This window comes from Variovorax boronicumulans (assembly GCF_029892485.1).
Classification (GTDB): Bacteria; Pseudomonadota; Gammaproteobacteria; order Burkholderiales; family Burkholderiaceae_C; genus Variovorax; species Variovorax boronicumulans_B.
In genome coordinates this window covers 167,840-224,844 of sequence record NZ_JARXVG010000011.1, presented here as the reverse complement: position 1 = coordinate 224,844, position 57,005 = coordinate 167,840, and the positions used below count along the sequence as shown (strand labels likewise).

Annotated in this window: 50 protein-coding genes and 1 riboswitch (1 of these 51 cut by a window edge); of the genes, 37 read left to right on the top strand and 13 right to left on the bottom strand. The window is 66.7% G+C overall.

From position 1 onward, the window contains the following. Nucleotides 1–195: 195 nt before the first annotated feature. The 5 genes from glyQ to M2282_RS23940 are packed head-to-tail and all read left to right on the top strand — an operon-like array spanning nt 196 to nt 5,592. A complete protein-coding gene (gene glyQ / locus M2282_RS23960; protein WP_280811266.1) occupies nt 196–1,104 on the top strand; it encodes a glycine--tRNA ligase subunit alpha in 909 nt (302 codons plus the stop codon). A 15-nt stretch (nt 1,105–1,119) separates the two neighbouring features. Further along, nucleotides 1,120–3,255, top strand: coding sequence for a glycine--tRNA ligase subunit beta (gene glyS, locus M2282_RS23955; protein ID WP_280811265.1), 2,136 nt, complete (start codon nt 1,120–1,122; stop codon nt 3,253–3,255). A gap of 34 nt (nt 3,256–3,289) precedes the next feature. Continuing rightward, a complete protein-coding gene (gene gmhB, locus M2282_RS23950) occupies nt 3,290–3,868 on the top strand; it encodes a D-glycero-beta-D-manno-heptose 1,7-bisphosphate 7-phosphatase (protein WP_280811264.1) in 579 nt (192 codons plus the stop codon). Beyond that, nucleotides 3,868–4,602 carry a lysophospholipid acyltransferase family protein gene (locus tag M2282_RS23945; protein ID WP_280811263.1) on the top strand — a complete coding sequence of 245 codons (735 nt, stop codon included), beginning with the start codon at nt 3,868–3,870 and terminating at the stop codon, nt 4,600–4,602. Before gmhB ends, M2282_RS23945 begins: the two co-directional genes overlap by 1 nt. A gap of 15 nt (nt 4,603–4,617) precedes the next feature. Then, on the top strand, nt 4,618–5,592 hold the full coding sequence (locus tag M2282_RS23940) for a YgjP-like metallopeptidase domain-containing protein (RefSeq protein WP_280811262.1): 975 nt from the start codon (nt 4,618–4,620) through the stop codon (nt 5,590–5,592). Between the two features lie 114 nt (nt 5,593–5,706). Here M2282_RS23940 and M2282_RS23935 read toward each other — a convergent pair whose 3' ends face one another. The 4 genes from M2282_RS23935 to M2282_RS23920 are packed head-to-tail and all read right to left on the bottom strand — an operon-like array spanning nt 5,707 to nt 9,988. Then, nucleotides 5,707–6,582 carry a carbohydrate ABC transporter permease gene (locus tag M2282_RS23935; RefSeq protein WP_013543745.1) on the bottom strand — a complete coding sequence of 292 codons (876 nt, stop codon included), beginning with the start codon at nt 6,580–6,582 and terminating at the stop codon, nt 5,707–5,709. Nucleotides 6,583–6,592: 10 nt separating this feature from the next. Continuing rightward, nucleotides 6,593–7,501, bottom strand: a complete 909-nt coding sequence (locus M2282_RS23930) for a carbohydrate ABC transporter permease (RefSeq protein ID WP_280811261.1) — start codon at nt 7,499–7,501, stop codon at nt 6,593–6,595. Between the two features lie 29 nt (nt 7,502–7,530). Beyond that, nucleotides 7,531–8,859, bottom strand: coding sequence for an ABC transporter substrate-binding protein (locus M2282_RS23925; protein WP_280811260.1), 1,329 nt, complete (start codon nt 8,857–8,859; stop codon nt 7,531–7,533). Nucleotides 8,860–8,914: 55 nt separating this feature from the next. Next, a complete protein-coding gene (locus tag M2282_RS23920; protein ID WP_280811259.1) occupies nt 8,915–9,988 on the bottom strand; it encodes an ABC transporter ATP-binding protein in 1,074 nt (357 codons plus the stop codon). A gap of 175 nt (nt 9,989–10,163) precedes the next feature. On the opposite strand from M2282_RS23920, the gene M2282_RS23915 reads away from it, so the two are divergent. Genes M2282_RS23915 through M2282_RS23905 form a run of 3 tightly spaced genes read left to right on the top strand, consistent with a single transcriptional unit; the run spans nt 10,164 to nt 13,872 of the window. Continuing rightward, entirely contained in the window at nt 10,164–10,997 is an 834-nt protein-coding gene (locus M2282_RS23915; protein ID WP_280811258.1) for a FadR/GntR family transcriptional regulator, read from the top strand. After that, on the top strand, nt 10,994–12,022 hold the full coding sequence (gene denD / locus M2282_RS23910; protein WP_280811256.1) for a D-erythronate dehydrogenase: 1,029 nt from the start codon (nt 10,994–10,996) through the stop codon (nt 12,020–12,022). Before M2282_RS23915 ends, denD begins: the two co-directional genes overlap by 4 nt. Next, the gene (locus tag M2282_RS23905; protein WP_280811255.1) at nt 12,022–13,872 is read left to right on the top strand and encodes an IlvD/Edd family dehydratase; all 1,851 of its coding nucleotides are present in this window, start codon (nt 12,022–12,024) and stop codon (nt 13,870–13,872) included. The genes denD and M2282_RS23905 overlap by 1 nt, the downstream gene beginning before the upstream one ends. Nucleotides 13,873–13,902: 30 nt before the next feature. On the opposite strand, the gene M2282_RS23900 is transcribed toward M2282_RS23905, so the two are convergent. The 4 genes from M2282_RS23900 to M2282_RS23885 all read right to left on the bottom strand — a co-directional run bounded on the left by M2282_RS23900 (nt 13,903) and on the right by M2282_RS23885 (nt 18,044). Next, nucleotides 13,903–14,673, bottom strand: a complete 771-nt coding sequence (locus M2282_RS23900) for an SDR family oxidoreductase (protein ID WP_280811254.1) — start codon at nt 14,671–14,673, stop codon at nt 13,903–13,905. 67 nt (nt 14,674–14,740) lie between these two features. Continuing rightward, nucleotides 14,741–15,652, bottom strand: a complete 912-nt coding sequence (locus M2282_RS23895; protein ID WP_280811253.1) for a pseudouridine synthase — start codon at nt 15,650–15,652, stop codon at nt 14,741–14,743. Beyond that, nucleotides 15,649–16,956, bottom strand: a complete 1,308-nt coding sequence (locus tag M2282_RS23890; protein ID WP_280811252.1) for a leucine-rich repeat-containing protein kinase family protein — start codon at nt 16,954–16,956, stop codon at nt 15,649–15,651. The genes M2282_RS23895 and M2282_RS23890 overlap by 4 nt, the downstream gene beginning before the upstream one ends. A gap of 17 nt (nt 16,957–16,973) precedes the next feature. Continuing rightward, complete coding sequence (locus M2282_RS23885; protein ID WP_280811251.1) at nt 16,974–18,044, bottom strand: MBL fold metallo-hydrolase; 1,071 nt, start codon at nt 18,042–18,044, stop codon at nt 16,974–16,976. A 120-nt stretch (nt 18,045–18,164) separates the two neighbouring features. Between M2282_RS23885 and M2282_RS23880 the strand changes: the two genes are divergently transcribed. The 8 genes from M2282_RS23880 (at nt 18,165) to iaaH (ending at nt 27,282) form a co-directional block, all read left to right on the top strand. Further along, nucleotides 18,165–18,572 (top strand): MerR family transcriptional regulator, encoded by a 408-nt coding sequence (locus M2282_RS23880; RefSeq protein ID WP_280811250.1) that lies wholly within the window; start codon nt 18,165–18,167, stop codon nt 18,570–18,572. Between the two features lie 38 nt (nt 18,573–18,610). Continuing rightward, nucleotides 18,611–19,345 (top strand): carbonate dehydratase, encoded by a 735-nt coding sequence (gene can / locus M2282_RS23875; RefSeq protein WP_280811249.1) that lies wholly within the window; start codon nt 18,611–18,613, stop codon nt 19,343–19,345. Nucleotides 19,346–19,358: 13 nt separating this feature from the next. Next, nucleotides 19,359–21,179: a bifunctional isocitrate dehydrogenase kinase/phosphatase gene (gene aceK / locus M2282_RS23870; RefSeq protein ID WP_280811248.1), complete on the top strand. Its 1,821-nt coding sequence runs from the start codon at nt 19,359–19,361 to the stop codon at nt 21,177–21,179. A 66-nt stretch (nt 21,180–21,245) separates the two neighbouring features. Further along, nucleotides 21,246–22,430 (top strand): acetyl-CoA C-acyltransferase, encoded by a 1,185-nt coding sequence (locus M2282_RS23865; protein ID WP_280811247.1) that lies wholly within the window; start codon nt 21,246–21,248, stop codon nt 22,428–22,430. A gap of 13 nt (nt 22,431–22,443) precedes the next feature. Further along, the gene (locus M2282_RS23860; protein WP_280811246.1) at nt 22,444–23,694 is read left to right on the top strand and encodes a glutamate carboxypeptidase; all 1,251 of its coding nucleotides are present in this window, start codon (nt 22,444–22,446) and stop codon (nt 23,692–23,694) included. A gap of 30 nt (nt 23,695–23,724) precedes the next feature. Next, complete coding sequence (locus M2282_RS23855; protein WP_280811245.1) at nt 23,725–24,855, top strand: acyl-CoA dehydrogenase family protein; 1,131 nt, start codon at nt 23,725–23,727, stop codon at nt 24,853–24,855. Next, a complete protein-coding gene (locus tag M2282_RS23850; RefSeq protein ID WP_280811244.1) occupies nt 24,852–25,688 on the top strand; it encodes a metallophosphoesterase in 837 nt (278 codons plus the stop codon). The genes M2282_RS23855 and M2282_RS23850 overlap by 4 nt, the downstream gene beginning before the upstream one ends. A gap of 88 nt (nt 25,689–25,776) precedes the next feature. Next, nucleotides 25,777–27,282, top strand: a complete 1,506-nt coding sequence (gene iaaH / locus M2282_RS23845) for an indoleacetamide hydrolase (RefSeq protein ID WP_280811243.1) — start codon at nt 25,777–25,779, stop codon at nt 27,280–27,282. Nucleotides 27,283–27,414: 132 nt separating this feature from the next. On the opposite strand, the gene M2282_RS23840 is transcribed toward iaaH, so the two are convergent. After that, the gene (locus M2282_RS23840) at nt 27,415–28,263 is read right to left on the bottom strand and encodes a helix-turn-helix transcriptional regulator (protein WP_280811242.1); all 849 of its coding nucleotides are present in this window, start codon (nt 28,261–28,263) and stop codon (nt 27,415–27,417) included. A 77-nt stretch (nt 28,264–28,340) separates the two neighbouring features. Between M2282_RS23840 and M2282_RS23835 the strand changes: the two genes are divergently transcribed. The 4 genes from M2282_RS23835 to M2282_RS23820 all read left to right on the top strand — a co-directional run bounded on the left by M2282_RS23835 (nt 28,341) and on the right by M2282_RS23820 (nt 32,022). Continuing rightward, nucleotides 28,341–28,772 carry a YchJ family protein gene (locus M2282_RS23835; protein ID WP_280811241.1) on the top strand — a complete coding sequence of 144 codons (432 nt, stop codon included), beginning with the start codon at nt 28,341–28,343 and terminating at the stop codon, nt 28,770–28,772. Between the two features lie 36 nt (nt 28,773–28,808). Continuing rightward, nucleotides 28,809–28,914: riboswitch (TPP riboswitch) on the top strand. 88 nt (nt 28,915–29,002) lie between these two features. Beyond that, nucleotides 29,003–30,889, top strand: coding sequence for a phosphomethylpyrimidine synthase ThiC (thiC, locus tag M2282_RS23830; RefSeq protein ID WP_280811240.1), 1,887 nt, complete (start codon nt 29,003–29,005; stop codon nt 30,887–30,889). A gap of 54 nt (nt 30,890–30,943) precedes the next feature. Beyond that, nucleotides 30,944–31,636 (top strand): HAD family hydrolase, encoded by a 693-nt coding sequence (locus M2282_RS23825; protein WP_280811239.1) that lies wholly within the window; start codon nt 30,944–30,946, stop codon nt 31,634–31,636. Nucleotides 31,637–31,695: 59 nt separating this feature from the next. Then, on the top strand, nt 31,696–32,022 hold the full coding sequence (locus M2282_RS23820; RefSeq protein ID WP_042582260.1) for a thioredoxin family protein: 327 nt from the start codon (nt 31,696–31,698) through the stop codon (nt 32,020–32,022). 19 nt (nt 32,023–32,041) lie between these two features. Here M2282_RS23820 and M2282_RS23815 read toward each other — a convergent pair whose 3' ends face one another. Continuing rightward, nucleotides 32,042–33,070, bottom strand: a complete 1,029-nt coding sequence (locus M2282_RS23815; RefSeq protein WP_280811238.1) for an AraC family transcriptional regulator — start codon at nt 33,068–33,070, stop codon at nt 32,042–32,044. Nucleotides 33,071–33,210: 140 nt separating this feature from the next. Here M2282_RS23815 and M2282_RS23810 point away from each other — a divergent pair, with 140 nt between their 5' ends. The 8 genes from M2282_RS23810 to M2282_RS23775 all read left to right on the top strand — a co-directional run bounded on the left by M2282_RS23810 (nt 33,211) and on the right by M2282_RS23775 (nt 43,525). Continuing rightward, nucleotides 33,211–34,383: an isovaleryl-CoA dehydrogenase gene (locus M2282_RS23810; protein WP_280811237.1), complete on the top strand. Its 1,173-nt coding sequence runs from the start codon at nt 33,211–33,213 to the stop codon at nt 34,381–34,383. A gap of 144 nt (nt 34,384–34,527) precedes the next feature. After that, nucleotides 34,528–36,210 carry an AMP-binding protein gene (locus M2282_RS23805; RefSeq protein WP_280811236.1) on the top strand — a complete coding sequence of 561 codons (1,683 nt, stop codon included), beginning with the start codon at nt 34,528–34,530 and terminating at the stop codon, nt 36,208–36,210. Beyond that, the gene (locus tag M2282_RS23800; protein ID WP_280811235.1) at nt 36,207–37,835 is read left to right on the top strand and encodes a carboxyl transferase domain-containing protein; all 1,629 of its coding nucleotides are present in this window, start codon (nt 36,207–36,209) and stop codon (nt 37,833–37,835) included. The genes M2282_RS23805 and M2282_RS23800 overlap by 4 nt, the downstream gene beginning before the upstream one ends. Nucleotides 37,836–37,871: 36 nt before the next feature. Further along, a complete protein-coding gene (locus M2282_RS23795; protein WP_280811234.1) occupies nt 37,872–39,035 on the top strand; it encodes a hypothetical protein in 1,164 nt (387 codons plus the stop codon). Beyond that, on the top strand, nt 39,032–39,823 hold the full coding sequence (locus tag M2282_RS23790) for an enoyl-CoA hydratase/isomerase family protein (RefSeq protein WP_280811233.1): 792 nt from the start codon (nt 39,032–39,034) through the stop codon (nt 39,821–39,823). The genes M2282_RS23795 and M2282_RS23790 overlap by 4 nt, the downstream gene beginning before the upstream one ends. 21 nt (nt 39,824–39,844) lie before the next feature. Next, nucleotides 39,845–40,516, top strand: coding sequence for a DUF4126 domain-containing protein (locus M2282_RS23785; RefSeq protein ID WP_280811232.1), 672 nt, complete (start codon nt 39,845–39,847; stop codon nt 40,514–40,516). After that, nucleotides 40,509–42,512, top strand: coding sequence for an acetyl/propionyl/methylcrotonyl-CoA carboxylase subunit alpha (locus tag M2282_RS23780; RefSeq protein WP_280811231.1), 2,004 nt, complete (start codon nt 40,509–40,511; stop codon nt 42,510–42,512). Before M2282_RS23785 ends, M2282_RS23780 begins: the two co-directional genes overlap by 8 nt. A 119-nt stretch (nt 42,513–42,631) precedes the next feature. Beyond that, nucleotides 42,632–43,525 (top strand): DUF4349 domain-containing protein, encoded by an 894-nt coding sequence (locus M2282_RS23775; RefSeq protein ID WP_280811230.1) that lies wholly within the window; start codon nt 42,632–42,634, stop codon nt 43,523–43,525. 18 nt (nt 43,526–43,543) lie between these two features. On the opposite strand, the gene M2282_RS23770 is transcribed toward M2282_RS23775, so the two are convergent. Further along, nucleotides 43,544–43,858 carry an EthD family reductase gene (locus tag M2282_RS23770; RefSeq protein ID WP_280811229.1) on the bottom strand — a complete coding sequence of 105 codons (315 nt, stop codon included), beginning with the start codon at nt 43,856–43,858 and terminating at the stop codon, nt 43,544–43,546. A gap of 94 nt (nt 43,859–43,952) precedes the next feature. On the opposite strand from M2282_RS23770, the gene M2282_RS23765 reads away from it, so the two are divergent. The 8 genes from M2282_RS23765 (at nt 43,953) to M2282_RS23730 (ending at nt 50,203) form a co-directional block, all read left to right on the top strand. Continuing rightward, nucleotides 43,953–44,873 (top strand): 2-hydroxyacid dehydrogenase, encoded by a 921-nt coding sequence (locus M2282_RS23765; RefSeq protein ID WP_280811228.1) that lies wholly within the window; start codon nt 43,953–43,955, stop codon nt 44,871–44,873. A 141-nt stretch (nt 44,874–45,014) separates the two neighbouring features. After that, nucleotides 45,015–45,935 (top strand): hydroxymethylglutaryl-CoA lyase, encoded by a 921-nt coding sequence (locus M2282_RS23760; RefSeq protein ID WP_280811227.1) that lies wholly within the window; start codon nt 45,015–45,017, stop codon nt 45,933–45,935. 29 nt (nt 45,936–45,964) lie between these two features. Next, nucleotides 45,965–46,603: a homoserine/homoserine lactone efflux protein gene (rhtB, locus tag M2282_RS23755; protein WP_280811226.1), complete on the top strand. Its 639-nt coding sequence runs from the start codon at nt 45,965–45,967 to the stop codon at nt 46,601–46,603. Nucleotides 46,604–46,637: 34 nt separating this feature from the next. After that, a complete protein-coding gene (locus M2282_RS23750) occupies nt 46,638–47,126 on the top strand; it encodes a YbaK/EbsC family protein (protein WP_280811225.1) in 489 nt (162 codons plus the stop codon). After that, a complete protein-coding gene (locus M2282_RS23745) occupies nt 47,123–47,389 on the top strand; it encodes a DUF1289 domain-containing protein (RefSeq protein WP_280811224.1) in 267 nt (88 codons plus the stop codon). Before M2282_RS23750 ends, M2282_RS23745 begins: the two co-directional genes overlap by 4 nt. Further along, nucleotides 47,386–48,024, top strand: coding sequence for a 2-hydroxychromene-2-carboxylate isomerase (locus M2282_RS23740; RefSeq protein ID WP_280811223.1), 639 nt, complete (start codon nt 47,386–47,388; stop codon nt 48,022–48,024). Before M2282_RS23745 ends, M2282_RS23740 begins: the two co-directional genes overlap by 4 nt. A gap of 187 nt (nt 48,025–48,211) precedes the next feature. Further along, the gene (locus tag M2282_RS23735; RefSeq protein WP_280811221.1) at nt 48,212–49,906 is read left to right on the top strand and encodes an MFS transporter; all 1,695 of its coding nucleotides are present in this window, start codon (nt 48,212–48,214) and stop codon (nt 49,904–49,906) included. Nucleotides 49,907–50,056: 150 nt separating this feature from the next. After that, nucleotides 50,057–50,203, top strand: a complete 147-nt coding sequence (locus M2282_RS23730) for a hypothetical protein (protein WP_280811220.1) — start codon at nt 50,057–50,059, stop codon at nt 50,201–50,203. A 28-nt stretch (nt 50,204–50,231) separates the two neighbouring features. Here the strand turns inward: M2282_RS23730 and M2282_RS23725 are convergent, their stop codons facing one another. Next, nucleotides 50,232–51,344 (bottom strand): ABC transporter substrate-binding protein, encoded by a 1,113-nt coding sequence (locus M2282_RS23725; protein ID WP_280811219.1) that lies wholly within the window; start codon nt 51,342–51,344, stop codon nt 50,232–50,234. A 177-nt stretch (nt 51,345–51,521) separates the two neighbouring features. Further along, nucleotides 51,522–52,634: an ABC transporter substrate-binding protein gene (locus tag M2282_RS23720; protein ID WP_280811218.1), complete on the bottom strand. Its 1,113-nt coding sequence runs from the start codon at nt 52,632–52,634 to the stop codon at nt 51,522–51,524. Nucleotides 52,635–52,814: 180 nt separating this feature from the next. Between M2282_RS23720 and uvrA the strand changes: the two genes are divergently transcribed. After that, nucleotides 52,815–57,005: the 5' portion of an excinuclease ABC subunit UvrA gene (gene uvrA / locus M2282_RS23715; RefSeq protein ID WP_280811292.1), read on the top strand. Its footprint extends 1,623 nt past the window's final position; only the first 4,191 of its 5,814 coding nucleotides appear in the window; it begins with the start codon at nt 52,815–52,817; its stop codon lies beyond the right edge, outside the window.

Here is a 57,005-nt window from a genome sequence, read left to right as displayed (position 1 = left end):
GGCGAGGCCGCGGAGGACCGTGCGAGGGGCTGCTGCGTGCGGCCGGCCCACGGTTGTCGCACACCGGCCCGGCCGGCGCGAGCGGCCGGCATCCCGCCCGGCTGTGGGAGAGTTGCCCTCCGCCCGTAAAATCGTCCGCTTTCGCGGCGCATCGCCGCGCTACCGTCCAATGCCCGGTCCACACCGGCCAGCTTCATGTTGACCTTCCAGCAAATCATTCTCAAATTGCAGTCGTACTGGGCCGACCAAGGCTGCGCGCTGCTGCAACCGTACGACATGGAGGTCGGCGCGGGCACTTCGCACACCGCCACCTTCCTGCGGGCCCTCGGCCCAGAGCCCTGGAAAGCCGCCTACGTGCAGCCCAGCCGCCGCCCCAAGGACGGCCGCTACGGCGAGAACCCCAACCGCCTGCAGCATTACTACCAGTACCAGGTCGTGCTGAAGCCGGCGCCCAGCAACATCCTGGAGCTCTACCTGGGCAGCCTCGAAGCCCTGGGCTTCGACCTGAAGAAGAACGACATCCGCTTCGTCGAAGACGACTGGGAGAACCCCACGCTCGGCGCCTGGGGCCTGGGCTGGGAGGTCTGGCTCAACGGCATGGAAGTGACGCAGTTCACCTACTTCCAGCAGGTCGGCGGCATCGACTGCAAGCCGATCACCGGCGAGATCACCTACGGGCTTGAACGCCTCGCGATGTACCTGCAGCAGAAGGAAAGCATCTACGAACTGGAATGGGCGCCGGGCGTGACCTACGGCGACGTCTATCACCAGAACGAAGTCGAACAGTCGGCCTACAACTTCGAGCACAGCGACGCCGAATTTCTCTTCACCGCCTTCAACGCGCACGAGAAGCAGGCCAAGCACCTCATGACCGAGCAGCTCGCGCTGCCGGCCTACGAGCAGGTGCTGAAAGCCGCGCACAGCTTCAACCTGCTCGATGCGCGCGGCGCGATCAGCGTGACCGAGCGCGCGGCCTATATCGGCCGCATCCGCAACCTCGCGCGCAGCGTGGCGCAGAGCTACTACGACAGCCGCGAGCGCCTGGGCTTCCCGATGGCGCCGCGGGAATGGGTTGCGCAGATGCCCCCGAAGAAAGCTGCCTGAGCGATGACGATCCCCATGAACAACAAGAACTCCCTGCTGGTCGAACTGTTTGTCGAAGAGCTGCCGCCGAAGGCGCTGAAGAAGCTTGGCGACGCTTTCTCGAACGTGCTGCGCGAGCAGCTCGTGGCCCAAGGCCTGGCCGAAGCCGGCTCGGTGCTCACCGCCTACGCCTCGCCGCGCCGCCTCGCCGCGCACCTCACGCACGTGGCCGAGCGCGCCGCCGACAAGGCCGTGTCGCAAAAGCTCATGCCCGTGGCCGTGGGGCTCGACGCTTCTGGCCAGCCCACGCCCGCGCTGCTCAAGCGCCTGGGCGCGCTCGGTGCCGACGCCTCGGCCGTGCCGGGCTTGAAGCGCGCGATGGACGGCAAGGCCGAAGCGCTCTTCTACGAAAGCACCGCCAAGGGCGCGACGCTGGCCGAGGGCCTGCAGAAGGCGCTGGCCGAAGCCATCGCCAAGCTGCCGATTCCCAAGGTGATGAGCTACCAGCTCGAAAGCGGCTGCGAGCTGCCCGGCTGGAGCAGCGTGAGCTTCGTGCGCCCCGCGCACGGCTTGGTCGCGCTGCATGGCGACACCGTGGTGCCCATCGAGGCGCTGGGCCTGAAGGCCGGCCGCGAGACGCACGGCCATCGCTTCGAGGCCGCGGTCGATCCGGTCGTGCTGCGCGATGCCAACAGCTACGCGCTGCAACTGCAGGACGATGGCGCCGTCATCGCGAGCTTCGAGGCGCGCCGCGCCGAAATCGCGCGCCAGTTGGCGGCTGCGGCCGTCAAGGTCGGCGGCGGCTCGGTGCCGATCCACGACGACGCGCTGCTCGATGAAGTGACCGCGCTGGTCGAACGCCCCAACGTGCTGGTCTGCAGCTTCGAACGCGAGTTCCTCGAAGTGCCGCAGGAGTGCCTCATCCTCACGATGAAGGCCAACCAGAAGTACTTTCCGCTGCTCGATGCATCCAGCAAGCTCACCAACAGGTTCCTGGTCGTCAGCAACATCAGCCCCGACGACGCGAGCGCGGTCATCGAAGGCAACGAGCGCGTGGTGCGCCCGCGCCTGGCCGACGCCAAGTTCTTCTTCGACCAGGACCGCAAGAAATCGCTGGCCTCGCGCGTCGAGTCGCTGGGCAAGGTGGTCTATCACAACAAGCTCGGCACGCAGGGCGAACGCGTGCAGCGCGTGATGCACATCGCGCGTGGCATTGCAGAGAAGCTGGGCGATGCGAAGGTCGCCGCGCAGGCGACGCAGGCCGCGCAACTGGCCAAGGCCGATCTGGTGACCGACATGGTCGGCGAGTTCCCCGAGCTGCAAGGCACGATGGGCCGCTACTACGCGCTGCACGACGGCCTCGATGCCGCGGTGGCCGATGCGATCGAAGACCACTACAAGCCGCGCTTTGCCGGCGACGAACTGCCGCGCAACAACGTGGGCCTCGTGGTCGCGCTGGCCGACAAGCTCGAGACGCTGGTCGGCATGTTCGGCATCGGCAACCTGCCCACCGGTGATCGCGATCCGTTCGCGCTGCGTCGGCATGCGTTGGGCGTGATCCGCATGCTGATCGAGAAAGACCTCGCGCTGGGGCTCGACGCCCTGCTGCAGGACGCCGCCGCGCAGTTCAAGGACATCGCCGGTTTCGACAGCAGCAAGGCGACGGTCGAGTTGCGCGATTTCATCCTCGACCGCCTCGCCGGCAGCCTGCGCGAGCAGGGTGCGAGCGCGCAGGAAGTGGAAGCCGTGCTGGCCCCGCTGCCGCAGCGCCTGGGCGAAGTGCCCAAGCTGCTGGCCGCCGTGCGCGCCTTCGCCGCACTGCCCGCCGCCGCCGCGCTGGCCGCGGCCAACAAGCGCATCGGCAACATCCTGAAGAAGGCGCCCGAAGCCGACGCGCATGTCAGTGAGTTGCTGCTGAAGGAGCCCGCCGAGAAGGCGCTGCACGCCGCCATGGCGCAGGTCGTGCCCGCCGCCAACGCACAGTTCGAAGCCGGCGACTACACCGCCTCGCTGCAGACGCTGGCCGCGCTGCGCGAGCCGGTCGATGCCTTCTTCGACGGCGTGATGGTCAATGCCGAGCAGGCCGACCTGCGGCTCAACCGGCTGGGGCTGCTGATGTCGCTGCATACCGCGATGAATCGCGTGGCGCAGCTCGAGCGGCTGGCCGTCTGACCTCTTCGACGACTCCTCCACCGGTGGCCTCGCCATGAAACTCGTCATCCTCGACCGCAACGGCACGATCAACGTGCACCGCGAAGACTTCGTCAAGAGCGACATCGAGTGGACGCCGCTGCCTGGTGCGCTCGAGGCCGTGGCGCGGCTGAACCATGCGGGCTGGCACGTGGTGGTCGCGTCGAACCAGTCGGGCCTCGGCCGGGGTCTCTTCGACATGGCCTCGCTCAACGCCATGCACGCCAAAATGCACAAGATGCTCGCGGCCGTGGGCGGCAAGGTCGATGCGGTGTTCTATTGCCCGCACAGCCCTGACGAAGACTGCGAATGCCGCAAGCCGAAGCCGGGCCTGTTCCTGCAGATCGGCGACCGCTACGGCATCGACCTCAAGGGCGTGCCGACCGCGGGCGACAGCCTGCGCGACCTGCAGGCGGGCGCGGCCGCCGGCTGCGAGCCGCACCTTTTGCTCACGGGCATGGGCGCGGCCTGCATCGGCGTGGATCCGCTGCCTCCCGAATATCCGGCGAACACGATGGTTCACGAGAACCTCGCCGCTTTTGTCGACTTTCTGCTCGCGCGCGAAGCGCGGGCTGCACTGCAGGTAGCTGTCTGATGGCGTTCATCCGTTCCGTTCTCCACGCACTCTGGATGCTGGTCACCGTGGTGCCGTGGGGCATCATCATGTGCGTCAGTTCGATCTGGAAGCGCGGCATTCCGCTGTACTGGATGGCCGAGCAATGGCTCAGCTGGGCCATCGGCGGCGCGCGCGTGCTGCTGGGCATCAAGACGCGCGTGACCGGCATGGAGAACCTGCCCACCGACAAGCTCGCCGGCGCGGTGTTGCTGGTCAAGCACCAGTCCACGCTCGAGACCTTCCTCATGCCCACGCTGATGCCGCACCCGCTGGCCTACGTGTTCAAGAAGGAGCTGATCTACGTGCCCTTCTTCGGCTGGGCGATGGCGCGGCTGGACATGATCCACATCGACCGCAGCCAGCGCGCGCAGGCCTTCAACAAGGTGGTGAACCAGGGCCGGAAGCTCCTCGCGCAGGGCATCTGGATCATCATGTTCCCCGAAGGCACGCGCATTCCGCGCGGCCAGAAGGGCACCTACAAGAGCGGCGGCACGCGCCTGGCCTGCGAGACCGGCGTGCCGGTCATTCCGATTGCCGTCACCTCGGCCAAGGTCTGGCCGCGCAAGGCGTTCATCAAGCGTCCGGGCGTGGTCGATGTGTCGATCGGACCGGCCATCTCGAGCGTGGGCCGCAAGCCCGACGAGCTGATGCGCGAGGTCGAAGCGTGGATCGAATCGGAGATGCGCCGGCTCGACCCCGAGGCCTACCGCTAGAAAGAAGAACGCCCCATGCAGGGACTGTTGCAGTTCACCATGGACCTGTTCGAGGGGCTGGGCAGCGAGTTCGCCAAGCCCGAGTCGCCAGCGCCGCGCCCGAAGAAAGTCCGCAAGGCGACGCCGCCCGCCGCGACGCCTTTGCCCTTCACCCCGCCAGCGCCCGATGAGGCCAGTGACACCGGCCCCGCATTGCCAGCGATCCCGCTGCGCGACACGCTGACGCTCGCGAGCTTCATCCATCCGCAGGCCACGCGCGAAGTGGTGCTGGGCTCCGCACGCGTGGCCTACGAATTCAAGCGCGGCAAGCGCAAGACCATCGGCTTCCTGGTCGGTGCCGATGGGCTGTCGGTGCGCGCGCCGCGCTGGGTTGCGCTGCGCGATGTCGATGCCGCGGTGCGCGAGAAGGCCGACTGGATCCTGCGCAAGCTGCAGGAAACCCAGCAGCGCCACGCGCGCGTCGAAGCCACGCGCATCGAGTGGAAAGACGGCGCCGGGTTTCCGTTCATGGGCGAGCCGGTGGTGATCCGGCTCGATCCGAAGCACGGCTTTGCGAGCATTGGCGGCACGCTCGATGAGGCGGAGCGCGCCGATGGTCCGCGCATCCTGCGGCTGGCTGTCGCGCAGAACGCCGAGCCCTCGCAGATCCGCGATGCCGCGCAGGCCTGGCTCATGCGGCAGGCGCGCAAGCTCTTCATCGAGCGGCTCGACCATTTCGCGCCGCTGCTGGGTGTGCGCTGGCAGAAGCTGTCGCTGTCGAACGCGGCCACGCGATGGGGCAGCGCGAGCGCGGACGGGTCGCTGCGCCTGAACTGGCGCCTGATTCACTTTCGCCTGCCGGTGATCGACTACGTCGTCGCGCACGAACTGGCCCACCTGCGCGTGATGGACCACTCGCACCGCTTCTGGGAAACCGTCGAGAGCGTGGTGCCCGACTACGACGTGCTGCGCCGGCAGCTCAAGGACGAAGCCGTTCCGCGCTGGAACTGATACGGGCTCGCAATCAAAGCGATAACCGCGTTGCTTCGCCTTGCCGTGCGTCAGCACTGTCTGCGGCTTCGCGCCTTGTTCTCGCTTTGATTGCGAACCCGTAGGGGCGACGCGCTATTCCTTGACCGACCCGGTCATCCCCGAGACGTAGTACTCGACGAAGAACGAGTAGATGAACGCCACCGGCAGCGAGCCCAGCAGCGCGCCGGCCATGAGCGGCCCCCACTGGTACACGTCGCCCTGCACCAGCTCGGTCACCACGCCGACCGGCAGCGTCTTCACCTCCGACGACGAGATGAAGGTGAGCGCGTAGATGAACTCGTTCCACGACAGCGTGAACGCGAAGATGCCCGCCGAGATGAGCCCGGGCACCGCGAGTGGCAGCACGATCTTCACCAGGATCTGCCAGCGGCTCGCGCCGTCGATGAGCGCGCATTCTTCGAGCTCGGCCGGGATCGAGCGGAAGTAGCCCATCAGCAGCCACGTGCAGAAGGGAATGAGGAAGGTCGGATAGGTGAGGATCAGCGCCCAGCGCGTGTCGAAGAGCCCGAGGTTGAACACCACGTTCGCGAGCGGAATGAACAGGATCGACGGCGGCACCATGTACGCGAGAAAGATCGAGAGCCCGACGTGCTTCGATCCCTTGAAACGCAGCCGCTCGATCGCATACGCCGCGAACACCGAGGCCGCGAGCGACACGAAGGTGGACACCACCGACACCAGCACCGTGTTCCACAACCACTGCGGGTACGAGGTTTCGAACAGCAGCTTGTAGAAATGCGAGAGCGTCGGGTTGATCACCCAGAACGGATTGCCTTCGCGCGACAGCAGTTCGGCATCGGGCTTCACCGAGGTGATGGCCATCCAGTAGAACGGGAACAGCAGCACGATGAGGAAGACCACGAGCGGGAGGTACACGGTCACCGCCTTGCGCGGGATCGTGTCGAGGTAGCTCATGCCGACGGTGTCGACCTGGCCCGCATTGCTCATTGAAGTGTCCTCATTTGTCGGCACCGCCTTGTTGCCATGCGCGCCGCTGCAGGCCGAAGAAGCTGAACATCACGCAGGCCAGCAGGAACGGCACCATCGCGATCGCAATGGCCGCGCCTTCGCCGAGCGCACCGCCCGAAATCGCGCGCTGGAACGACAGCGTGGCCATCAGGTGCGTCGCATTCAGCGGGCCGCCGCGGGTGATGACGTAGATCAGCTGGAAGTCGGTGAAGGTGAACAGCACCGAGAAGGTCATGACCACCGCGATGATCGGCGTGAGCAGCGGCATCGTGACGTGGCGGAACTGCTGCCAGGGCGTCGCGCCGTCGATGGCGGAGGCTTCGTAGTAAGAGGGCGAGATCGTCTGCAACCCCGCCAGCAGCGTGATCGCCACGAAGGGCACGCCGCGCCACACGTTGGCGATGATCACCGCGATGCGCGCATTCCACGGCGAGCCGAGGAAGTCGATGTACTGGTCGATCAGCCCCATGCGCATCAGCGCCCAGCTGATGATGGAGAACTGCGAGTCGTAGATCCACCAGAACGCGATTGCCGAGAGCGCTGTGGGCACGATGTAGGGCAGCAGGATCACCGCGCGGAAGAAGGTCTTGAAGCGGATGTTGCGGTTCAGGAGGATCGCGAGCCACAGGCCCAGGAAGAACTTGAACACGCTCGCCACCGCCGTGTAGAAGAGCGTGTTGAAGAGGGCGAGCCGCGTCACCGCGTCGCCCCACAGGTACTCGTAGTTCTCCAGGCCGATCCACTCGCCTGAGCGGCCCACCTTGGCATCGGTGAAGCCGAGGTAGGTGCCCAGCCCCAGCGGATAGGTCAGGAACAGAAGCAGCAGCACCGCCGCCGGGAGCATGAACGCCAGGCCAAGCGCGTTGCGGCTGTTCTGGAACCTGGCGAGAAGTGACATGGGCGGGCTGCTTCAGGAGTTGGAAGAGATCAGACCTTGTAGTACCGTTCGGCACGCTTCTGCGCGCGCTCGGCCGCTTCCTTGGGCGTCTTCGATCCGCTGGCCGCCTCGGCCACCATGTTCGGAATGATGAAGTCCGCCGCCGCGCCGGCCGAGGCGTAGCCCAGCTTGCCGTCGTAGCCGCCCGGGCGCAGGTTCTTCACCGAATCGCGGTACGGCAGGTTCTTCGGGTCCGAGGACCAGATCGCGCTGTTCTCGTAGAAGCGCAGGGGCTGCGCCACGTAGCCGCCGCCGCCCTGCAGCCAGGGATCGAACTGCTCCTTCTCCATCATGAAGCGCAGGAACTCCTTGGCCGCCTGCGGGAATTTCGTGTACTTCATGACCATCTGGTTGAAGAACAGGTGCGACTCCGTCGGCACGCCCACCGGGCCGATGGGGAACACCGCGTGGTTGATGTCCGCGGCCATTTCCTTGACCTTGGGGTCGGCCGAATTCTTGGCCGCGTAGTAGATCGAGATGCCGTTGTTGGTGACGCTGATCTGCCCGTCGAGAAAGGCCTTGTTGTTGTTCGGGTCCAGCCACGAGAGCGTGCCGGGAATGAAGTTGGCATACAGCTCCTTGGCGTACTCCAGCGCCTTGAGCGTTTCGGGGCTGTCGATCACCACCTTGTTCGACTTGTCGACCAGCTTGCCGCCGTGCGACCAGATGAGCCAGTTGCACCAGGTGCTGTCGCCCGTCGCGTTGCCCAGTGCCATGCCGCCGGGCGTGCCCTTTTCCTTGAGCGCCTTGTAGAGCTTGAGGAAGTCGTCGGTGGTCTTGGGGAAGGTCGCGAAGCCCGCGGCCTTGACCATGCTCTCGCGGTACACGATGAGCGAGCCCGAGGCGCCCAGCGGCAGGCCCAGCCACTTCTTGCCGTCGGGGCGCATGAAGGCTTCGCCCGCGGGATACCAGCCGCCGTATTTCTTGCCGAGGTATTCGGCCAAGTCCGTCACGTCGAGCAGCTTGTCGGGGTAGAGGTTGGCGTCGTCGTTGGTCGACAAAATGATGTCGGGGCCCGCGCCGGTGTTGGCGGCCACCGCGGCCTTGGGGCGCACGTCTTCCCAGCCTTCGTTGTCCACACGCACTTCGACGCCCGTGGCCTCGGTGAATTTCTTGACGTTGGCCATGTAGGCATCGATGTCGCCTTGCACGAAGCGGCTCCATCGCAGCACGCGCAGCTTGGCGCCTTTCTCGGGCTTGAAGGTCAGGTTCTGCGCCTGCGCGAATGGGGCGAACAGGGCGCTGCCCGTGCCGACAGTCGCGGCGGCGGCAACGCCGGCCGAACTCTCGAGAAACCTGCGGCGATTGAAATCACTCATGAGCTGTCTCCTTCGTTGTAAACGGACCGGTGTGAACCAAAGACAAGGCGAAAAATCAGGCGGCCAGGCGCAGGCCGCTTTCGGCGTCGAACAGGTGGGCGCGCGCGAGATCGGGCAAGAGATGAATGGTGCTGCCGGGCGCGAAGTCGTAGCGCTCGCGGAACACGGCCGAGAGCTCGGCGCCTTCGTGGCGGCACGCGACGAAGGTGTCCATGCCGGTCGGCTCCATCACGACCACGCGCGAGGGGATGCCACCGCTGTCGCCCAGCGTCAGGTGCTCGGGTCGCGTGCCGTACACCACCGGCTGGCCATCGGTGCCGCCTGCGTGAATGGGCGCATCCAGCCGCGTGCCGTCGGGCAGTTCCACATGCGCCGCGCCGCCCGCTCGCCGCAGCGTGCCGGGCAGGAAGTTCATCGCCGGCGAGCCGATGAAGCCCGCGACGAACTGGTTGGCCGGATGGTCGTACAGGTCCAGCGGGCTGCCGGTCTGCTCGATGCGGCCGTCGCGCATCACCACGATCTTGTCGCCCATGGTCATGGCTTCGATCTGGTCGTGCGTGACGTAGATCGAGGTGGTCTTCAGGCGCTGGTGCAGCTCCTTGATCTCGCTGCGCATCGCCACGCGCAGCTTGGCGTCGAGGTTGGACAGCGGCTCGTCGAACAGGAAGACCTGCGGATCGCGCACGATCGCGCGGCCCATCGCCACGCGCTGGCGCTGGCCGCCCGAGAGCTGGCGCGGATAGCGCTCCAGCAGCGGTTTGAGCGCAAGAATTTCGGCCGCGCGCTGCACCTTGCTGTCGATGGTGGACTTGTCCATCTTCGCGAGCGAGAGGGCGAAGGCCATGTTGTCGCGCACCGTCATGTGCGGATAGAGCGCGTAGTTCTGGAACACCATCGCGATGTCCCGCTCCTTGGGCGGCAGGTCGTTCACGCGGCGATCGCCGATGCGGATCTCGCCGCCGTGAATTTCCTCCAGCCCCGCGATCATGCGCAGCAAGGTCGACTTGCCGCAGCCCGATGGGCCCACCAGCACCGTGAACGAACCGTCGGCAATGTCGATGTCCACCCCGTGAAGGATGGCGACTTCGCCGAATCGCTTCTTGACCGCCTGAATCGTGACACTGGCCATGCAAGGAGTCCTGACAAATCGCGGGAAGGGGCGCAAGCGGCACGGAGACCTCCGCATCGCAGCCCGCGCAGTATCGGCACTCGTTTTTGAAACCGGTATCAGGGCAAACCGGTACGAGAAAATCCCGGTTGACTTGTATGATGACCCGATAACAGCGCTCCACTTTCCCGCAGTCGTGCAGGCTTCCGCCCTCTCAGAACCCTTTCTCCTGGTCACGGATCGCCTGTCCGACCGCCTCGCATCCCGGCTGGCGGCGCAGATCGAATCGGGCGCGCTGCGGCCCGGCGATCGCCTTCCCACCGAACAGCAACTCGCGGCTTCGCATGGCGTCTCGCGCACGGTGGTGCGCGAGGCGGTGCATCAACTCAAGTCGCAGGCGCTGGTCACTTCGCGGCAGGGCCTGGGCTGTTTCGTGGCGCAGGCGCCGCTCAATCGTCCACTGGCTTTCGACCCGACCGTGCTGGAGTCGGTGCAGGCGGTGGTCGATGTGGTCGAGGTGCGCCGCGTGCTCGAGGGCGAGATCGCCGCGCTCGCTGCCAAGCGCGCAACGCGCAGCCAGATCGCGGCGCTGCGGCGCGCGCTCAAGGCCATCGACACGGCCGCCGCGGCAGGGCAGGACGGCGTGGCCGAAGACCTGGCCTTCCACCGCGTGATCGGCGAGGCCACCGGCAATCCGCAATTCCGTTTGCTGCTCGGCTTTCTCGAGCAGTACCTGCGCGAAGGCATGCGCATCACGCGCGGCAACGAGGCGCGCCGGCTCGACTTCATGGAAGCGGTGCAGAACGAGCATCGCGCCATCGTCGAGGCCATCGCGGCGCGCGATCCCGTGGCTGCGCGGCATCACGCCACGCAGCATCTGATCCGCGGCGAGCAGCGGCTCGTCGAAGGCGGCGTCATTACCGGACAGCGCCGTCGCGCGGCGGCGCGGGCCCTGCGCACCGCCGCGCCGGCCAATCCCGAGAAACGCACAACCGGCACTACCAAGAGGACCCAAAGGGACACCCCATGAAACTGTTGATCACCGGAGGCGGCGGCTTCGTCGGCTCCCGACTTGCGCGTGCGCTGCTCGCACGCGGCACGCTGGACGGCCAGCGCATCGAGCGGCTGGTGCTGACCGACATCGCGCCGCCGCCGGCCTACCTGCTGGCCGATGCGCGCGTCGAGGCCCGCATCGGCCCGCTGCTCGCGCAGACCGAGGCGCTGAGGACGGAAGCCTTCGACGGCGTGTTTCATCTTGCCTCGGCCGTGTCGGGCGAATGCGAGGCCGACTTCGAACTGGGCCTGCGCTCCAACCTCGACAGCACGCGCGCGTTGCTCGATGCCTTACGCACCAATGTCGGCGCCAACGTCGGCGCGGGCGGCAAGGTGACGCGGCTGGTGTTCTCCAGCTCGGTCGCGGTGTTCGGGCCCGACCCCTCGGTGCCGCTGCCCAAGCTCGTGGCCGACGACACGCTGCCGCTGCCGCAGACCTCCTACGGCACGCAGAAGCTGGTGTGCGAGCACCTCATCTCCGACTACACCCGCAAGGGCTACATCGACGGCCGCGCCGCGCGGCTGATGACCGTCACCGTGCGCCCGGGCCGCCCCAACGGCGCCGCTTCATCGTTCTTCAGCGGCATCATCCGCGAGCCGCTGGCGGGCGTGGAGTCGATCTGCCCGGTGTCGCCCGATGTGTCGCACCCGATGACCTCGCCGGCGCGCACGGTCGATGGCCTCATCGCCGTCTACGAAGCCAGCCGGGAGGCCTTCGGCGGGCGCGCCGCGCTCAACCTGCCGGCGCTCAACGTGCGCGTGAGCGACATGCTCGATGCGCTCGAGGAGGTGGCCGGCCCCAAGGTGCGCGCGCTGGTGCGCTTCGAGCGTGACGAGCGCATCGCCGGCATCGTGGCCAACTGGCCCACCGGTGCCACGGCCGAGCGTGCCGCGCGGCTGGGCTTGCATCCGCACGAGAATTTCGCAGACATCATTCGCCAATACATCGCCGATTGCGCCGCGCTTCCGAATGCGGCAGAAACACTGAAGGGAATGTCCTGATGAGCAAGAAGAAAAGCCCCGCGTCCACGTCCACATCCAAGGCCAAGGGCACCGCGAAGAAATCCGCTGGCGCGCTCAAGCTGCGCTCGCAGGAATGGTTCAACAATCCCGCCAACACCGACATGACGGCGCTCTACCTCGAGCGCACGATGAACTTCGGGCTCGGCCTCGAAGAGCTGCAGTCGGGCCGGCCGATCATCGGCATTGCGCAGACGGGCTCCGACATCGCGCCATGCAACCGCCATCACCTGGTGCTGGCCGAGCGCGTGCGCGAGGGCATCCGCGATGCGGGCGGCATCGCCTTCGAATTCCCGATCCATCCGATCCAGGAGACCTGCAAGCGGCCGACCGCCTCGCTCGACCGCAACCTGCAGTACCTCTCGCTGGTCGAGATCCTCTACGGCTACCCGCTCGACGGCGTGGTGCTGACCACGGGCTGCGACAAGACCACGCCTGCGCAGCTGATGGCCGCCGCCACGGTCGACATTCCGGCCATCGCACTGAACTCCGGGCCGATGCTCAACGGCTGGTACAAGGGCGAGCGCACGGGCTCGGGCACCATCGTCTGGAAGGCGCGCGAGCTGCTGGCTGCGGGCGAGATCGACGAGACCGGCTTCCTGAAGCTCGTGGCCTCGTCCGCCCCATCGACCGGCCATTGCAACACCATGGGCACGGCCTCCACGATGAACTCGTTGACCGAGGCGCTCGGCATGACGTTGCCCGGCAGCGCCGCGATTCCCGCGCCGTACCGCGACCGCCAGGAAATGGCCTACCTCACCGGCAAGCGCATCGTCGAGATGGTGCGCGAGAACCTGAAGCCCTCGGACATCCTCACGCGCGCCGCGTTCGAGAACGCCATCGTCGTGAACTCGGCGATCGGCGGCTCGACCAACGCGCCCATCCACCTGAACGCGATCGCGCGCCACATCGGCGTGCCGTTGACCACGGGCGACTGGGAGAAGCACGGCTACAAGATCCCGCTGCTGGTCAACCTGCAGCCTGCGGGCGAATACCTGGGCGAGGACTACTACCGCGCGGGCGGCGTGCCCGCGGTGGTGGCCGAACTGATCGCCAAGGGCAAGATCCAGCCAGCGCTCACCGCCAACGGCAAGAGCATCATCGAGAACTGCGAAGGCCGCTTCACCGAAGACCGGAAGGTGATCTTCCCGTACGCCAAGCCGATGATGAAGAACGCGGGCTTCCTCGATTTCAGCGGCAACCTCTTCGACTCCGCGATCATGAAGACCAGCGTGATCACGCCGGAGTTCCACTCCCGCTACCTCGAGAACCCCGCCGACCCGATGGCCTTCGAAGGCACGGCCGTGGTGTTCGACGGACCCGAGGACTACCACCGCCGCATCGACGATCCGAAGATGAAGATCGATGCGCACAACATCCTGTTCATGCGTGGTGTCGGGCCGGTGGGCTACCCCGGTGCGGCCGAGGTCGTGAACATGCGCGCGCCGGCGTACCTGCTGAAGAAGGGCGTCACCGCGCTGCCTTGCATCGGCGATGGACGGCAGTCGGGTACCTCGGGCTCGCCGTCGATCCTGAACGCGTCGCCCGAGGCCGCGACCGGCGGTGCGCTGGCGTTGCTGAAGACCGGTGATCGCGTGCGCATCGACCTGAAGAAGCGCACGGCGAACATGCTGGTGTCCGACGAAGAACTGGCCCAGCGCCGCCAGAAGCTCGAAGCCGCCGGCGGCTATCCGTACCCGCCGAGCCAGACGCCGTGGCAGGAGATTCAGCGCGCGGTGGTGGACGAGCTTTCCGAGGGCATGGTGCTCAAGCCCGCGGTGAAGTACCAAAAGATCCACGCCACCTTCGGCGTGCCGCGCGACAACCACTGAGGTAGCCGCCGCGCTGGGTGCTTCAGGCGCTCAGCGCGCGTGCGTCACGCCCCCGTCGACGACGAGCGTGGAGCCCATCACATAGTCGCCCGCGCGCGAGGCGAGGTAGATCGCGGCGCCGGCCATGTCTTCGGGCGTGCCGATGCGACCCGCGGGAATCCGGCCCTTGACCTCGTCGCCGTGGTCGCGCGCGTCCTTGTTCATGTCCGAGGCGAACGCGCCGGGCGCGATGGCGCTCACCACGATGCGGTCTTGCGCCAGGCGCAGCGCCATGCGGCGCGTGAGCTGGATCAGTCCGGCCTTGCTGGCCGCATACGAATACGTTTCCTGCGGGTTCACCGAGATGCCATCGATCGAGGCGATGTTGATCACCTTCGAGAGGTGATCGGTCGCGGCCTTCTTGAGCATCGGCGTGAGCGCCTGCGTGAGGAAGAAGGGCGTCTTCAGGTTCAGGTCGACCACCTTGTCCCAGCCGCTCTCGGGGAACTCGGCATACGGCGCGCCCCAGGCGGCACCGGCGTTGTTGACGAGGATGTCGAGCGAGCCTTCGTGCTTCGCATAGGCGGCGACCAGCGCCTGCGCGCCTTCGACCGTGGACACGTCCGCCGGCAGCGAGACGCAGTGCCCGAAGGCCGAGAGCTCCTTGGCGGTCTGGTCGCAAGCGGCGGCCTTGCGTGCCGAGATGTACACGCGCGCGCCCTGGGCCAGGTAGCCCTCGGCGATCATGCGGCCGATGCCGCGCGAGCCGCCGGTGATCAGGGCGGTGCGGCCCTTCAGCGAGAAGAGTTGGGTGGTGTCCATGGTGCAGGTGTCTCCTGAATGAAAGATTTCAGGAAACGAGCTTAGTGCGGAGCCTGCCCGCGCCGCGTCACCTTGGTGCCAGCGACAGGCTCCGGGGGCTGGTGAAGCTGCGCAGGTCACCGGTGATCGGATCCTGGAACGCGACCGACTTGGCGAGCAGTTGAAGGGGCTTGTCGAAGTCGTCGGTGTTTTCGGGCAGCAGCACGGGGTAGATCGGATCGTTCTCGATGGGCATGCCGAGCGCGAGGCAATGCACGCGCAGCTGGTGCTTGCGGCCGGTGACGGGCGAGAGTCGAAGCAGCGCGCGGCCGCTCTGCACCTCTTGCACCTCGATGCGGGTCGCGGAGTTGGGCTCGCCCGGCTCTTCCCGCATGCGCATGAAGTGCTCGTCGTCCACGAGGCGGCTGCGGTAGATGTCGGGCACCGACGAGACGCCCTCCTGCCACGGCACCACCGCCTCGTAATGCTTGGCGATGCGCCGCTCTGGAAACATCTGCTGGTAGGCGCCGCGCGTCTCGCGCCGCACCGAGAAGAGCACGAGGCCCGAAGTGCTGCGGTCGATGCGGTGCAGCGGCACGAGGTCGTCGATCTGGAGCTTGCGCTTGAGCCGCACGAGCAGGCTTTCCTGCAGGTACTTGCCGGTGGGTGTGACGGGGAGGAACGGGGGCTTGTCGGCCACGACGAGCTGGTCGTCCTGAAACAGCACCTGCTCCTCGAAGGGGATGTGCACTTCGCCGTCGAGCGTGCGGTAGTAGTAGACGCGCAGCGGCGATTCGTAGCGGCGCTCGATGGTGACGGGGGTGCGGTGCTCGTCGATCACGTCGCCCGCCACGATGCGTTCGAGCCACGCGTCGCGCGTGATCGCCGGAAAGCGCTCGATGAGGAACTCGGCGATGGTCGGCCAAGGGCCGTGGGGCAGGCCGACACAGCTCGGGCCGACGCCGTCGCGGGTGGGCAGCGGCAGCCGGTGGGTGGTCATTGCGCGGCTTCCTTTTGCAGCACCGAGAGGGCTTCGGCAAAGGAGGGGCGCGCGGACACGTCGGGATGCATGCAGCGGTCCTTCAATGCGGATACGGCGGCGGGCGGCGCATCGCTGCAGCGTTCGAGCAGTTCTTCGAGCAGGCAGCCGAAGGCGCGCACCTCCAGGCGCTGCAAGGCCAAGGCCTGGCTCGCATCGAGCGAGCCGATCATCCAGCCCGCGCCGAAGTCGCCGAGCCGGCCGCTGCCTTGCGCGTTCCACAGGGTGTTGTGCGCGTAGAGATCGCCGTGGAGGATGCCGCGCGCATGCAGGTGCTGCATGGCGGAGGCGATGTCGCGTGCGATGCGCAGGGCTACGTCCGCGGTCCATTGCGCATCGTCCGCATAGACATCGCGTGTGCACGATGCGAGGCTCGGCGGTCCCGCGAGCGTACGGAAGGACGGCGGCACGAGCGCCATCACCAGGCCTTCGGTGCCATCGGGGTGGCCGTCGATGCGGCTTTGCGCGGCGATCAGCGTGGGGTGTGCGCCGGCCGCGATGCTGGCGGCCATTTCGCTGTGAGGCCAGCCGTCGCTCGTGACCGCGCCCTTGAAGAGCTTCACGGCCACTGCCTGCTGCGACGGCCCCAGCGTCGCCTGATGGATCACGCCCGATGCGCCTTCGCCGAGCTTCTTGCCGAGCGTGAGGTCGCCCCAATCGACATGCGGTACCGACTGCGCAGTGATGGCCGCGTCTTCAGCCTGTGTGTCGAAGGAGTTGCCTCCCCCCGCAAGCCACGAGAGGCGCGGCAGCGAAAACAGCCAATCGGGCAGGGCGTTGAAGCGGTTGGCAGAGATGCGCAGCATTTCGAGTTGCCGGCACGCGGCCGTTGAATCGGGCAATCGAGCCAGCCGGTTGCCCGCAAGCATGAGCTTCTGCATCCGCGTGCAAAGGCCCAGCGTGTCGGGCAGTTCCTCGATCTGGTTGTCGGTCAGGATCAACCAGCGAAGCGAGGCCGGCAAAGCGCCTGCCGGCACGAAGGCGATGCGGTTGGCCTTGAGGCCGACGATGTCCAGGTTGCTGCACTGGCCGATGGATTCGGGCAGCGTCGTGAACCGGTTGTCCGAGCAGAACAGCACCCGCAGCTTGTGCAGGCGGCCCAGGTCATCGGGCAACGCGTCGAGCGCATTGCCGGAGAGGTTCAGTGTTTGGAGCGAATCGGCAAGGCCGAAGATCTCGCGCGGGAACTCGGTGAGTCCGCACGAGAGATCGAGCCTGGTGGCGCCTGCCAGCCGACCCGCGCGCAGCTCGGCCAGTGTGTCCATCCGGCGAGTCTAAATGCCTAGGCGGATGCGCTCCGGGCGCCGAAGCGGTAGACGCCGTCCTTGCCCAGCTCGCGCTTCACCTGGCCCGAGAACCACAGGAGGTGCAGGTGCGCCACTGTCTCGCCCATCGCGAAGGTGATCTGGTGCAGGTCGAGCTCGCGCTTGAAGAGGATCGGCAGGCCCTCGGCCGCCGTGAGAGCGCGCGCGGTGCAGGCTTCGAGCAGTTCGGCCAGCCGGTCGCGGTGATGCTCCTGCAGTTGGTCGACGCGGCGGTGGATGCCGGTGAACGGCTTGCCATGCGAGGGCAGGCCCACCGTGTCGGCAGGCAGCGCCTTGAACTTGTCGATGCTGTCCAGGAAGAGCCGCAGCGAATTGGCCTCCGGCTCGCCCGCATGCACGCTCACGTTGGTCGAGATGCGCGGCAGCATCATGTCGCCACCCAGGAGCAGCTTCTGCTCATCGCAGTACAGCGCGATGTGCTCGGGCGCATGGCCGTAGCCGCTGATGCAGCGCCAGTCGTGGCCGCCGATGGTGACGATGTCGCCGTCCATCATGCGCACGTACCGGTCGGGCACCGAGGGCACCATGTTCGCGTAGTAGTTGGTGCGCGCGCGGATCTTGGCGATGCCCACCGGGTCGCTCATGCCGTGCGAGGCGAAGAAGTCCGCCGCCGCATCGCCGCCCGCCAGCGTGTCGCCGGCGGTGCTCAGCACGCGGGCCACGTGGTAGTCAGTGGCGCTGATCCACAGCGGCACGTTCCAGCGCTGGCAGAGCCAATCGGCCAGGCCGATGTGGTCGGGGTGCATGTGAGTGACGATCACGCGCAGGATGGGCAGGCCCTGCAACTGTGTTTCGAAGATCTGCTCCCACTGCGCGCGCGCCTCGTCGTGCGAGATGCAGCAGTCGACGACGGTCCAGCCTTCCACGCCGTCGATCGTGTCGCGCAACAGCCAGAGGTTGATGTGGTCCAGCGCGAAGGGCAGCCGCATGCGGATCCAGCGCACGCCGGGCGCGACTTCCAGGGCTTCGCCGGGCCCGGGCAGGGTGTCGCCCAGGGTGTAGTGGAGTTCGCGTTCGAGGAGGTTCATGTAAGATTGACGTTTACGTAAACGTCATGTGTAGGTGGCTCCATTGTAGGGAGCGCGGCCAAAGCCTGCTGTCGCCCCCGTAACGCCCCTCCCGACGTGCCCGAAACCCTTCTCGCCCCCATGTCCGCGCAAACCTTCACCATCAGCCAGCTCGCGAAGGAATTCGACCTCACGACGCGGGCGATCCGCTTCTACGAGGACATGGGCCTGCTCACGCCCGAGCGCGCCGGCCTGCAGCGCGTGTACACCGCGCGCGACCGGGCGCGGCTCACGCTCACGCTGCGCGCCAAGCGCCTGGGCCTGAGCCTGACGGAGGCCAAGGACATCCTCGACATGTACGACAGCCCGCGCGACACCGTGCCGCAGCTGCAGAAGTTCCTCGGGGTGCTGGGCGCGCACCGGGAGCAGCTCGAAGCGCAGCTGGCCGAGCTGCAGGCCAACATCGCGGAAGTGCGCGAACACGAGAAAAAGGGCCGCGCCACGCTGGCGAAGGCCGAGAAAGCCCGAAAGGCCGCCAGGTCCGCCTGAGGCCCGCCCCGATCACGACTCACCGACAATCACGACCTATGTCCGACAACAACCTCGACGACCTCTTCGCCCACAACCGTGCCTGGTCCGCACAGATGGAACGCGACCGTCCTGGCTTCTTCACCAGCCTGGTGAAGCAGCAGACGCCGCGCTACATGTGGATCGGCTGCTCCGACAGCCGCGTGCCCGCCAACCAGATCACCGGCCTGGAACCGGGTGAAGTGTTCGTGCACCGCAACGTCGCCAACATCGTGGTGCACTCCGACCTGAACGCGCTCTCGGCGATCCAGTTCGCGGTCGAGCACCTGAAGGTCGAGCACATCATGGTGGTGGGCCACTACGGCTGCGCGGGCGTGAAGGCTGCGCTCAGCGGCAAGCGCATCGGCCTGGCCGACAACTGGATCCGCCACATCCAGGACGTGCGCGACCGCCACAGCGTGATGATCGAGAGCCTGCCCGAAGAAGTGCGCGTCGATGCGTTGTGCGAACTCAACGTGGCCGAGCAGGTGGTCAACGTGGCCGTGAGCACGGTGATGGTCGATGCCTGGGCGCGCGGCCAGAAGGTGCTGATCCACGGCTGGACCTTCGGCGTGCACGACGGCCTCTTGCAGGACCTGGGCCTGAGCGTCGACGGCGCCAAGCCGCTGGATGCGGCGTACAAGGCCGCGGTGCAGCGCATCCGCTACAAATGGAGCAAGCCGGCGGGCGCGGCGGCGCTGTCCTCGCCCTCCGCGCAGGCGGGCGCCGACGGCACCGAAGGCTCGGCGAAGTAACCCGACCGGGCTTATGTTCCCGCAGCGCCTCGATTCACCGCTGGCCTACGACATCGCCAAGGCGATGATCGATGGGTTCAACCGGCACTACCGGTTGTTCCGCGCCGAGTCGGCGCGCGCCAAGCACCGTTTCGAGACCGCCGACTGGCACGGCCAGCAGCGGGCGCAGCGCGAGCGCATCGAGTTCTACGACCTGCGCGTGAACGAGGCCGTGGCCCGGCTCGAGAAAGAATTCAAGGCCGGCGACCAGCCGATGGAGGTGTGGCACCAGGTCAAGCTGCACTTCATCGGCCTCTTGGTGGACCACCACCAGCCCGAGCTGGCTGAGAGTTTCTTCAACTCGGTGACCACCAAGATCCTGCACCGCGCGTACTTCCAGAACGACTTCATCTTCGTTCGCCCCGCGATCAGCACCGAGTACATCGAGCCGCGCGGCGCGCCGACCTACCGCCCGTATTACCCCGCGCACGACACGCTGGCCGACACCATCGAGCAGATGCTCGACGACTTCGCGTTGCAGGGCAGCTATGCGAACAAGCGGCGCGATGCCGAGCGGGTGGCGCACGTCATCCTGAACCGTTTTCACCAGGTCAAGCTGCGCGCCAACTTCCAGCTGCAGGTGCTCTCGGGCCTTTTCTTTCGCAACAAGGGCGCGTACGTGGTCGGGAAGATCATGAACGGCTTCACCGAGATCCCGTTCTCGCTGCCGATCCTGCACGACAGCACCGGCAAGTTCTACATCGATGCGGCGCTCTTCGGCGAAGACGACCTGCAGATGCTCTTCAGCTTTGCGCGCGCCTACTTCATGGTCGACATGGAAGTGCCCTCGGCCTGGGTGCAGTTTTTGCGTTCGCTCATGCCGCGCAAGCCGCGCGCCGAAATCTACAACGCGCTCGGCCTTGCCAAGCAGGGCAAGACGCTTTTCTACCGCGACTTTCTCTCGCACCTGAACTATTCGAGCGACCGCTTTCGCATCGCGCCCGGCATCAAGGGCATGGTCATGCTGGTGTTCGACCTGCCCTCGTTCCCGTTCGTCTTCAAGGTCATCAAGGACTTCTATCCGCCGCAGAAGGACACCACGCGCGAGCAGATCAAGGGCAAGTACATGCTCGTGAAGCAGCACGACCGCGTGGGCCGCATGGCCGACACGCTGGAGTACAGCGACGTGGGTTTTCCGCTCGACCGCTTCGAGCCCGGGCTGATCGAGGAGATCCAGAAGTTCGCGCCCAGCCAGCTCGAAATCGGCGACCGCGACGGCAACGGGGAGATGGAGGTCGTGGTCAAGCACGTCTACATCGAGCGCCGCATGATCCCGCTGAACATCTACCTGCAGGAAGCCTTCGACACGCTGGCCGACCCCGAGAGCCCGGCGCATGCCAAGCGCGCGAAGGAGCAGCTGGAGCATGCGGTGGTCGAGTACGGCAACGCCATCAAGGACATGGTCGCCGCCAACATCTTCCCCGGCGACATGCTGTGGAAGAACTTCGGCGTCACGCGCGGCGGCAAGGTGGTGTTCTACGACTACGACGAGATCGAATACGTCACCGACTGCAAGTTCCGCAAGGTCCCCGAGCCGCGCAACGAAGAGGACGAGATGAGCGGCGAGGTCTGGTACTCGGTAGGCCCGAAGGACGTGTTCCCCGAAACCTTCGAGCCCTTCCTGCTCGGCAACAGCGACGTGCGCGCCGCCTTCATGGCGCACCACGCCGACCTGCTCGACGCTGCCTTCTGGCAGCACCACAAGGAACGCATCCAGGCGGGGCAGATGCTCGATGTGTTCCCGTACGAAGAATCGCAGCGCTTCCAGCACGAGGGGCATGCGACCCATTTTTGACCGGCTGCGGCCACGGCCGCAGTCGACCGTTTCACTTTCATATTCACATTCAAGAAGGAGACCACCATGTCCGAATCCATCGTCATCGTCGGCGCCGCCCGCACCCCCATGGGCGGCTTTCAAGGCGACTTTGCTTCCCTCTCCGCGCACGACCTCGGCGGCGCGGCCATCAAGGCCGCCGTCGAGCGCGCCGGCATCGCGCCCGAGAGCGTGGGCGAAGTGCTGTTCGGCAACTGCCTCATGGCCGGCCAGGGCCAGGCCCCGGCGCGCCAGGCGGCCTACAAGGGCGGCCTGCCCGACAGCGCGGGCGCGGTCACGCTCAGCAAGATGTGCGGCTCGGCCATGAAGGCCGCGATGCTCGCGCACGACCTGCTGCTGGCCGGCACGCACGACGTGATCGTCGCGGGCGGCATGGAGAGCATGACCAACGCGCCTTACCTCATGCTCAAGGGCCGCGGCGGCTACCGCATGGGCCACGACAAGATCTATGACCACATGATGCTCGACGGCCTGGAAGACGCCTACCAGCCGGGACGCTCGATGGGCACCTTCGGCGAAGACTGCGCCGCGAAGTACAAGTTCACCCGCGAGCAGCAGGACGCCTTCGCCATCGCGAGCGTGCAGCGCGCCAAGGCCGCGACCGAGTCGGGTGCGTTCAAGGAAGAGATCACCCCCGTCACCGTGAAGGGCCGCGGCGGCGACACCGTGATCTCCATCGACGAAGGCCCGGGCAAGGTCAAGCTCGACAAGATCCCCACGCTCAAGCCCGCGTTCAAGAAAGAGGACGGCACCATCACCGCCGCATCGAGCTCGTCGATCAACGACGGCGCCGCCGCGCTGGTCATGATGACCGAGTCGCATGCGAAGAAGATCGGCGCCAAGCCCATCGCCCGCCTCGTCGGCCACGCCACGCATGCGCAGGAGCCCGAGTGGTTCTCGACCGCACCGGTCGGTGCGGTCGCCAAGCTGTTCAAGAAGACCGGCTGGACCGTGAAGGACGTGGACCTCTGGGAAGTGAACGAAGCTTTCGCCGTGGTGCCGATGGCGCTGATGCATGAGCTCGACGTGTCGCACGACATCGTCAACGTGAACGGCGGTGCCTGCGCGCTGGGCCATCCGATCGGCGCGAGCGGCGCACGCATCATGGTCACGCTGATCCATGCGCTGAAGGCGCGCGGCAAGAAGCGCGGCGTGGCCACGCTGTGCATCGGCGGCGGCGAAGGCACTGCCGTGGCCCTCGAATTGTTGTAAGCAGGAAATTTCAATGTACCCATCCATCCACCGTACCGTCGTTGCCGCCTTGATGGCGACCGCCTTCCTGGCGCCTGCCGCCAGCTGGGCGCAAAAGCGCGACAACGTGCTGTTCCAGGCCGCCACCGACGAGCAGCCCGCCGTGATCAAAACGCTGGAGAAACTCGTCAACATCGAGACCGGCACGGGCGACGCCGAAGGCATTGCGGCTGCCGGCAATTACCTCGAAGGCGAACTCAAGAACCTGGGCTTCACCGTCACGCGCAGCAAGTCGGCCGGCATCGTGGTCGGCGACAACATCATCGGCAAGCTCAAGGGCCGTGGCGGCAAGAACCTGCTGCTGATGTCGCACATGGACACCGTGTACCTGAAGGGCACGCTCGCGAAGGCGCCGTTCAAGGTCGAGGGCGACAAGGCCTACGGTCCCGGCATCGCCGACGACAAGGGCGGCAACGCGGTCATCCTGCACACGCTCAAGCTCTTGAAGGACTACGGCGTGCGCGACTACGGCACCATCACCGTGCTCTTCAACACCGACGAAGAGAAGGGTTCCTTCGGCTCGCGCGACCTGATCCAGGAAGAAGCCAAGCTCGCCGACTACGTGCTCTCGTTCGAGCCCACCGGTGCGGGCGACGAGAAGCTCTCGCTCGGCACCTCGGGCATCGCCTACGTGCAGGTCAACATCACAGGCAAGGCCTCGCATGCGGGCGCCGCGCCCGAGCTGGGCGTGAACGCGCTGGTCGAGGCGTCCGACCTGGTGCTGCGCACGATGAGCATCGACGACAAGGCGAAGCACCTGCGCTTCAACTGGACCATCGCCAAGGCCGGCAACGTGTCGAACATCATCCCCGCGAGCGCCACGCTGAATGCCGACGTGCGCTATGCGCGCAACGAAGACTTCGAAGCCGCGATGAAGACGCTCGAAGAAAAGGCGCAGCAGAAGAAGCTGCCTGAAGCCGACGTCAAGGTGCTGGTCACACGCGGCCGTCCGGCCTTCAATGCGGGCGAAGGCGGCAAGAAGCTGGTCGACAAGGCCGTGGCCTTCTACAAGGAAGCCGGCGGCACCCTCGGCGTGGAAGAGCGCACAGGCGGCGGCACCGATGCGGCCTATGCGGCGCTCTCGGGCAAGCCGGTGATCGAAAGCCTGGGTCTGCCGGGCTTCGGTTATCACAGCGACAAGGCCGAGTACGTGGACATCAGCGCGATTCCGCGCCGCCTGTACATGGCAGCACGCCTGGTCATGGATCTGGGCGCGGGCAAGTAAGCACAAAGAAAAAAGACAGGAGACTCAGCCATGCTGCTCAGTGCCGACCAGGAAGCCATCCGCGACGCGGTGCGCGATTTCTCGCAAGCCGAACTCTGGCCCAACGCCCCCAAGTGGGACCGCGAACACAGCTTCCCGAAGGAAGCGCACCAGGGCCTCGCGGCGCTGGGCGCCTACGGCATCTGCGTGCCCGAGGAGCACGGCGGCGCGGGCCTGGACTACCTCACGCTCGCGCTGGTGCTGGAAGAAATCGCGGCCGGCGACGGTGGCACCAGCACCGCGATCAGCGTGACCAACTGCCCGGTCAACGCGATCCTCATGCGCTACGGCAACGCGCAGCAGAAGAAGAAATGGCTCGAGCCGCTCGCGCAGGGCCAGATGCTCGGCGCCTTCTGTCTCACCGAGCCGCAGGCGGGCAGCGATGCATCGAGCCTGCGCACCACCGCGCGCAAGGACGGCGACGGCTACGTGATCGACGGCGTGAAGCAGTTCATCACCAGCGGCAAGAACGGGCAGGTCGCCATCGTCATCGCGGTGACCGACAAGGGCGCGGGCAAGCGCGGCATGAGCGCCTTCATCGTGCCCACCGACGCTCCCGGCTACGGCGTCGCCCGCCTGGAAGACAAGCTCGGCCAGCACAGCAGCGACACCGCGCAGATCAACTTCGACGGCTGCCGCATCCCCGCGGAAAACCTCATCGGTGCCGAAGGCGAGGGCTACAAGATTGCGCTGGGCGCGCTCGAAGGCGGCCGCATCGGCATCGCCGCGCAGAGCGTGGGCATGGCGCGCAGCGCGTTCGACGTGGCGCTGGCCTACGCCAAGGAGCGCCAGGCCTTCGGCGGCTCGATCTTCGACCAGCAGGCGGTGGGCTTTCGCCTTGCCGAATGTGCGACGCAGATCGAAGCGGCACGCCAACTCATCTGGCATGCCGCGAGCCTGCGCGATGCGGGCCTGCCGTGCCTGAAGGAAGCCGCCATGGCCAAGCTCTTCGCGAGCGAGATGGCCGAGCGTGTGTGCAGCGCTGCCATCCAGACTCTGGGCGGCTATGGCTACGTGAATGACTTTCCGCTCGAACGCATCTACCGCGACGTGCGGGTGTGCCAGATCTATGAAGGCACGTCGGACATCCAGAAACTGCTGATCCAGCGCGCGCTGGCGTGAGCGTCTCGCGCCGCCGGCTGCCGGTGATCCGCATCGCCACGGCGGCGTTGCTCCTGGCGCTGGCTGTGTGGACGGTCGTCATCGAGCCGCGCTGGGTCGCGGCGCGCCTCGAACCATTGAGTTCACCGCAGTGGCAGGCGCCGGCCGGCCTCAAGGTGGCGATGGCCGGCGACTGGCACCTCACCACGCGCTCCCTGTGGCGGGTCACCAGCGCGGACCGCGCCGCGCGCATCGTCGACAAGATCAACGCAGCGCAGCCCGACGTGATCCTGCTGCCCGGCGACTTCCTCGCGGGTTCGGGCGACGACGAGGCGTTTTCCATCGAGGACATGGCTGCCGTGCTCGGTCGCCTGAAGGCGCCCCAGGGCGTGTACGCAGTGCTCGGCAACCATGACTGGTGGCACGACGGAGCGCGCACCGCCAAGGCCTTGTCCGCGCACGGCATCCACGTGCTGGAAAACGCTTCGGTGCGCTTGCCGGGGCATGACATCTGGGTCGTCGGAATCGGGGACGACTCGACCGGCCACTCGGAACCCGACAAGGCGCTGGCCGGCGTGCCCAAGGGCGCCGGCACACTGGTCATGATGCACGACCCCTTCAGCTTCGCGACCATGCCCCGCACGCAGGGGCTGGTGGTTGCTTCGCACACGCATGGCGGACAGATCAGCGTGCCTGGCTACGGCGCGCTGGTGGTGCCCGGCCGTGCGCCGCGCGAGTGGGCTTACGGTTGGATTGCACACAAGGGCAAGCGCATGTACGTGACGAGCGGGCTGGGCGTAAGCATCCTGCCGGTGCGTTTCAACATGCGGCCCGAGTGGGTGATGTTCCAGTAGTGCCTTCATTCGGTGTCATCGGTTTCGATGACAGACAGGACGGCGCATGCGGCGCAGCATGGCGATCTCTTCGTCGGAGGTCTTTGCCATGTCCATCTTCAAACCCGTTTCCTTCGCTGCGGCGCTGTTGTGCCTCGGTGCATCCGCCCAGGCGCAGCTCGCCGCTGTCGACATCGCCACGCTGACCGCAAGCGAAGCCGTGCAGCAACTCTGCGCCGGCACGGTGACCAGCGAACAGCTGGTCTCGGCCTACCTCGCGCAGGCCAGGGCGAAGGCGAACCTCAACGCCTTCATCACACTCGACGAGCCCGGCGCGCTGAAGGCCGCACGCGCCGCCGATGCACAGCGAAAGCGCGGCGGCACTTGCAAGCCGCTGGCCGGCCTGCCGGTGGTCATCAAGGACAACATCCAGGTGCAGGGCCTGCCCGCCACGGCCGGTTCGCCCGCGCTCAAGGGCTTCGTGCCCGCGGCCGATGCGCCGGTGGTCGCGAAGCTGCGCGCCGCCGGTGCCGTCATCCTCGGCAAGACGAACATGCACGAGCTGGCCTTCGGCGTCACGGGCTACAACCCCGCATTCCAGACCGGCCCCGAGGTCGGCGTGCGCAACGCCTACGACGCGAGCCGCATCGCGGGCGGATCGTCGTCGGGCAACGGCGCGGCGCTCGGTGCGCGCATGGCGCCGGCGGCGCTGGGCACGGACACGGGCGGCTCGGTGCGCATTCCCTGTGCGTTCAATGGCTGCGCGTCGCTGCGTCCGAGCATGGGGCGCTACTCGCAGCAGGGCATCGCGCCGATCTCGCACACCCGTGACACCGCGGGCCCGATGGCGCAGTCGATGGCCGATGTCGCGCTGATCGACCGCGTGATCGCGGGCGGCGCGCCGTTGAAGCCTGCTGACCTGAAGCGCGTGCGGCTCGGCGTGGTGCCGGCCTTCCATGCAAACCTCGATGCGGACACGCGTGCCGCCACCGATGCCGCGCTTGCCAAGCTGCGCGCTGCCGGCGTCACGCTGGTGGATGTGGAGATGCCCAAGCTCATGGAGCTCAACGGCGCCATCGGCTTCCCGGTCGCGCTCTACGAGGCGCACGACGACATGGTGGCCTACCTCGCGAAGTACCGCGCCGGCATTGACATCACGCAACTCACGGCCGGCATCGCGAGCCCCGACGTCAAGGGCACCTTCGAGGCCTTCGTGATCCCGCGCAAGCTCCCCGCGCCGAACGGCTCGGTCGATGCGAAGCCCGCCTACGACAACGCGATGCGCGTCGCACGCCCTGCGTTGCAGAAGCTCTACCGCGACACCTTCGCGAAGAACAAGCTCGATGCGCTCGTGTTCCCGACCGTGCCACGCGTGGCGTTGGCTGCCGCGCCCGAGGCCAGCAGCCCCGAGAATTTCGGCGCGCTGATCCAGAACACCGACCCTGGCAGCAACGCCGGCATTCCGGGCGTGCAGTTGCCTTCGGGTCTGGGTGCGACAAGTGGGCTGCCGATCGGGCTGGAGCTCGACGGTCCGGCAGGCAGCGACCGCAAGCTGCTTGCTGTAGGCATGGCGGTGGAAGGCGTGCTGGGACGTTTGCCGGCACCCACGAAGTAGGGCGCTTCCGCCGCGTCGTGCCGAATGGCGCTTGAAAAATAAAAGAGCGTTCACGCTGAGCTTGTCGAAGCGCCGCGCAAGGCTTCGACAAGCTCAGCCCGAACGGCTGTGGTTCTGGATCGTGAATCTGCGTCAGCGCATGGCGAGGCCGGCCAGCGCCGACCGGCGCTCGATGCCGAGCTTGTCGAAGATGCGCCGCAGGTAGGTGCGCACCGTTGGCACGCTCACCGCCATGCACCGCGCGATCTCCTTGTCGGTCAGGCCTTCGCACACGGCGCGTGCGACTTCCTGCTCGCGTGCGCTCAGGGAATTCCATGCAGTCTCGGCAGGCATCGGCACCGCGGCCGCCGTACGCTGCGCACGCTGCAGCGCGCCGATGAACGCGGGCTCGATCAGGTCGAGCAGCGCCTTTTCGTGGTCCCCGAAATCGCCGCGCCCCTTGCGCCGCCAGATGCGCAGGTCGCCCAGCGCGCGCTGGCCCTCGAAGGCATGCAGGTTCATGCCCCAGTGCAGGCCGTCGCGGGAGAGGAAATCGGTAAAGAATTCCGTGCGCATCAGCTCGCGTTGCGGCATCACGTCGGTCACGCGCGTGGCGCGGCGGTGCGACTGCAGCACGAAGGTGATCGGGTCGTGGTGCTGGTGCCATTCGCCGTAGCGGTCGAGGTTGGCGGGGTCCATGTTGAGCGCCACGCGGCCGTCGAAGCCGCCGCTCTCGGCGTTCCACACGAAGGAGGCGAACTGGTCCGCATGCAGCAGGTCGAGCAACGCCCAGCCCAGGCGTTCGCGGACGTCGCTTTCGCCGCGCTCTTGCGCCAGCAGCGTGAAAACGCCGCGCAGCGCCTGCTGTTCGGAGCCTGTCAGGTACATCGCTGCCTCGCTCTTGTTGTCGTGTTCCGGGGTAAGGCTAGCGTCTAGCAAGCGGCGCGCCAAGGGTGGATGTCCCGGGTGCGAGCCCGCGCGCGCGAGGCTGCAGGACGACATGGCCGCAAGCTGCTCGGCCCGGCTCCGGGGTTGCCCCATCGGAGGGATCGCCCCGAGGTGTTCCAATAGCGGTCTTCATGAGCGCCATCGACCCCACCACCGGACCTTGCCCCTGCGGCCGCACCGACCGCCGCGACAAGCCCATCGGCTACGCCCTGTGCTGTGGCCGCTATCTCGACGATTTCGAGAACACGCCCGCCCCCGACGCCGAATCGCTGATGCGCTCGCGCTATTCGGCCTTCGTGCTGCAGCGCGCCGAGTACCTGCTGGCGACCTGGCACGCGTCCAAGCGGCCGGCCTCCATCGAATTCGAGCCTGGCGTCAAGTGGCTGGGGCTGGACATCCGCTCGCGCTCGGTGCTCGATGCCGACCACGCCGAGGTCGAGTTCGTCGCCCGCCAGCGCAGCAGCACGGGCACCGCCACCCGCCTGCACGAGCGCAGCCGCTTCGTGCGCGAGGGCGAACGCTGGTACTACCTGGAAGGTGATCTGCAGCACCCCGTGGCCTGACGCGGGTTGACGCGCCCGGCCGGGGCTCGCACAATCAGCCCCGCTCCGGGGTGCACACACGTGGTGTGCTGAGATGGCAAAGCTGCCGACCCGCGAACTTGATCCGGGTCATACCGGCGTAAGAAGAGCTGCACTCCCTGACCCAGGTCCCGTCACCCACCTTCCGTGACGGCCCCAAGTCCACCGAGCGATTGCGGAGCACCCTTTCCCTCAACAAGGAGTGCCCCCGCATGAATGCCCCCGACAAGTTCACCTCTTTGCTTTCGCTCACGCGCGAGCCCTTTCCCGCATCGCACAAGTGCCTGATCCCGGGCAGCCGGCCCGACCTGAACGTGCCGGTGCGCGACGTGCTGCTGACCAACGGCGAGACGGTGTCGCTCTACGACACCTCGGGCCCGTACACCGATGCCAAGGTCGACATCGACGTGCGCCGCGGCCTGCCCGGCGTGCGCGATGCGTGGATTGCCGAGCGCAATGACACCGAAAGTTATGAAGGCCGCTCGCACCAGGCGCTGGACGAGGGCCTGAAGCACGCCCACGACCATGACGCCCTGCGGCTGGCCGAACTGCGCGCCGCCGCTTCGGCCCTGCAGCGTACGCCGCGCCGCGCGAAGTCGGGCGCCAACGTTACGCAGATGCACTACGCACGCCGCGGCATCGTCACGCCCGAGATGGAATACGTGGCCCTGCGCGAGAACGGCAAGCGCGAATGGATGGCCGAATACCTCGCCAACGAGGAGCGTGCGAAGCGCGTGGCCGGCAACCCGATGGGCGCGAGCATTCCGCGCATCATCACGCCCGAGTTCGTGCGCGACGAGGTGGCACGCGGCCGCGCGATCATTCCGGCCAACATCAACCATCCTGAAGTGGAGCCGATGGCCATCGGCCGCAACTTCAAGGTGAAGATCAACGCCAACATCGGCAACTCAGCCGTCACCTCGAGCATCGAGGAAGAGGTCGAGAAGCTGGTGTGGGCGATCCGTTGGGGCGCCGACAACGTGATGGACCTGTCCACCGGCAAGAACATCCACACCACGCGCGACTGGATCGTGCGCAACTCGCCGGTGCCCATTGGCACGGTGCCGATTTACCAGGCGCTGGAGAAGGTGGGCGGCGTGGCCGAAGACCTCACCTGGGAGATCTTCCGCGACACGTTGATCGAGCAGGCCGAGCAGGGCATCGACTACTTCACCATCCACGCCGGCGTGCGGCTGCCGTTCATTCACCTCACGGCCGACCGCATGACGGGCATCGTCTCGCGCGGCGGCTCGATCATGGCCAAGTGGTGCATCGCGCACCACAAGGAGAGCTTTCTGTACGAGCGCTTCGAGGACATCTGCGACATCATGAAGGCGTACGACGTGAGCTTTTCGCTGGGCGACGGCCTGCGTCCGGGCTCGGGTGCCGATGCCAACGACGAGGCGCAGTTCGCCGAGCTGCGTACGCTGGGCGAGCTCACGCAGGTCGCGTGGAAGCACGACGTGCAGACCATGATCGAAGGGCCGGGGCATGTGCCGATGCACATGATCCAGGCCAACATGGACGAGCAGATCAAGCACTGCCACGAGGCGCCGTTCTATACGCTCGGGCCGCTGACGATCGACATTGCGCCGGGGTACGACCACATTTCCAGTGCCATCGGGGCCGCGATGATCGGGTGGGCTGGCACTGCGATGCTTTGCTACGTGACGCCGAAGGAACACCTCGGGTTGCCCGATCGCGATGATGTGAAGCAAGGGATCATTGCTTACAAGATCGCGGCGCATGCTGCGGACGTTGCGAAGGGGCATCCGGGGGCTCGGTCGCGGGACGATGCGTTGAGCAAGGCGCGATTTGAGTTTCGGTGGCAGGACCAGTTCAACCTGGGCCTGGACCCCGACACCGCGCGCGAATTTCATGACGAGACGCTGCCCAAGGATTCGAGCAAGGTGGCGCACTTCTGTTCGATGTGTGGGCCGAAGTTCTGCTCTATGAAGATCACGCAGGAAGTGCGGGAATACGCTGCGAAGAAGGGCGTGGCTGAGGCCGAAGCCATGGCCGAAGGAATGGAGGAAAAGTCCAGGGAGTTCATGGCGGGCGGCGGCGAGATCTACATACCGATACGTTCCGTGTCCTGAGTGCGACGGGGGGGCGTTGCTACCATGGGGACTCCCCCGAATCCCTCCAGCGCAATGACCCCATTTCCTTTCGCCGCCGTCCTCTTCGACTGCGACGGCGTCCTCGTCGACTCAGAACCCATCACCAACCGTGTGCTCGCCGAGATGCTCGGCGAGCTCGGCTGGCACCTCACCACCCAAGAGTCGATGAACACCTTCACAGGCAAGGCCGTGAAGGACGAAGCCCCGCTGATCGAAGCCAAGACCGGCGTGAAGATCACCGACGAGTGGCTCAAGCTCTTCAGGGCCCGCCGCAACGAAGCACTCGAACGCGACCTCACCGCAATCCCCAACGCCCCCGCGGCCATCCGCCGGATCCACACGATGCTCAAGGGCCGCATCGCCTGCGCCTCGGGCGCCGACCGTCACAAGGTCGAGCTGCAGCTGGCCAAGGTCGGCCTGCTTGACTGCTTCGAAGGTCGCATCTTCAGCGGCCACGAAATGCCGCGCTCCAAGCCGCATCCGGACGTGTACCTCGCCGCCGCCGAAGCGCTCGGCGTCGACCCCAAGCGCTGCGCCGTCGTCGAGGACACGGTCACCGGCGCGATGGCCGGCGTGGCTGCGGGTGCGACGGTGTTCGGCTACAGCACGGGCGAATCGGGTCACAGCGGCCCCGGGCCGTTGCTGAGCGTGGGCGCGGTGAAGGTGTTCAGCGACATGACCGAACTGCCTGCGTTGCTATCGGGTTATCGCCTGCAGGCGGCCTGAGTTTCTGGTGGAATGAACGGCATCGATTCCAAGTCGCAGGAATACAGGAACCACAGCCCATGACCTCCGAATACAAGACAGAACAACCCGACCGCGCCGAGATCGACGCGCGCACGGGCCCCGCCGTGGTCGAGTTCGGCACCAACTGGTGCGGCATCTGCAAGGCCGCGCAACCGAACATTGCCGAAGCCTTCGCGCAATACCCGGACATCCCGCGCATCAAGGTCGAAGACGGCAGCGGCCGTCCGCTTGGTCGCTCGTTCAACGTGCGGCTCTGGCCCACGCTGGTGTTCATGCGCGATGGCAAGGAAGTCGCCAAGCTCGTGCGGCCGGAAGACAGCCAGTCCATCGCCGACGCGCTGGCGAAGATCGCGCAGCCGGGCTGATGCGCTTGAGCCTTCGCTGTTAGAGCCCCTGCGCCCGGAAGTCCCGCGGCGCATGCCCGGTCCATTGCAGGAACGCGCGTGAAAAGCTCTTCTCGTTGCGAAAGCCCACCGCCAGCGCCACCTGCTTGATCGGGCGGTTGGTGCGGCGCAATTGCTCCACCGCCAGTTCGTGGCGCACTTCGTTCTTCAGCGTCTGCAGCGAAGTGCCTTCCTCGTGCAGCTGCCGGTGCAGCGTCCGCCCTGACACGTTCAACAGCCCCGCCAGCGCCTCGGCAGTGCTGGCCTCCGCCGCGCGCGAGCGCAGCAGTTCGCGCACGCGCTGGCCCAGCAGCCGGTCGCGGCGGTATTGCAGGATGGTGAGCGGCAGCGCGCGCTTGAGCATGGTGCGCAGCGCGCGCTCGTCGCGCTGCAGCGGCAGGGCGAGATAGCGCTCGTCGAAGCTGAGGGTGGCCTGCGCGGCGTCGAAACGCACTTCCGGCGTGAACATCGGCGCGTAGGCGTCGCGGTGGGGCGGCGCCGCAAACGGAAAGGTGGCGTTGCGCAGCGAGATGCGCGAATCGATGGCCCAGCACATGTAGCCGTGCATGAAGCGCAGGCTGGTGACCAGGCAGAACTCGCGGAAGGCCTCGTCCAGCGGGCGGTTCTCGGTGATGCGCAGCGTGGCCACGCCGCCGGCCACTTCGAGCGCGAGGCCGATGTCTTCCGTCAGCAGGCGGTGATGGCGACACCAGCGCTTGATGGCCACGCCCAGGTCGGGCGAGGTCAGCGAGGCGCGGCACAGCATGCCGTAGCTGCCCCAGGGCAGGCGCCGCGAGAACCAGCCGAGGGCCTCGTCGTCCAGTTCCTGCATGGCGTGTTCCGACAGTGCCTCGAACTGCGCCGCCGTCACCCGCGCGCCTGGCCGGGCCAGTTCGCGCGGCGTGATCTGTGCCGACTTCAGGGCCTCGGCGGGGTCCATGCCGTAGCGCTCGTAGCCCTTCGCGATGGCTCTCACGAAGGCCATGGGGGTGACGGCGCGGGCGGGCTTCAGGAAGGCGGGCGAGGTCATGTTCGGGCGGTGAAGTCGTGGCGCAATTTGCAACCATTGTGGCGCCAATTGCGGCGCGGCGAGGCGTAAGCTGCGTTTCTTCCAAGCGCCATTCCGCGTGGGCAGCCCTGCGCGCCGACACCTCAGAGGAGACAAGACACATGCACGATCCCGGCCTGAACTTCGACCTGGGCGAGGACATCGACTCGCTGCGCAGCGCCATCCAGGACTTCGCCGCGAATGAAATCGCCCCGCGCGCCGCCGACATCGACCGCGACAACCTGTTCCCGCACGACCTCTGGCAGAAACTGGGCGAGCTCGGCCTGCACGGCATGACGGTGAAGGAAGAATTCGGCGGCACCGAGCTGGGCTACCTGGCGCACATCGTGGCCATGGAAGAAGTCTCGCGCGCCTCGGCCTCGGTGGGCCTGTCGTATGGCGCGCACTCCAACCTGTGCGTGAACCAGATCCACCGCAACGGCAGCGATGCGCAGAAGAAGAAGTACCTGCCCAAGCTGGTGAGCGGCGAGCACGTCGGCGCACTGGCCATGAGCGAGCCCAACGCCGGCTCCGACGTTGTGAGCATGAAGCTCAAGGCCGAGAAGAAGAACGGCTACTACGTGCTCAACGGCGGCAAGATGTGGATCACCAACGGCGGAGACGCCGACACGCTGGTCATCTACGCCAAGACCGAGCCTGAGATGGGCGCGCGCGGCATGACAGCTTTCATCGTCGAGAAGAACTTCAAGGGCTTCTCGGCCGGCACCAAGCTCGACAAGCTGGGCATGCGCGGCTCCAACACCTACCCGCTGTTCTTCGACAACTGCGAAGTGCCCGAAGAGAACGTGCTCGGCGGCGAAGGCACGGGCGCCAAGGTGCTGATGAGTGGTCTGGACTATGAGCGCGCAGTGCTCTCGGGCGGCCCGCTGGGCATCATGGCCGCGTGCATGGATGCGGTGCTGCCCTTCGTGCACGAGCGCAAGCAGTTCGGCCAGAGCATCGGCGAGTTCCAGCTCATGCAGGGCAAGCTGGCGGACATGTACTCGACGTGGCAGGCCACGCGTGCCTACGTGTATGCGGTGGGCAAGGCCTGCGACCGCAACGACCATGCGCGCACCTTTCGCAAGGATGCAGCCGGCGCCATTCTTTACTCGGCCGAGAAGGCGACATGGATGGCCGGCGAGGCGATCCAGGCGCTGGGCGGCGTCGGGTACACGAAGGACTTTCCGGTGGAGCGGCTGTGGCGCGATGCGAAGCTGTATGAGATTGGCGCGGGCACGAGCGAGATTCGCCGGATGCTGATCGGGCGCGAGCTGTTCGCGGAAACTGCGTAAGCTGCTTTTCTCCCTCCCCTTCCGGGGGAGGGCAGGGGTGGGGGCTCGCGGCAATCGATGAAGCACAGCGCCTGACAAACGCCGCTTGCCCCCATCCCAACCTTCCCCCGGAAGGGGAAGGAGCAAGACAAGGAGACAAGGAACATGAGCATGACTGCTGCGTTGACCCAGAGCTACGGAAAAGGCGCCACCGACGTCTCGCTGATCGAGCAGACCATCGGCGATTTCTTCGACGACATGGTCGCTAGGCAACCCGACCGCGAAGCCCTCATCAGCCGCCACGAAGGCCAGCGCTTCACCTACCGCGAGCTGCAGACCGAATCGAACAGGCTCGCAAGCGCCCTGTTGAACCTCGGCCTCGCCCCCGGCGACCGCGTCGGCATCTGGTCGCACAACAACGCGCCCTGGGTGCTGATGCAGATCGCCACCGCCAAGGTCGGCCTGATCCTCGTCAACATCAACCCGGCCTATCGCACCTCCGAGCTCGAGTACGCGCTCAACAAGGTCGGCTGCAAGGTGCTGGTGACGATGGCGCAGTTCAAGACCAGCGACTATCTCGGCATGCTGCGGGAACTGGGCTCCAAGCGCCTGCCGCAGCTGCAGCACACCTTCTGGATCGACGGCAAGGCCGCTGCCGATGTGGAAGAGCCGGGCATGCAGCGTTTCAGCCAGCTGCTCGCAAGCGGCAACGCGAACGACCCGCGCGTGGCGACGGTGCAGAAGACGCTGAACGCCACCGACCGCATCAACATCCAGTTCACCAGCGGCACCACGGGTTTCCCGAAGGGCGCGACGCTCACGCACCGCAACATCCTGAACAACGGCTTCTTCATCGGCGAGTGCATGAAGCTCTCGCCCATCGACAAGCTCTGCATTCCGGTGCCGCTGTACCACTGCTTCGGCATGGTGCTCGGCAACCTGGCCTGCCTCACGCACGGCTCGGCGATCGTGTATCCGAACGACGGTTTCGATCCACTCACCGTGCTGGAGACCGTGCAGGCCGAGAAGTGCACCGGCCTGCATGGCGTGCCCACGATGTTCATTGCCGAGCTGGACCATCCGCGCTTCAAGGAGTTCGATCTCTCCACGCTGCGCACCGGCATCATGGCCGGCTCGCCGTGCCCGATCGAGGTGATGAAGCGTGTGGTCCACCAGATGCACCTGGGCGAAATCACCATCGCCTACGGCATGACGGAGACCAGCCCGGTGAGCTGCCAGAGCAGCACCGACACGCCGCTGGGCAAGCGCGTGGCCACCGTCGGCACTGTGCAGCCGCACATCGAAGTGAAGATCATCGATCCGGAGACCGGCGCCGTCATGCCCGTGGGCAAGTCGGGCGAACTCTGCACCCGCGGCTATTCGGTGATGCACGGCTACTGGGAAGACGAGCCGAAGACACGCGAAGCCATCGACGCCGAGCACTGGATGCACACCGGCGACCTCGCCACGATGGACGCCGAGGGCTACGTCAACATCGTCGGCCGCATCAAGGACCTGGTGATCCGCGGCGGCGAGAACATCTACCCGCGCGAGATCGAGGAGTTCCTGTACCGCCACCCGAAAGTGCAGGACGTGCAGGTGGTCGGCCTGCCCGACAGGAAATACGGCGAAGAGCTGTGCGCCTGGATCATCGTCAAGCCCGGCCAGAGCGCGACCGACACCGAGATCCGCGACTTCTGCAAGGGCCAGATCGCGCACTACAAGGTGCCGAAGTACATCCAGTTCGTCACCGGATTTCCGATGACGGTGACCGGCAAGATCCAGAAATTCAAGATCCGCGATGCCATGACCGAGCAACTCGGTCTCACGCAAGAAAAGACAGCATGAGCAAACTCGAAACCAAACTCAATGCCCGCTCTGCGGACTTCCAGGGCAATGCAGCAGCCATGCGCGCACTGGTCGACGATCTGCACGCGCAGTTCGCCAAAGTGGAGCAGGGCGGCGGCGAGGCCGCGCGCGCCAAGCACACGGGCCGCGGCAAGCTGCTGCCGCGCGACCGCGTGGCCGAGCTGCTCGACCCGGGCACGCCGTTCCTGGAGATTGCGCCGCTCGCTGCGCATGCGATGTACCTCGATGCCAAGGGCGCGGAGTCGGCGCCCGGCGCCGGCATCATCACCGGCATCGGTCGCGTGAACGGTGTGGACTGCATGATCGTCTGCAACGACGCGACGGTGAAGGGCGGCACCTACTACCCGATGACGGTGAAGAAGCACCTGCGCGCGCAGGAGATCGCCGAACAGAACCGCCTGCCCTGCATCTACTTGGTCGACTCGGGCGGCGCGAACCTGCCGAACCAGGATGAGGTGTTCCCCGACCGCGACCACTTCGGCCGCATCTTCTACAACCAGGCCAACATGAGCGCCCAGGGCATTCCGCAGATCGCGGTGGTCATGGGCTCGTGCACGGCAGGCGGTGCGTACGTGCCGGCGATGAGCGACGAATCGATCATCGTGAAGAACCAGGGCACGATCTTCCTGGGCGGCCCGCCGCTCGTGAAGGCTGCCACCGGCGAGGTCGTGACGGCCGAAGACCTGGGCGGCGGCGACGTGCACACGCGGCTGTCGGGCGTGGTCGATCACCTCGCGCAGAACGACCTGCATGCGCTGGCGCTCGCGCGTTCGGCCGTTGCGAATCTCAATGCGAAGGCTGCAGTGCAACAGCCGGCCGCACATCCGGCAGTGAACGCGCCCGCGTTTCCGCGCGAAGAACTCTACGGCGTGATCCCCACCGACACCCGCAAGCCTTTCGACGTGCGCGAGATCATCGCGCGCATCGTCGACGGCAGCGAGTTCCACGAGTTCAAGGCCCGCTTCGGCGCCACGCTGGTCTGCGGCTTCGCGGAGATCGAGGGCATGCCCGTCGGCATCATCGCCAACAACGGCATCCTGTTCAGCGAGTCGGCGCAGAAAGGTGCGCATTTCATCGAGCTGTGCTGCCACCGCAAGATACCGCTGGTGTTCCTGCAGAACATCACTGGCTTCATGGTGGGCCGCAAGTACGAGAACGAAGGCATCGCGCGCCACGGCGCGAAGATGGTGACGGCCGTGGCCACCGCCAACGTGCCCAAGTTCACCATCATCATCGGCGGCAGCTTCGGCGCCGGCAACTACGGCATGTGCGGCCGCGCGTACAGCCCGCGTTTTCTCTGGATGTGGCCCAACGCGCGCATCAGCGTGATGGGCGGCGAGCAGGCCGCGAGCGTGCTGGCCACGGTGAAGCGCGACGGCATCGAGTTGAAGGGCGGCAGCTGGAGCAAGGACGAGGAAGAAGCCTTCAAGGCGCCGATCCGCCAACAGTACGAAGACCAGGGCCATCCCTACTACGCGACTGCGCGGTTGTGGGACGACGGAATCATCGATCCGGCCGACACGCGCCGCGTGCTTGCGCTGGGCCTTGCGGCTGCGCGAAATGCGCCCATTCCAGAGCCGAAGTTCGGTATCTTCCGCATGTAAGTCGGCATTCGCCGGCTTCGAACAGGAAGTAATCCCATGGTCTCGAAATCCTTCGGTACGAGTCAGTCGAGAGTCAGCTTTTTTGTGCTTTCTGCCTGCCTGGCGGCATTGGCCATGCCCGCGTTCGCACGCGACACGCGGCTGGTGTTGCCCATCTTTCCGGTGATGCAGCAGCCGGCGACGCGCGATGCGATCGGCAACGACGTGCAGCTCCGCTTCGCAGTCGTGCCGCAGGCCAAGGCGCCGCAGGCGCAGATGCTGACGGCGCAGAGCTATGCGCGGCCTTACTCGGGCACGCAGCGCTATGCCGACGGGCGCCCGGTGATCCGCAGCGACGAGGAAACATGCCGCGAGGCGTTGCGCAATACGCTGGTGGCGCTGGTCGAGGCGGCACGGGCGCGCGGCGTGCACACGGTGACGCAGGTCGAGAGTTTTTACGACGGTGCCGTGCTGTCGACGCCCAATGCCTATGAATGCCATGCGGGCACCGGCAGCGCCGAAGTGCACCTGCGAGGCGTGGCGGGGGGTGATGCCGGCGCAGCGGCGGCGGCAAGCGCTGCGGTCGACGACATCGATGCCGTTCCGGGGCTGGACGCGGAGGGCCGTGCGGCATATCAGAAGTTCCTGCAGAACAAGCCGCCGCGGACCCTTGTCCTGCGGCAGTCTGGCGGCAGTACCTGGGTCCACTGGGCCGACGGCCTGGTGCCGCGCGACATCAGCCGGCCCTCGGATCCCACGCAGCGGGCGATGGAATATTGCACCGAGCGCCACCAGGGCGAGTGCACCGTCTACGCGGTCGATTACACCGTGGTCTATCAGAAGCCGAAGGCCGCCGCGGCCGAGCGGACTGCGGCGGCCCCAGGCCCTGCTGTCAGCCTCTACAGGTTGCCGACAGACAGCCACTTCGCCGACGTCAACGATCCCTCCCCGGTGCCCGTGCGCGAGAAAAGCAAGGATCGCTATCTGCGGTTCCTCGCCTTGCCCATGCCACGCGCCTTCGCGATCGCGGCCGACGGCAGTGCAGCCTTTGCCTCAGGCAGCGCGGCAATGGCCGATGTCCTGAACACCTGTGAGCGGGAAGGAAAGACCTGCTGGCTCTACGCCGTGGACGATCGCGTCGTGTGGCAGGCCGACCCGCACCAACGCATCGGTCGTGTCAATCAACTCTCCAGAGTCCGGCAGGACGCACGCACCCCATGAGCGATTTCGAAAAACTCGATCTCCGGATCGACGGCCCCATCGCCCGCATCTGGCTCGACCAGCCCGACGCGCGCAATGCCTTCGACGACGTGGTCATCGCCGAGCTGACGCAGGCTTTCACCCAAGCCGGCGCCGCGCCGCAGGTGAAAGCCATCGTGCTCGGCGCGAACGGCCCGGCCTTCTGCGCCGGCGCGAACCTCAACTGGATGCGCCGCATGGCCGACTACACGCGGGGCGAGAACATCGCCGATGCGGGCAAGCTGGCAGCCATGCTGCGCACCATCGCCGAGTGCCCCAAGCCCACCATCGCGCGCGTGCAGGGCGATGTGTATGCGGGCGGCATGGGGCTGGTCGCGGCCTGCGACATGGCCGTGAGCGTGGACACCGCGTGGTATTGCCTCAGCGAAGTCAAGATCGGCCTCGTGCCTGCGACCATCAGTCCCTACGTGCTGCGTGCGATGGGCACGCGCGCCTCGCAGCGCTACTTCCTCACGGCCGAGCGCTTCACCGCCGCCGAGGCGCACCGCATCGGCTTCGTGCATGAAGTGGTGGCCGCCGATGCGCTCGATGCCAAGGTCGATGAACTGCTGAAGGCACTGACCGGCGCGAGCCCGGCTGCCGTGCGCGCCTGCAAGCAACTGATCGCCGACGTGGACGGCCGCGAGATCGACGACGCGCTCATCGCAAAGACCGTCGAAGGCATCGCCGACATCCGCGCGAGCGACGAAGGCCGCGAAGGCGTGCAGGCGTTCCTGCAGAAACGCAAGCCCTCCTGGCTCGCCGGCTGACCTGCAAGCAAAGGACACACCATGGACGCGCTCGACATGCCCCAACTGCTCGCCCTGTCCGCCGCCATCGGCTGGGCCAGCGGCGTGCGCCTGTATCTCGTGGTGCTGCTGACCGGCATCGTCGGCTACTTTGGCTGGGTGCCGCTGCCGAGCGGGCTGCAACTGCTGGCGCACCCCGTGGTGATGGCGGCCAGCGGCTTCATGGTGTTCATCGAGTTCTTCGCCGACAAGATTCCCGGCCTCGATTCGCTCTGGGACGTGGTGCACACCGCGATCCGCATTCCCGCCGGCGCGGCGCTCGCGGCCAGCGTGTTCGGTGCGGACCATGGCGTGATGGCCATCGTGGCCGCGCTGCTCGGCGGCAGCTTCGCGGCCACAGCGCATGCGGCCAAGGCCACGACGCGCGCGGCCATCAACACCTCGCCCGAGCCGTTTTCCAACGTGGGCGCTTCGCTGGTCGAAGACACGATGGTGCCGGCCGGGCTGTGGCTTGCGGTGGCGCATCCGCTCGTCTTTCTCGTGCTGTTCGTCCTCGTGCTGGTGCTCAGCGTGTGGCTCATCCGCAAGAGCTGGCGTTTTCTGCGCGCGCTGTTCAGCCGCGTGGCCCGCATCTTCAGCGGGCGGCCCGATCCGGGCGTCGTGCCTGCGTTTCAACTGAAAAAGAATCCTCCGGGAGACACTCCGAATGTTTAAAAAGATCCTTATCGCCAACCGTGGCGAGATCGCCTGCCGTGTTGCTGCAACTGCGCGCCGCATGGCCATCCGCACGGTCGCCGTGTATTCCGATGCCGACGCGCATGCCAACCATGTGCGCGCCTGCGACGAGTCGGTGCACATCGGTGGCAGCGCACCCAAGGAAAGCTACCTGCGCTGGGAGCGGATCCTCGAAGCCGCCAAGGCCACGGGCGCCGAAGCGGTGCACCCCGGCTACGGCTTCCTGAGCGAGAACGAAGAGTTCGCGCAGGCCTGTGCTGACGCGGGGCTGGTCTTCATCGGCCCGCCGCCCTCGGCGATCAAGGCGATGGGCCTGAAGGCCGAGTCCAAGCAGTTGATGGAAAAGGCCGGCGTGCCGCTGGTCCCCGGCTACCACGGCCACGACCAGGACCCGGCGCTGCTGCAGCGCGAGGCTGATCGCATCGGCTACCCGGTGCTCATCAAGGCGAGCGCGGGCGGCGGCGGCAAGGGCATGCGCGCGGTCGATAAGGCCGCGGACTTCGAGGCGGCGCTCGCTTCGTGCAAGCGCGAAGCCATCAACAGCTTCGGCGACGACGCGGTGCTGATCGAGAAGTACGTGCAGCGCCCGCGCCACATCGAGATCCAGGTGTTCGGCGACACGCAGGGCAACTACGTCTACTTGTTCGAGCGCGACTGCTCGGTGCAGCGCCGCCATCAAAAGGTGCTCGAGGAAGCGCCCGCGCCCGGAATGACCGAGGCGATGCGCAAGCAGATGGGCGATGCGGCCGTGGCGGCCGCGCGTGCCGTGAGCTACGTCGGCGCAGGTACGGTCGAATTCATCGTCGAGCAGCGAGAAGGCGGCGAGATGAACTTCTTCTTCATGGAGATGAACACGCGCCTTCAGGTGGAGCACCCGGTGACCGAAGCGATCACCGGCCTCGACCTTGTCGAATGGCAATTGCGCGTGGCTTCGGGCGAAGCGCTGCCCGCCAGGCAGGCGGACCTGCAGATCCACGGCCACGCCATCGAAGCGCGCATCTGCGCCGAGAACCCCGACAACAACTTCCTGCCCGCCACCGGCACGCTGCGCGTGTACCGCAAGCCGCAGGCGACCGCGTTCCAGCGCAGCCGGGTGCGCATCGACGACGGCGTGCGCGAGGGCGGCGAGATCTCGCCTTTCTACGACTCGATGATCGCCAAGCTCATCGTGCACGGCAGCACGCGCGCCGAGGCGCTGGCCCGGCTCGATGCGGCGCTCGCGCAGGTGCAGATCGTGGGCGTGGCGACCAACGTGCAGTTCCTGCGAGGCATTCTCGCGACCGAATCGTTCTCGAAGGCGAATCTGGACACCGCGCTGATCGAGCGCGAGCGCGCCGTGCTGTTCGACCGCGAGGCGCTGGGCCTGCCGGTCGCGGCCGCCGCCGCGATCACGCGCACGTTGATCACCGAGTGGCCCGCGAAGATGCCCGATCCCTTTGCCCGCCGCGACGGCTGGCGCGCGCTCGGCGAATACCGCCGCCATTTCGACTTCGAGTTCCGCGGCGGCGATCAGACGGCCGTGCTGACCTACAAGCGCGACGGCGGCCTCTGGCTCGAAGCCGGCGGCACGGCCGGGCCGCTGGTCATCGGCCAGTTCCCGACGGGCGAGTTCGAGGTCGAGTTCGCCGGCTCGCGCCAGACGCTCGACGTGCACCTGGACGGCGCCACGGCCCACGTGTTTGCCGCGAAGGGCGCCACGAAGATCACCGCCATCGACCGCCTTGCCCATGCGGGCGACACGCAGGCCGAAGGCGGCCGCCTCACCGCGCCGATGCCCGGCAAGGTCGTGTCCTTTGCGGTCAAGGCCGGCGACAAGGTCAGCCGCGGCCAGCCGCTGGCGGTGATGGAGGCCATGAAGATGGAACACACCATCGCAGCGCCCGCCGATGGCACGGTCGAGGAACTGATGTTCTCGCCCGGCGAGCAGGTGGCCGAGGGCGACGAATTGTTGCGAATGGCCACGGCGACGGTTTAACCCCGTTGCGGGTTCTCGCCCGTATCAGCTGCGGTAGTCATCACTTCAAGGGATCTTTCATGACGCATCGCACGCTCTTCGTTTCGCCCCGTCTCGCCCGTCGCCGTACGGGCGTTGCAATGCTGACACTGGCAGCCGCGCTCGTGCTGGCCGGTTGCAAGCGCGGCGAGGTCGCTTCGCTCGACGCCGCACCGCCGCCTGCCCCCATGTCGGCGCCTTCGGGTTTTGCGGGCGGCATGGCGATGAAGAGGGAGCAGTCGCTCGCCGCGCCGCAGGTCGAACAAGCCGCCGCCGACGCGGGCCAGTCCCAGCAGGCGCCGCTGCAGCGCTATCTCGCGGTGCGGCAGGACCTGAACGTCGAGGTGCCGCCCGAGCAACTCGCCGATGCCTGGGGCAAGGTGCGCGACCTCTGCGGCAGGCTGCAGTGCGAGCTGCTGTCGTCTTCCCTGCTGCGCGAGACGCCGCAGCAGCCCGGCAACGCGATGCTCGAGATGCGCGTGGCGCCGGCCGACGTCGACAAGCTGCTCAGCGGCCTCGCGGGCGTGGCCAAGGTGGTGTCGCAGAACACCACCAGCGAAGACAAGACCGCCGAGGTGATCGACGTGGAGGCGCGTATCAAGAACCGTGTCGAGTTCCGTGACAGCCTGCGGCTGATGCTGCGCGACACGGTTACCAAGCGCACCATGGCCGACCTGCTGGCGATCCAGCGCACGCTGTCGGATACGCAGGCCGAACTCGATGCCATCGCCACGCAGCGCAAGGTGCTGGAGCAACAGACGAGCAAGCAGCACATCCAGATCCAGTTCATGCCGACGCGCACGTTGTCGCAGGGCGGCGGCAGCTACAACCCGATGATGCGTGCGCTGCGCGAAGCCGGCTCGGTGCTGGCGGAGAGCGTGGGCGTGCTCATCACTTTCCTGGCGGCGGTGTTGCCGTGGCTGTTGCTGGTGGGGTTGCCGCTCGCGTGGCTGGTGCGCGTGATGTGGCGTCGTCGCCGCGCGAAGGCGGCGTGAGCGAGGGGCGGTGAGCGATCAGCCCACCACCACTTCGCTGATCTGCATCACCGGTGCGATGTCGGTGTAGTTCCTGACGTCGCCCAGGATCTCCTTGGCATGCGGACTGAAGGCGCCCTGGAAGGCTTCGACCGATTCGCAGAACACGTGGCACATGCCGACGTACGTGGGCGGCGTTCCGGGGGCGCCGCCGGCCAGGCCCTTGTCGATGGTGTACGAGAGGCAGGCATCGCCCATGAGGGACTTCAGCAGGGGCATGTGCTTGTCGCGGTAGTAGGCATGGTCGAAGCGGGCATCGGCCGCATAGGGATACATCACGCTGACTTTGATCATGGGGTCTCCTGGTGGGATGAGGTGAGGTGCGAGAGGCGTTCGAGCATAGCCATCCGGCTGCGCCGCGTCAGCGGCCTCACTAAGATCCGTCCCCATGCGAATCACCGTCTACCTCACCGACAACCGCCCAGACCCCTGGATCGAGGGCCTCAAGGCCGAACTCCCCGATGCCGTCATCGAAGCCTGGAAGCCCGGCGCGCCGCAGGCCGACCATGCCGTGGTGTGGGCGCCGCCGCAGGAATTCATCGACCAGCAGCCGCAGTTGCGCGGCATCTTCAACATCGGCGCGGGCGTCGATGCGCTGCTCAAGCTCAAGGTGCCGGCGCACACGCGCATCGTGCGGCTCGACGATGCGGGCATGTCGGTGCAGATGGCCGAGTACGTGTGCCACACGCTCATCCGCCATTTCCGCGAGTTCGACGTGTACGAGGCGGATGCACGCGAAGGCAAGTGGAGCTACCGCAAGCCGAAGCTGCGGCGCGATTTTCCGGTCGGGATCATGGGGCTCGGCGTGCTGGGCGAACGTGTGGCCAAGGCCGTGGCGCAGTTCGAGTTCCCGGTGCTGGGCTGGAGCCGCTCCCCCAAGGCCATCGATGGCGTGCAGGTGTTCAGCGGCGAGGCGCAGTTCGATGAATTCCTTTCGTCCACGCGCGTGCTGGTCAACCTGCTGCCGCTGACCGAGGCCACGCGCGGCATCCTGAACCGCAAGACGCTGGGCAAGCTGAGGCCAGAGGGCTATCTCATCAGCATCGCGCGCGGCGGGCATCTGGTCGAAGACGACCTCATCCCGATGCTCGACGCCGGCGAACTCGCGGGCGCGACGCTCGACGTGTTCCAGGTCGAGCCGCTGCCGGCCGACCACGCCTTCTGGCGCCACCCGAAGATCACCGTGACGCCGCACGGCTCGGCGCGCACGCTGCGCGAGGAATCCATCATCCAGATCGCCGGAAAGATCCGCGCGATGGAAGAGGGGCTGCCGATCAACGGCATCGTCGATCCCGTGCGCGGTTACTGACGCCGGGATGCGCCTGGCGCCATTTGCAACCCCGCTGGCGCGCATTGCTACCTTCCGGAACTTGTGTACCAGGCAGGGTGTTCCCAGGTGTCCGACAATCGAAGGCGGCTTTCCATCCTCCCGCGACACAAGAGACATCCCATGAAACTCCCCACCCGCGTCCAGCTCGTCGACGTCGGCCCGCGCGACGGCCTGCAGAACGAGAAGCAGCCCGTCTCGGCCGAAATCAAGATCGGCCTCGTGCACCGCCTGCAGGATGCGGGGCTCAAGGAAATCGAGGTCACCAGCTTCGTCTCGCCCAAGTGGGTGCCGCAGATGGCCGACAACGCCGAGGTGATGCACGGCATCACGCGCAAGCCGGGCGTTCTCTACTCGGTGCTCACGCCCAACATGAAGGGCTTCGAAGCCGCCATCGCCGCGCCGCGCGCGGAATGGCCCGACGAGATCGTGGTGTTCGGCGCCGCGAGCGAGGCCTTCAGCCAGAAGAACATCAACTGCTCGATCGCCGAGAGCATCGAGCGCTTCGCGCCCGTGGTGGCAGCCGCGCTCGAGAAGGGCATCCGTGTGCGCGGCGCGATGTCGTGCACGGTCGGTTGCCCTTATGAAGGCGAGATCGCGCCGGCCAAGGTGGGTTACCTCGCGCAGCTGATGAAGGGCATCGGCGTCCAGCGCGTGGACGTGGCCGACACCATCGGCGTGGGCACGCCGCGCAAGGTGCAGGCGGCCATGGAGGCCACGCTGGCGCACTTCGATGTGGCCGCCATTTCCGGCCACTTCCACGACACCTACGGGCAGGCGCTGGTCAACACGCTGGCGGCGCTCGAATTGGGCGTGTGGAACTTCCAGTCGTCCTCGGCCGGCCTCGGCGGTTGTCCGTATGCCAAGGGCGCGACGGGCAATGTCGCGACCGAGGACGTGGTCTACATGCTGCACGGCATGGGCATCGAGACCGGCATCGACCTGGACAAGCTGATCGACGCGGGCGTCTACATCAGCGAGGCGCTGGGGCGCGAGCCGAACTCGCGCGCATCGAAGGCCATCCGCACCAAGCGCGCTGGCTGAAGCAACAACACACACGCACAGGAGTTTTCGTGGACCTGCATGTCTGGCTTGCATTTCTGGTGGCCAGTTGCGTCATCGCGGTTTCGCCCGGTTCGGGCGCGGTGCTCAGCATGAGCCATGGCCTGAGCTACGGCGTGCGGCGCACCACGGCGACCATCGTCGGACTGCAACTGGGGCTGGCCGTGATCCTGCTGGTGGCGGGGCTCGGCGTGGGCGCGGTGCTTACCGCCTCTGCCACCGCGTTCACGGTGATCAAGGTGGTCGGTGCGTGCTACCTGCTGTGGCTGGGGTGGCGCCAGTGGCGGGCACCCGTCGCAAAAGCCGAGGGCGACGCGGCGCAAGCCACGAGCGAGCCCGATCTCTCCGCACGCCAGCGCGTGCTGCGCGGCTTTCTCACCAACGTGACCAACCCCAAGGGCATCGTCTTCATGGCCGCCGTGCTGCCGCAGTTCATCCAGCCGACGCGTCCGCTGTGGCTGCAGCTGCTGGTGCTGCTGGCCACGACGGTGATGGTCGACGTGACCGTGATGCACGGCTACGCCTGGCTGGCCGCGCGGCTGCAGGGCGTGCTGCGCAGCGTGCGCGCCCGGCGCGCGCAGAACCGCGTCTTCGGCGGTGTGCTGATGGCGATGGGCGCGTTCCTGTTCATGTTCAAGCGCAACGCCTGAGGGCGCGCGTTCTTCTTCTTGTAGATTCGAATCCATGTGCGGCTCTGAACTCCACTCCCTCCCCGAAGGCGTCCAGCGCGTCTCCCGCGTGCTGCAGGACGCCGGCCATCCCCATTCCCCGCGCATGCTCGACGACGCCTGCCGCACCGCGCAGCAGGCGGCCGATGCGCTGGGCATCGCGGTCGGGCAGATCGCCAAGAGCATCATCTTCCGCCGCAAGAGCGACGACGTGGCGGTGCTGGTCATCACCTCGGGCGACAAGCGCGTGGACGAGAAGAAGGTCGATGCGCTCGTCGGCAAGACCGGCCGCGCCGACGCCGAGTTCGTGAAGGCGCGCACCGGCTTCACCATCGGCGGGGTTTCGCCGGTGGGGCATGCGACCAAGCCGGTGGTGCTGATCGACCGCGAGCTGTTCCGTTTCGAGGAGATCTGGGCTGCGGCAGGCCATCCGCATGCGGTGTTCCAGCTCAGGCCGCAAGACCTCGAAACGCTCACCGGCGCGCCGGTGGCGGACGTGGTTTGAACTTCGCGGAAGCCGAGACGCTGGCCACGCGCGCCGTGGCCGTGCGGGAACTGGCCGAAGACGTGCCTTCCCCCTGCACCTCGGTGTGCCGAATGGACCGCCTGAGCGGCTTCTGCGAAGGGTGCCTGCGCACCATTCCGGAGATCGCGGGGTGGAGCAAGATGGAAGACGACGCGCGGCGCCACGTCTGGCGCGCGATCGAGTTGCGCGCCCGGGCCGGCATCTGGCGCATCCCCGAACCCTCCGGAGACCACGACGCATGAAGCACATCGATTTCTATCTCGACTTCATCTCGCCTTACGCGCACCTCGCGTTCGAGCACCTGCCAGAGGCGCTCGAGGGGCTGAGCTACAGCGTGGCCTACAAGCCGGTGCTGCTCGGCGCGCTGCTCAAGCAGCATGGCCAGCTCGGGCCGGCCGAGATTCCGTCCAAGCGCAGCTGGACCTATCGGCATGTGCTGTGGCTCGGGCACTCCAACGGCATCCAGATCGAGATGCCGGCCTCGCACCCCTACAACCCGCTGCCGCACCTGCGGTTGGCGGTGTCGACGAGCGACGACGGCAGCATCAGCCGGCTCGCGGCCGAGACCATCTTTCGCAACGTGTGGCGCGGCGGCGAAGAAGCCGGCGATGCCACGCGGCTCGCCGCGCTCACTGCGCAGCTGGGGCCGAAGCGCGAAGCGGGCAGCGAAGAGAGCAAGGCACTGCTCAAGCGCAACACCGACGAAGCGCTCGCGCTCGGCGTGTTCGGCACGCCCGCCTATGTGGTCGACGGGCGCCTCGTCTGGGGCTTCGACGGCCTCGCGATGCTGCGCTCGTACCTGTCGGGCGATGCGTGGTTCGACGGTCCGCAATGGGCCGGCGCAGACCAGCGCCCCTCCTTGCTGCGCAGCAAATAGCGTGTGAGGACAAACCCGCGGAGGGTTTCGATTTCTTACAAGCTGAAACGCGCACCGCGGGTTTCACCTTAATCCGTAAGCATCGGTTCAGTTTCGCGCAAGTCTCGGGTCAGTCACGCCTCCAAGAATGCCTCACGGTCCCGAATATCGGGCGCCGCATGAACGCAAACACACAGGAGACGACGCAATGGCCGCCACACTAGATTCACGGGGAGTGCCGCACCCGGCCCCCCGGCCCATGTCCTCGGAGGAGAAGAAAGTCATCTTCGCCTCCTCGCTCGGCACCGTGTTCGAGTGGTACGACTTCTATCTCTACGGTTCGCTCGCGGCGATCATCGCCAAGCAGTTCTTCAGCGGCCTGGATGCGGGTGCCGCCTTCATCTTCGCGCTGCTGGCGTTTGCGGCCGGTTTCCTGGTGCGTCCGTTCGGCGCCATCGTGTTCGGCCGCCTGGGCGACATGATCGGGCGCAAGTACACCTTCCTGGTCACGATCCTGATCATGGGCCTGTCGACCTTCATCGTCGGCCTGCTGCCCAGCTACGCGACCATCGGCGTCGCGGCGCCGGTGATCCTGATCGCGCTGCGCATGCTGCAGGGCCTGGCGCTCGGCGGCGAGTACGGCGGTGCAGCCACCTATGTGGCCGAGCACTCGCCGCACGGCAAGCGCGGTGCGTACACCTCGTGGATCCAGACCACGGCCACGCTGGGCCTGTTCCTGAGCCTGCTGGTGATCCTGGGCGTGCGCGAAGGCCTGGGCGAAGCGGTCTTCAACGACTGGGGCTGGCGCGTGCCGTTCCTGGTGTCGATCCTGCTGCTGGGCATCTCGGTGTGGATTCGCCTGTCGCTGTCGGAGTCGCCGGCCTTCCAGAAGATGAAGGCCGAGGGCAAGACCTCGAAGGCGCCGCTGTCCGAATCGTTCGGCGAGTGGAAGAACCTGAAGATCGTCATTCTTGCGCTGGTCGGCCTCACTGCCGGGCAGGCCGTGGTCTGGTATTCGGGCCAGTTCTATGCGCTCTTCTTCCTGACGGCACAGCTGAAGGTCGATGCGACCACGGCCAACCTGATGATCGCCGCGGCGCTGCTGCTGGGCACGCCGTTCTTCGTGATCTTCGGCACGCTGTCGGACAAGATCGGCCGCAAGCCGATCATCATGGCCGGCTGTCTGCTGGCCGTGGTCACCTACTTCCCGGTCTTCAAGATGCTGACCGAAGCCGCCAATCCCGACCTCGCCCGTGCGCAGGCCACGGCCGGCGTCACGGTGACGGCCGACCCGGCCTCGTGCTCGTTCCAGGGCAACCCGGTGGCCCGCGAGATCGACTTCAAGAGCTCGTGCGACATCGCCAAGCGCTACCTCGTGCAGAACTCGGTGAGCTATGAGAACGTGGCCGGCGCGCCGGGTTCGAAGGCCGTCGTGAAGATCGGCGACAAGAGTGTCGAGGCGCCTGTCGGCAACGTCGTGAACCTCAAGTTCGACGAAGGCTCGGCCAAGGAAATCGCCGCGTTCAAGAAGGGCGTGGCCGAAGACCTGAAGATCGCAGGCTACCCGGCCAAGGCCGACCCCGCGAAGATCAACAAGGTGCTCACGGTGCTGCTGCTGTTCTGGCTGGTGCTGCTGGTGACCATGGTCTACGGCCCGATCGCCGCGATGCTGGTCGAGATGTTCCCCACCCGCATCCGCTACACCTCGATGAGCCTGCCGTACCACATCGGCAACGGCTGGTTCGGCGGCCTGCTGCCGACCACCGCCTTCGCCATCGTGGCCTCCACCGGCAACATGTACAACGGCCTCTGGTACCCGATCATCATCGCGGGCATCACGCTGGTGATCGGCACGCTGTTCATCCGCGAGACGAAGGACGTGGACATCTACGCGAACGACTGATCGCACGCATCGCACACATTTGCATGTGCGAGAGGAGGGCTGCGGAAGCGGCCCTCCGTTCAACAAAGGGGCTTCATGCCATCCAACGGCATGAGGCCCTTTTCTTGAACCCCCGCCATCCTCACTCATCCCCTCCAGGAGACAGCACCCATGTGGAAACTCGCCGTCGGCTTCGTCATCTTTGCCGCCATTGCCCTGTACGTGATTTCGAAAGCCGGCGACAAGATCGACATGTCGGGCGAGAAGCATGGCGGCGACACCACGCACGAGCCAGCGCCTGCCGCGGCGCCCAGGTAGGCAACCAAGCAGGACGGCGAGGGCGCGATCAGCGCTTGAAGCGTCCTTCGCTCACGATCGACAGGTCGACGTAGTCGATGCCCGAGTGGTCCGTCGGCGAGTAGCTCACATCGAGCCCGCCGCCGATGTCGTACTGGAAGCTGTTGAGCGTGGCGATGAGCTTCGCGCGCGTGGGCTTGGGGCCCGTGCGGCGCAGCGCTTCCACCAGCACCTTGGTGGCGACGAAGCCTTCGAGCAGCGCGGGCGACAGGTCGTTCTGGCCCCTGGCCTTGGCAAGCGCCAGCGCTTCCTTGATCAGCGGATGGCCGAACGAGCGCTCGTAGGGCAGCACCTGCGTGACGATCACGCCCGCGCTCGCTGAACCCAGTTCCTTGATGAAGCCGGAGGCGGCGTTGTTCGACAGCGTGATGATCTGCGCCGCCGAGCCCGCGGCCCGCAGCGCCTTCACGCCATCGGTCACCGCGGTGCCCGAGCCGATCCACAGAACCGCCTGTGCGTTGGCCTTGGTGAGCTGGGGCACGATGCTCGCGAAATCGGGCTTGTTGCGGTCGGCCAGCGCCAGCACCACCGGCTTCAGGTTCGCCTTCTCGAAGCCCTTGTTCGCGCCCTCCATCGCGTCCTTGCCGAAGGAGTCATCGGCCTGGACCACCGCGATCCGCTGGATGCCGGTGGTGTTCAGGTGCTGCACCGCCTTCTCGGCCTCGCGCTGGTAGGTCGAGCGCACGTTGAAGATGTTCTTCTGCAGGGGCTTGTGCAGCGCCATCGCCCCGGTCGAGGGGCCGACCAGCGCCACGCCGTACTTGTCGAGCAGCGGGATCACCGCGATGGTGTTGGGCGTGCCGCGGTTCAGCAGCAGCGCGAGGACCTTCCTGTCCTCGATCAGGATGCGGGTGTTTTCGAGCGAACGCTTGGCATCGAGGCCGTCGTCCAGCCGGATCACCTCGATCTGCTCGCCATGGATGCCGCCCTGTGCGTTGACCTGGTCGATCAGCAGTTGCGAGCCGAGGATCGTTTCCTTCACGCTGGCCGCCACCGGGCCCGAAAGGTCGGCCGACTGGCCGATCAGGATCTGGGCCGACGCCCCGGGAGCCCCCGCTGCCAGGAGGAGCGCGGCGGCGCAGGACGCGAACATCGTCTTCATTGAACAAAGCCTTTCCGCGAGCCGGACGGCCCATGTCAGAAGATGTGTAATGTGTTGCTTTGAGTGACAGTTTCTTGCTCGTGCAAACCCTGTCAAACCATTGTTTGCAGATTGCCAAAAGCAACGGCCCGCGGGAGTGCCGCGGGCCGTGGAGAAGAGATTCCGGAAGGGCGCGGCTCAGCGCTTGAACCGCCCCTCGCTGATGATCGCCAGGTCCGCGAAGTCGATGCCGCTGTGGTCCTGCGGCGTGTAGCTCACCTCCAGCCCGCCGCCGAGGTCATAGCTGCGGATGCTTTCCAGCGCCGCCAGCACCTTGGCCCGGCTGGGTCTGGGGCCCGCGCGGCGCAGCGCCTCGACCAGCACCTTGGCCGAGGCGAAGCCCTCGAGCGCGGCCGGCGAGAGTTCCGCCTGCCCCTTGGCCTTGGCCAGCGCGAGCGCTTCCTTCACCATCGGCTGGCCGAGCGAGCGCTCGTTCGGGAACACCTGCGTCACGATGACGCCCTTGCTTGCATCGCCCAACTGCTTGATGAAGCCCGACGACGCGTTGTTCGACAGCGTGACCACCTGCGCCGCCGAGCCCGACGCGCGCAGCGCCTTGATGCCGTCGACCACGGCGATGCCCGAGCCGATCCACAGCACCGCCTGCGCGTTGGCGTCCTTGATGGCCGGCACGATGGCTGCGTAGTCGGGCTTGTCGCGGTCGGCGGGAATGGTCACCGTCGGCGTGGCCTTGCCCTTGGTGAAGCCGGTCATCGCGCCTTCGAGCGCGTCCTTGCCGAACGAATCGGTCACGTAGACCACCGCGATGCGGGTGAGGCCGATGGTCAGCAGGTGCTGCACCGCTTTTTCTGCCTCGCGCTGGTAGGTGGCGCGCACATTGAACACATGCTTTTGCAGCGGCTTGTGCAGCACCATGGCACCGGTGGAAGGGCCGATCAGCGCCACTTCGTTCTTGTCGAGCCACGGGATGATGGCCTGCGAGTGCGGCGTGCCGCGGCTCATGAAGAGCGCCACCACCTTCCTGTCCTCGATCAGCGTGCGGGCGTTGTCGCTGGCGCGCTTCACGTCGAAGCCGTCGTCCATGCGGATCACCTCGATCTTCTCGCCGTGGATGCCGCCCTGGGCATTGGCCGCGTCGATCACCAGCTGGGCCCCGCCGATGGTCTCGTTCACGCTCGCGGCGACCGAGCCGGTCATGCCGGTGGTCTGGCCGATGAGGATCTGGGCCGACGCGCCCATCGCGGTCCACGCCAGCAGGGCGGCAGTGCAAAGCGCGCGGGTCTTCGTCATGGAAGAAGCCTTTCGAGGGATGTTCATGGATGCAGTTGAAAACAAATGTGGTATTTGTTATCAAAGGTGTCCAAATCTGAATCCGGACAAACCCCTGCGCTGGCACGTACCTTGTGATGCAGTGCACGAATGCGTCATGGACCACTCCCTAGAATGTTTGCCCCACCCCCCAAGGCACTCATGACACAGGGCTCCATCCGGATTCGCGGCGCGCGCCAGCACAACCTCCAGAACCTCGACCTCGACATCCGCACAGGCGAGATGACCGTGGTCACCGGGCCCAGCGGCTCGGGCAAATCCAGTCTCGTGTTCGACACCCTCTACGCCGAAGGCCAGCGGCGGTATGTGGAGACCTTCTCCGCCTATGCGCGCCAGTTCCTGGACCGCATGGACAAGCCGGCCGTCGACAAGGTGGAGGGCGTGCCGCCCGCCATCGCCATCGACCAGACCAACCCGGTGCGCTCCTCGCGTTCCACGGTCGGCACGATGACCGAGCTGAACGACCACCTGAAGCTGCTCTACGCCCGCGCGGCGCAGCTCTTCGACCGCGAGACCGCGCTGCCGGTGCGCCACGATTCGCCCGACAGCATCTATGCGCAGATCGCCGAGCGCGCGGGTGCGGCGGGCGATCCACGGCTGGTCGTCACCTTTCCGGTCGAACTGCCGGCGGGCACGTCGGCTGAAGAAGTGACGCAGTGGCTGTCGGCCAGCGGCTTCACGCGCGTGCAGTCGGAGCGCGAAGTGGCCACGCCCACCGGCCCGCGCAAGGTGCTCGACGTAGTGGCTGATCGCTTCCGGATCTCGAGCGCCGAGCGTTCGCGCGTGGTGGAAGCCATCGAAATGGCGCTCAAGCGCGGCAGCGGGCGCGTCACCGTGCACGCAACCGGCGCCGAAGAAAACGCGCCGACGGAGGTCTGGAAGTTCTCCACCGGCCTGCACTGCCCCGAGAGCGACATCCGCTACACCGACCCGATCCCGTCGATGTTCTCGTTCAACTCGGCCGTCGGCGCCTGCGACACCTGCCGTGGCTTCGGCCGCGTGATCGGCGTCGACCTGGGCCTCGTGATCCCGAACGACAAGCTCACGCTGCGCGCGGGCGCGATCAAGACCATCCAGACCCCCGCGTGGAAAGAGGCGCAGGACGACCTCATGCGCCACGCCGAGGCCGCAGGCATTCCGCGCGACACGCCCTGGAACAAGCTCACCGACGAGCAGAAGCACTGGGTGATCGAGGGCACGCCCAACTACAAGGACGGCAACTGGAACAAGCAGTGGTATGGCGTGCGCCGCTTCTTCGGCTACCTGGAGAGCAAGGCCTACAAGATGCACATCCGCGTGCTCTTGTCCAAGTACCGCAGCTACACGCAGTGCCCGACCTGCAGCGGTGCGCGGCTCAAGCTCGACAGCCTGATCTGGCGCATCGGCAGCAAGGAAGATGCGGATGCGGTGCTGCCGCCCGCGAAGCGCTTCATGCCGACCGGCGTGAAGTGGACGCGGGCGCAACTCGAAGCCTTGCCCGGGCTTTGTCTGCATGACCTGATGTTGTTGCCGATCGAGCGGCTGCGGCGGTTCTTCGACAGGCAGCAGCCCTCACCCCAACCCTCTCCCGCAAGCGGGAGAGGGAGCCAGGCGGGGCCCGATTCACTCCCCCTCCCGCTTGCGGGAGAGGGCAGGGGTGAGGGCGAAACCCAGGCGCTGAAACTTCTTTTCGAAGAAATCACCACCCGCCTGCGCTACCTGCACGACGTCGGCATCGGCTACCTCACGCTCGACCGCCAGAGCCGCACGCTCTCGGGCGGCGAAGTGCAGCGCATCAACCTCACGACCGCGCTCGGCACCTCGCTGGTCAACACGCTCTTCGTGCTCGACGAGCCCAGCATCGGCCTGCACCCGCGCGACATGAACCGCATCACCGAGGCCATGCTGCGCCTGCGCGATGCGGGCAACACGCTGGTGGTGGTCGAGCACGACCCGGCCGTGATGCTCGCGGCCGACCGCGTGATCGACATGGGCCCCGGCCCCGGCATCCGCGGCGGACAGATCGTGTTCGACGGCACCACCGACCAGCTGCGCGACGCCGACACGCTCACCGGCCAGTATCTGGGCGGCCGCAAGAAGATCGGCATGGGCTTCAAGCGGCTGGTGAGCGAGAACACGCACCGGCTCATCCTGGAAGGCGCGCGCGAGCACAACCTGCAGAACGTGACGGTCGAATTCCCGCTCGCGCGGCTGGTGTGCGTCACCGGCGTGAGCGGCTCGGGCAAGTCCACGCTGATTCAGGACGTGCTGGCGCCCGCGCTCATGCGCCACTTCGGCAAGGCCACGGAAACGCCGGGCGCACACGACCGCCTGCTGGGCGCCGATCACCTGGGCGATGTGGTCTTCGTCGACCAGTCGCCCATCGGCAAGACCGCGCGCTCCAACCCCGCGAGCTACGTGGGCGCATGGGACGCCATCCGCGAAATCTTCGCCACTGCGGCCTTGTCGCGCCAGCGCGGCTACACCGCGAGCAAGTTCAGCTTCAACTCCGGCGACGGGCGCTGCCCGACCTGCGGCGGCTCGGGCTTCGAGCACGTCGAGATGCAGTTCCTGTCGGACGTGTACCTGCGCTGCCCCGACTGCGACGGCAAGCGCTACCGCCCCGAGATCCTCGAAGTGCGCGTGGAGCGCAAGGGCAAGAACTACAACGTGGCTGACGTGCTCGACCTCACCGTGGCCGAAGCGGCCGTGGTGTTCGAGGCCGACCGCGACGTGCTGCGCGTGCTGCAGCCGATTTCCGATGTGGGGCTCGACTACGTCAAGCTCGGCCAGCCCGTGCCCACGCTCTCGGGTGGCGAAGCGCAGCGTCTCAAGCTCGCAGGTTTCCTCGCCGAAGCCGCGAAGAGCGCAACGGCGAGCAAGCAGTCGGTCGCCCGCAAGGGCACGCTGTTCCTGTTCGACGAACCGACCACGGGCCTGCACTTCGACGACATCGCGCGGCTGATGCGCGCGCTGCGCAAGTTGCTCGATGCCGGCCATTCGCTGATCGTCATCGAGCACAACCTCGACGTGATCCGCGCCAGCGACTGGTGCATCGACCTCGGCCCCGAAGGCGGCGAGGGCGGCGGCATGGTGGTGGCCGAAGGCACGCCCGAGCAACTGCGCGAGAACCGCGCCTCGCTCACCGGCGCGGCGCTGGCCGACTACGAACTCGCCATCGGCCCCGAGGCCTACAAGGTGGCCGAGCGCGCGGCGCGCCGCTACATCGCCAACGCGAAGACGGCACCCGGCAGCAACGCCATCGAGATCGTCAACGCGCGCGAGCACAACCTGAAGAACCTCAGCGTGAACATTCCGCGCGGCAAGTTCAGCGTGGTGACGGGCGTGAGCGGCTCGGGCAAGTCGACGCTGGCCTTCGACATCCTGTTCAACGAAGGGCAGCGGCGCTACCTCGAATCGCTCAACGCCTATGCGCGCAGCATCGTGCAGCCGGCGGGGCGCCCTGAAGTCGATGCCGTCTACGGCATTCCGCCGACCGTGGCCATCGAACAGCGCCTCTCGCGCGGCGGCCGCAAGAGCACGGTGGGCACCACCACCGAGGTGTGGCACTTCCTGCGCCTCCTGTATGTGAAGCTGGGCATCCAGCACTGCATCCACGACGGCGCGGCCGTGCAGCCGCAGACGCCCGACAGCATCGCCGCGCAGCTGATGCGCAACTTCAAGGGCCAGCACATCGGCCTGCTCGCGCCGCTGGTGAGCAACCGCAAAGGCGTGTACACCGAACTGGCCGACTGGGCACGGCCGCGCGGCTTCACGCACCTGCGCGTGGACGGCGATTTCCTGCCGACCACCGGCTTCCCGCGTATCGACCGCTTCAAGGAGCACAGCATCGAGCTGCCCGTGGCCAGCCTCGACGTGCTGCCATCGAAGGAAACCGAATTGCGCGAGGCATTGACCCGCGCGCTGGAGCACGGCAAGGGCGTGGTCCATGTGCTGAGCCATCTCGACGGCCTCAAGGCCGCGATGATGGCCGGCGTCTCGGCCGCGGGCATCGGCCGCGTCAACGTGTTCTCCACGCTGCGCGCCTGCCCGATCTGCAGCACCAGTTATGCCGAGCTCGACCCGCGCCTCTTCAGCTACAACAGCAAGCACGGCTGGTGCCCCGACTGCGTGGGCACGGGCGTCAAGCTCAGCAAGGACCAGCGCAAGGTCTTCGACGACTCGATCCGCGACGACGACAACAAGGGCCGCGAACAGACCTTCGCCGAACCCGAGGTCGAAGACCTGGCCGACACGGCGTGCCCGACCTGCGAAGGCACGCGCCTGAACGCCACGGCCCGCGCCGTGGGCTTCGGCACCGCGGCCGACGGCTCGGGCGGCATCGGCATCACC

Bases quoted from the DNA above. Each gene is read 5' to 3' on its own strand.
- glyQ (WP_280811266.1), top strand. From the start codon at position 196: ATGTTGACCTTCCAGCAAATCATTCTCAAATTGCAGTCGTACTGGGCC.
- glyS (WP_280811265.1), top strand. From the start codon at position 1,120: ATGAACAACAAGAACTCCCTGCTGGTCGAACTGTTTGTCGAAGAGCTG.
- gmhB (WP_280811264.1), top strand. From the start codon at position 3,290: ATGAAACTCGTCATCCTCGACCGCAACGGCACGATCAACGTGCACCGC.
- M2282_RS23945 (WP_280811263.1), top strand. From the start codon at position 3,868: ATGGCGTTCATCCGTTCCGTTCTCCACGCACTCTGGATGCTGGTCACC.
- M2282_RS23940 (WP_280811262.1), top strand. From the start codon at position 4,618: ATGCAGGGACTGTTGCAGTTCACCATGGACCTGTTCGAGGGGCTGGGC.
- M2282_RS23935 (WP_013543745.1), bottom strand. From the start codon at position 6,582: ATGAGCAATGCGGGCCAGGTCGACACCGTCGGCATGAGCTACCTCGAC.
- M2282_RS23930 (WP_280811261.1), bottom strand. From the start codon at position 7,501: ATGTCACTTCTCGCCAGGTTCCAGAACAGCCGCAACGCGCTTGGCCTG.
- M2282_RS23925 (WP_280811260.1), bottom strand. From the start codon at position 8,859: ATGAGTGATTTCAATCGCCGCAGGTTTCTCGAGAGTTCGGCCGGCGTT.
- M2282_RS23920 (WP_280811259.1), bottom strand. From the start codon at position 9,988: ATGGCCAGTGTCACGATTCAGGCGGTCAAGAAGCGATTCGGCGAAGTC.
- denD (WP_280811256.1), top strand. From the start codon at position 10,994: ATGAAACTGTTGATCACCGGAGGCGGCGGCTTCGTCGGCTCCCGACTT.
- M2282_RS23905 (WP_280811255.1), top strand. From the start codon at position 12,022: ATGAGCAAGAAGAAAAGCCCCGCGTCCACGTCCACATCCAAGGCCAAG.
- M2282_RS23900 (WP_280811254.1), bottom strand. From the start codon at position 14,673: ATGGACACCACCCAACTCTTCTCGCTGAAGGGCCGCACCGCCCTGATC.
- M2282_RS23895 (WP_280811253.1), bottom strand. From the start codon at position 15,652: ATGACCACCCACCGGCTGCCGCTGCCCACCCGCGACGGCGTCGGCCCG.
- M2282_RS23890 (WP_280811252.1), bottom strand. From the start codon at position 16,956: ATGGACACACTGGCCGAGCTGCGCGCGGGTCGGCTGGCAGGCGCCACC.
- M2282_RS23885 (WP_280811251.1), bottom strand. From the start codon at position 18,044: ATGAACCTCCTCGAACGCGAACTCCACTACACCCTGGGCGACACCCTG.
- M2282_RS23880 (WP_280811250.1), top strand. From the start codon at position 18,165: ATGTCCGCGCAAACCTTCACCATCAGCCAGCTCGCGAAGGAATTCGAC.
- can (WP_280811249.1), top strand. From the start codon at position 18,611: ATGTCCGACAACAACCTCGACGACCTCTTCGCCCACAACCGTGCCTGG.
- aceK (WP_280811248.1), top strand. From the start codon at position 19,359: ATGTTCCCGCAGCGCCTCGATTCACCGCTGGCCTACGACATCGCCAAG.
- M2282_RS23865 (WP_280811247.1), top strand. From the start codon at position 21,246: ATGTCCGAATCCATCGTCATCGTCGGCGCCGCCCGCACCCCCATGGGC.
- M2282_RS23860 (WP_280811246.1), top strand. From the start codon at position 22,444: ATGTACCCATCCATCCACCGTACCGTCGTTGCCGCCTTGATGGCGACC.
- M2282_RS23855 (WP_280811245.1), top strand. From the start codon at position 23,725: ATGCTGCTCAGTGCCGACCAGGAAGCCATCCGCGACGCGGTGCGCGAT.
- iaaH (WP_280811243.1), top strand. From the start codon at position 25,777: ATGTCCATCTTCAAACCCGTTTCCTTCGCTGCGGCGCTGTTGTGCCTC.
- M2282_RS23840 (WP_280811242.1), bottom strand. From the start codon at position 28,263: ATGTCGTCCTGCAGCCTCGCGCGCGCGGGCTCGCACCCGGGACATCCA.
- M2282_RS23835 (WP_280811241.1), top strand. From the start codon at position 28,341: ATGAGCGCCATCGACCCCACCACCGGACCTTGCCCCTGCGGCCGCACC.
- thiC (WP_280811240.1), top strand. From the start codon at position 29,003: ATGAATGCCCCCGACAAGTTCACCTCTTTGCTTTCGCTCACGCGCGAG.
- M2282_RS23825 (WP_280811239.1), top strand. From the start codon at position 30,944: ATGACCCCATTTCCTTTCGCCGCCGTCCTCTTCGACTGCGACGGCGTC.
- M2282_RS23820 (WP_042582260.1), top strand. From the start codon at position 31,696: ATGACCTCCGAATACAAGACAGAACAACCCGACCGCGCCGAGATCGAC.
- M2282_RS23815 (WP_280811238.1), bottom strand. From the start codon at position 33,070: ATGACCTCGCCCGCCTTCCTGAAGCCCGCCCGCGCCGTCACCCCCATG.
- M2282_RS23810 (WP_280811237.1), top strand. From the start codon at position 33,211: ATGCACGATCCCGGCCTGAACTTCGACCTGGGCGAGGACATCGACTCG.
- M2282_RS23805 (WP_280811236.1), top strand. From the start codon at position 34,528: ATGAGCATGACTGCTGCGTTGACCCAGAGCTACGGAAAAGGCGCCACC.
- M2282_RS23800 (WP_280811235.1), top strand. From the start codon at position 36,207: ATGAGCAAACTCGAAACCAAACTCAATGCCCGCTCTGCGGACTTCCAG.
- M2282_RS23795 (WP_280811234.1), top strand. From the start codon at position 37,872: ATGGTCTCGAAATCCTTCGGTACGAGTCAGTCGAGAGTCAGCTTTTTT.
- M2282_RS23790 (WP_280811233.1), top strand. From the start codon at position 39,032: ATGAGCGATTTCGAAAAACTCGATCTCCGGATCGACGGCCCCATCGCC.
- M2282_RS23785 (WP_280811232.1), top strand. From the start codon at position 39,845: ATGGACGCGCTCGACATGCCCCAACTGCTCGCCCTGTCCGCCGCCATC.
- M2282_RS23780 (WP_280811231.1), top strand. From the start codon at position 40,509: ATGTTTAAAAAGATCCTTATCGCCAACCGTGGCGAGATCGCCTGCCGT.
- M2282_RS23775 (WP_280811230.1), top strand. From the start codon at position 42,632: ATGCTGACACTGGCAGCCGCGCTCGTGCTGGCCGGTTGCAAGCGCGGC.
- M2282_RS23770 (WP_280811229.1), bottom strand. From the start codon at position 43,858: ATGATCAAAGTCAGCGTGATGTATCCCTATGCGGCCGATGCCCGCTTC.
- M2282_RS23765 (WP_280811228.1), top strand. From the start codon at position 43,953: ATGCGAATCACCGTCTACCTCACCGACAACCGCCCAGACCCCTGGATC.
- M2282_RS23760 (WP_280811227.1), top strand. From the start codon at position 45,015: ATGAAACTCCCCACCCGCGTCCAGCTCGTCGACGTCGGCCCGCGCGAC.
- M2282_RS23750 (WP_280811225.1), top strand. From the start codon at position 46,638: ATGTGCGGCTCTGAACTCCACTCCCTCCCCGAAGGCGTCCAGCGCGTC.
- M2282_RS23740 (WP_280811223.1), top strand. From the start codon at position 47,386: ATGAAGCACATCGATTTCTATCTCGACTTCATCTCGCCTTACGCGCAC.
- M2282_RS23735 (WP_280811221.1), top strand. From the start codon at position 48,212: ATGGCCGCCACACTAGATTCACGGGGAGTGCCGCACCCGGCCCCCCGG.
- M2282_RS23730 (WP_280811220.1), top strand. From the start codon at position 50,057: ATGTGGAAACTCGCCGTCGGCTTCGTCATCTTTGCCGCCATTGCCCTG.
- M2282_RS23725 (WP_280811219.1), bottom strand. From the start codon at position 51,344: ATGAAGACGATGTTCGCGTCCTGCGCCGCCGCGCTCCTCCTGGCAGCG.
- M2282_RS23720 (WP_280811218.1), bottom strand. From the start codon at position 52,634: ATGACGAAGACCCGCGCGCTTTGCACTGCCGCCCTGCTGGCGTGGACC.